This is a genomic window from Pseudomonas putida W15Oct28 (assembly GCF_000708715.2).
GTDB lineage: Bacteria > Pseudomonadota > Gammaproteobacteria > Pseudomonadales > Pseudomonadaceae > Aquipseudomonas > Aquipseudomonas putida_R.
Genome location: NZ_JENB01000009.1, coordinates 1 through 57,499 on the forward strand (window position 1 = coordinate 1; position 57,499 = coordinate 57,499).

Annotated in this window: 50 protein-coding genes, 2 tRNA genes and 1 pseudogene (1 of these 53 cut by a window edge); 15 read left to right on the forward strand and 38 right to left on the reverse strand. The window is 63.0% G+C overall.

What is annotated here, in order from left to right; translation table 11 throughout:
* Positions 1–49 precede the first annotated feature (49 nt).
* A complete protein-coding gene (locus tag AK81_RS07910) occupies positions 50–1,147 on the forward strand; it encodes an AGE family epimerase/isomerase (RefSeq protein ID WP_043198084.1) in 1,098 nt (365 codons plus the stop codon).
* A 118-nt stretch (positions 1,148–1,265) separates the two neighbouring features.
* Here the strand turns inward: AK81_RS07910 and AK81_RS07915 are convergent, their stop codons facing one another.
* The 6 genes from AK81_RS07915 to AK81_RS07940 form a co-directional block, all read right to left on the reverse strand.
* Complete coding sequence (locus AK81_RS07915; protein WP_043198086.1) at positions 1,266–2,033, reverse strand: SDR family oxidoreductase; 768 nt, start codon at positions 2,031–2,033, stop codon at positions 1,266–1,268.
* A gap of 593 nt (positions 2,034–2,626) precedes the next feature.
* Positions 2,627–3,343 (reverse strand): ABC transporter ATP-binding protein, encoded by a 717-nt coding sequence (locus tag AK81_RS07920; RefSeq protein WP_043198088.1) that lies wholly within the window; start codon positions 3,341–3,343, stop codon positions 2,627–2,629.
* Positions 3,340–4,215 (reverse strand): ATP-binding cassette domain-containing protein, encoded by an 876-nt coding sequence (locus tag AK81_RS07925; protein WP_043198089.1) that lies wholly within the window; start codon positions 4,213–4,215, stop codon positions 3,340–3,342. Before AK81_RS07925 ends, AK81_RS07920 begins: the two co-directional genes overlap by 4 nt.
* Complete coding sequence (gene livM / locus AK81_RS07930) at positions 4,212–5,513, reverse strand: high-affinity branched-chain amino acid ABC transporter permease LivM (RefSeq protein ID WP_043198092.1); 1,302 nt, start codon at positions 5,511–5,513, stop codon at positions 4,212–4,214. Before livM ends, AK81_RS07925 begins: the two co-directional genes overlap by 4 nt.
* A 2-nt stretch (positions 5,514–5,515) precedes the next feature.
* On the reverse strand, positions 5,516–6,430 hold the full coding sequence (locus AK81_RS07935) for an ABC transporter permease subunit (RefSeq protein ID WP_016489422.1): 915 nt from the start codon (positions 6,428–6,430) through the stop codon (positions 5,516–5,518).
* Between the two features lie 154 nt (positions 6,431–6,584).
* On the reverse strand, positions 6,585–7,721 hold the full coding sequence (locus AK81_RS07940) for a branched-chain amino acid ABC transporter substrate-binding protein (protein ID WP_043198094.1): 1,137 nt from the start codon (positions 7,719–7,721) through the stop codon (positions 6,585–6,587).
* A gap of 524 nt (positions 7,722–8,245) precedes the next feature.
* On the opposite strand from AK81_RS07940, the gene pncB reads away from it, so the two are divergent.
* Together pncB and nadE are read left to right on the forward strand one after the other, a co-directional pair.
* Positions 8,246–9,451 (forward strand): nicotinate phosphoribosyltransferase, encoded by a 1,206-nt coding sequence (gene pncB, locus AK81_RS07945; RefSeq protein WP_043198096.1) that lies wholly within the window; start codon positions 8,246–8,248, stop codon positions 9,449–9,451.
* A 3-nt stretch (positions 9,452–9,454) separates the two neighbouring features.
* Complete coding sequence (nadE, locus tag AK81_RS07950) at positions 9,455–10,282, forward strand: ammonia-dependent NAD(+) synthetase (RefSeq protein ID WP_043198098.1); 828 nt, start codon at positions 9,455–9,457, stop codon at positions 10,280–10,282.
* A gap of 114 nt (positions 10,283–10,396) precedes the next feature.
* Here the strand turns inward: nadE and azu are convergent, their stop codons facing one another.
* Entirely contained in the window at positions 10,397–10,846 is a 450-nt protein-coding gene (gene azu / locus AK81_RS07955; RefSeq protein ID WP_043198099.1) for an azurin, read from the reverse strand.
* Positions 10,847–11,195: 349 nt separating this feature from the next.
* Here azu and AK81_RS07960 point away from each other — a divergent pair, with 349 nt between their 5' ends.
* A complete protein-coding gene (locus AK81_RS07960) occupies positions 11,196–11,783 on the forward strand; it encodes a TIGR00730 family Rossman fold protein (RefSeq protein ID WP_043198102.1) in 588 nt (195 codons plus the stop codon).
* Positions 11,784–11,905: 122 nt separating this feature from the next.
* Here the strand turns inward: AK81_RS07960 and AK81_RS07965 are convergent, their stop codons facing one another.
* The 8 genes from AK81_RS07965 to rnr form a co-directional block, all read right to left on the reverse strand.
* A complete protein-coding gene (locus AK81_RS07965) occupies positions 11,906–14,209 on the reverse strand; it encodes a YgiQ family radical SAM protein (RefSeq protein ID WP_043198103.1) in 2,304 nt (767 codons plus the stop codon).
* A gap of 104 nt (positions 14,210–14,313) precedes the next feature.
* A complete protein-coding gene (gene dnaB, locus AK81_RS07970; protein ID WP_043198308.1) occupies positions 14,314–15,711 on the reverse strand; it encodes a replicative DNA helicase in 1,398 nt (465 codons plus the stop codon).
* A gap of 113 nt (positions 15,712–15,824) precedes the next feature.
* Positions 15,825–16,271 (reverse strand): 50S ribosomal protein L9, encoded by a 447-nt coding sequence (rplI, locus tag AK81_RS07975; protein ID WP_012316464.1) that lies wholly within the window; start codon positions 16,269–16,271, stop codon positions 15,825–15,827.
* Between the two features lie 20 nt (positions 16,272–16,291).
* Positions 16,292–17,155 (reverse strand): hypothetical protein, encoded by an 864-nt coding sequence (locus tag AK81_RS07980; protein WP_043198105.1) that lies wholly within the window; start codon positions 17,153–17,155, stop codon positions 16,292–16,294.
* A gap of 33 nt (positions 17,156–17,188) precedes the next feature.
* Positions 17,189–17,419 carry a 30S ribosomal protein S18 gene (gene rpsR / locus AK81_RS07985; protein WP_003249563.1) on the reverse strand — a complete coding sequence of 77 codons (231 nt, stop codon included), beginning with the start codon at positions 17,417–17,419 and terminating at the stop codon, positions 17,189–17,191.
* Between the two features lie 28 nt (positions 17,420–17,447).
* Complete coding sequence (gene rpsF, locus AK81_RS07990) at positions 17,448–17,873, reverse strand: 30S ribosomal protein S6 (RefSeq protein ID WP_003249557.1); 426 nt, start codon at positions 17,871–17,873, stop codon at positions 17,448–17,450.
* A gap of 306 nt (positions 17,874–18,179) precedes the next feature.
* Positions 18,180–18,926: a 23S rRNA (guanosine(2251)-2'-O)-methyltransferase RlmB gene (gene rlmB / locus AK81_RS07995; protein WP_016501874.1), complete on the reverse strand. Its 747-nt coding sequence runs from the start codon at positions 18,924–18,926 to the stop codon at positions 18,180–18,182.
* Positions 18,923–21,508 carry a ribonuclease R gene (gene rnr / locus AK81_RS08000; RefSeq protein ID WP_043198108.1) on the reverse strand — a complete coding sequence of 862 codons (2,586 nt, stop codon included), beginning with the start codon at positions 21,506–21,508 and terminating at the stop codon, positions 18,923–18,925. Before rnr ends, rlmB begins: the two co-directional genes overlap by 4 nt.
* A 272-nt stretch (positions 21,509–21,780) precedes the next feature.
* On the opposite strand from rnr, the gene AK81_RS08005 reads away from it, so the two are divergent.
* The 5 genes from AK81_RS08005 (at position 21,781) to AK81_RS08025 (ending at position 26,012) form a co-directional block, all read left to right on the forward strand.
* A tRNA-Leu gene (locus AK81_RS08005) sits at positions 21,781–21,867 on the forward strand.
* A gap of 88 nt (positions 21,868–21,955) precedes the next feature.
* Positions 21,956–22,042 (forward strand) — tRNA-Leu (locus tag AK81_RS08010).
* A gap of 140 nt (positions 22,043–22,182) precedes the next feature.
* Positions 22,183–23,208, forward strand: coding sequence for a methyltransferase domain-containing protein (locus AK81_RS08015; protein WP_043198111.1), 1,026 nt, complete (start codon positions 22,183–22,185; stop codon positions 23,206–23,208).
* Positions 23,209–23,433: 225 nt separating this feature from the next.
* Positions 23,434–24,447 carry an extracellular solute-binding protein gene (locus AK81_RS08020; RefSeq protein WP_016501876.1) on the forward strand — a complete coding sequence of 338 codons (1,014 nt, stop codon included), beginning with the start codon at positions 23,434–23,436 and terminating at the stop codon, positions 24,445–24,447.
* Positions 24,447–26,012: an ABC transporter permease gene (locus tag AK81_RS08025; RefSeq protein WP_043198113.1), complete on the forward strand. Its 1,566-nt coding sequence runs from the start codon at positions 24,447–24,449 to the stop codon at positions 26,010–26,012. The genes AK81_RS08020 and AK81_RS08025 overlap by 1 nt, the downstream gene beginning before the upstream one ends.
* 94 nt (positions 26,013–26,106) lie before the next feature.
* Here the strand turns inward: AK81_RS08025 and AK81_RS08030 are convergent, their stop codons facing one another.
* The 14 genes and pseudogenes from AK81_RS08030 to AK81_RS08090 all read right to left on the reverse strand — a co-directional run bounded on the left by AK81_RS08030 (position 26,107) and on the right by AK81_RS08090 (position 41,201).
* A complete protein-coding gene (locus AK81_RS08030) occupies positions 26,107–26,574 on the reverse strand; it encodes a DUF2867 domain-containing protein (protein ID WP_043198115.1) in 468 nt (155 codons plus the stop codon).
* Positions 26,575–26,780: 206 nt separating this feature from the next.
* Entirely contained in the window at positions 26,781–27,665 is an 885-nt protein-coding gene (locus AK81_RS30760; RefSeq protein ID WP_416309195.1) for a methyl-accepting chemotaxis protein, read from the reverse strand.
* A pseudogene (locus AK81_RS30765) lies at positions 27,639–28,379 on the reverse strand (HAMP domain-containing protein); the annotation flags it as partial. The pseudogene AK81_RS30765 and the gene AK81_RS30760, both read right to left, overlap by 27 nt.
* A gap of 533 nt (positions 28,380–28,912) precedes the next feature.
* The gene (locus AK81_RS08040; RefSeq protein ID WP_019471336.1) at positions 28,913–30,205 is read right to left on the reverse strand and encodes an adenylosuccinate synthase; all 1,293 of its coding nucleotides are present in this window, start codon (positions 30,203–30,205) and stop codon (positions 28,913–28,915) included.
* Positions 30,206–30,261: 56 nt separating this feature from the next.
* Complete coding sequence (locus tag AK81_RS08045; RefSeq protein WP_016501880.1) at positions 30,262–31,449, reverse strand: ATP phosphoribosyltransferase regulatory subunit; 1,188 nt, start codon at positions 31,447–31,449, stop codon at positions 30,262–30,264.
* Positions 31,450–31,750: 301 nt separating this feature from the next.
* Entirely contained in the window at positions 31,751–32,620 is an 870-nt protein-coding gene (hflC, locus tag AK81_RS08050) for a protease modulator HflC (protein ID WP_043198120.1), read from the reverse strand.
* Complete coding sequence (gene hflK, locus AK81_RS08055) at positions 32,620–33,801, reverse strand: FtsH protease activity modulator HflK (protein ID WP_043198122.1); 1,182 nt, start codon at positions 33,799–33,801, stop codon at positions 32,620–32,622. Before hflK ends, hflC begins: the two co-directional genes overlap by 1 nt.
* Positions 33,802–33,897: 96 nt before the next feature.
* Complete coding sequence (gene hflX, locus AK81_RS08060; protein WP_043198123.1) at positions 33,898–35,199, reverse strand: ribosome rescue GTPase HflX; 1,302 nt, start codon at positions 35,197–35,199, stop codon at positions 33,898–33,900.
* Positions 35,200–35,211: 12 nt separating this feature from the next.
* Complete coding sequence (gene hfq, locus AK81_RS08065) at positions 35,212–35,472, reverse strand: RNA chaperone Hfq (protein WP_043198125.1); 261 nt, start codon at positions 35,470–35,472, stop codon at positions 35,212–35,214.
* 94 nt (positions 35,473–35,566) lie between these two features.
* The gene (gene miaA, locus AK81_RS08070) at positions 35,567–36,538 is read right to left on the reverse strand and encodes a tRNA (adenosine(37)-N6)-dimethylallyltransferase MiaA (protein WP_043198126.1); all 972 of its coding nucleotides are present in this window, start codon (positions 36,536–36,538) and stop codon (positions 35,567–35,569) included.
* A gap of 1 nt (position 36,539) precedes the next feature.
* Positions 36,540–38,438 (reverse strand): DNA mismatch repair endonuclease MutL, encoded by a 1,899-nt coding sequence (gene mutL / locus AK81_RS08075; protein ID WP_043198127.1) that lies wholly within the window; start codon positions 38,436–38,438, stop codon positions 36,540–36,542.
* Positions 38,438–39,868, reverse strand: a complete 1,431-nt coding sequence (locus AK81_RS08080; RefSeq protein WP_043198128.1) for an N-acetylmuramoyl-L-alanine amidase — start codon at positions 39,866–39,868, stop codon at positions 38,438–38,440. Before AK81_RS08080 ends, mutL begins: the two co-directional genes overlap by 1 nt.
* An 11-nt stretch (positions 39,869–39,879) precedes the next feature.
* Positions 39,880–40,353 carry a tRNA (adenosine(37)-N6)-threonylcarbamoyltransferase complex ATPase subunit type 1 TsaE gene (gene tsaE / locus AK81_RS08085; protein ID WP_016712323.1) on the reverse strand — a complete coding sequence of 158 codons (474 nt, stop codon included), beginning with the start codon at positions 40,351–40,353 and terminating at the stop codon, positions 39,880–39,882.
* Entirely contained in the window at positions 40,341–41,201 is an 861-nt protein-coding gene (locus AK81_RS08090) for an NAD(P)H-hydrate dehydratase (RefSeq protein WP_043198130.1), read from the reverse strand. Before AK81_RS08090 ends, tsaE begins: the two co-directional genes overlap by 13 nt.
* A 65-nt stretch (positions 41,202–41,266) precedes the next feature.
* Here AK81_RS08090 and queG point away from each other — a divergent pair, with 65 nt between their 5' ends.
* Positions 41,267–42,331, forward strand: coding sequence for a tRNA epoxyqueuosine(34) reductase QueG (gene queG / locus AK81_RS08095; protein WP_043198132.1), 1,065 nt, complete (start codon positions 41,267–41,269; stop codon positions 42,329–42,331).
* Positions 42,332–42,467: 136 nt separating this feature from the next.
* On the opposite strand, the gene AK81_RS08100 is transcribed toward queG, so the two are convergent.
* Together AK81_RS08100 and orn are read right to left on the reverse strand one after the other, a co-directional pair.
* Positions 42,468–43,079 carry a trimeric intracellular cation channel family protein gene (locus AK81_RS08100; protein ID WP_003249516.1) on the reverse strand — a complete coding sequence of 204 codons (612 nt, stop codon included), beginning with the start codon at positions 43,077–43,079 and terminating at the stop codon, positions 42,468–42,470.
* 91 nt (positions 43,080–43,170) lie between these two features.
* On the reverse strand, positions 43,171–43,713 hold the full coding sequence (gene orn, locus AK81_RS08105) for an oligoribonuclease (RefSeq protein ID WP_043198134.1): 543 nt from the start codon (positions 43,711–43,713) through the stop codon (positions 43,171–43,173).
* Positions 43,714–43,863: 150 nt separating this feature from the next.
* Between orn and rsgA the strand changes: the two genes are divergently transcribed.
* Complete coding sequence (gene rsgA / locus AK81_RS08110) at positions 43,864–44,895, forward strand: small ribosomal subunit biogenesis GTPase RsgA (protein ID WP_016501891.1); 1,032 nt, start codon at positions 43,864–43,866, stop codon at positions 44,893–44,895.
* 137 nt (positions 44,896–45,032) lie between these two features.
* Here the strand turns inward: rsgA and motB are convergent, their stop codons facing one another.
* Together motB and motA are read right to left on the reverse strand one after the other, a co-directional pair.
* Positions 45,033–46,067: a flagellar motor protein MotB gene (gene motB / locus AK81_RS08115; RefSeq protein ID WP_043198135.1), complete on the reverse strand. Its 1,035-nt coding sequence runs from the start codon at positions 46,065–46,067 to the stop codon at positions 45,033–45,035.
* Between the two features lie 3 nt (positions 46,068–46,070).
* On the reverse strand, positions 46,071–46,922 hold the full coding sequence (motA, locus tag AK81_RS08120; protein ID WP_043198137.1) for a flagellar motor stator protein MotA: 852 nt from the start codon (positions 46,920–46,922) through the stop codon (positions 46,071–46,073).
* A gap of 130 nt (positions 46,923–47,052) precedes the next feature.
* On the opposite strand from motA, the gene AK81_RS08125 reads away from it, so the two are divergent.
* The 3 genes from AK81_RS08125 to asd are packed head-to-tail and all read left to right on the forward strand — an operon-like array spanning position 47,053 to position 50,315.
* The gene (locus AK81_RS08125; RefSeq protein WP_043198138.1) at positions 47,053–48,588 is read left to right on the forward strand and encodes an HDOD domain-containing protein; all 1,536 of its coding nucleotides are present in this window, start codon (positions 47,053–47,055) and stop codon (positions 48,586–48,588) included.
* Between the two features lie 44 nt (positions 48,589–48,632).
* Positions 48,633–49,442, forward strand: a complete 810-nt coding sequence (locus tag AK81_RS08130) for a rhodanese-like domain-containing protein (protein ID WP_043198139.1) — start codon at positions 48,633–48,635, stop codon at positions 49,440–49,442.
* A gap of 9 nt (positions 49,443–49,451) precedes the next feature.
* On the forward strand, positions 49,452–50,315 hold the full coding sequence (gene asd, locus AK81_RS08135; RefSeq protein ID WP_043198141.1) for an archaetidylserine decarboxylase: 864 nt from the start codon (positions 49,452–49,454) through the stop codon (positions 50,313–50,315).
* 158 nt (positions 50,316–50,473) lie between these two features.
* Here the strand turns inward: asd and serB are convergent, their stop codons facing one another.
* The gene (serB, locus tag AK81_RS08140) at positions 50,474–51,688 is read right to left on the reverse strand and encodes a phosphoserine phosphatase SerB (RefSeq protein ID WP_043198142.1); all 1,215 of its coding nucleotides are present in this window, start codon (positions 51,686–51,688) and stop codon (positions 50,474–50,476) included.
* A 134-nt stretch (positions 51,689–51,822) separates the two neighbouring features.
* Here serB and AK81_RS08145 point away from each other — a divergent pair, with 134 nt between their 5' ends.
* Positions 51,823–53,280: an AhpA/YtjB family protein gene (locus tag AK81_RS08145; RefSeq protein WP_043198143.1), complete on the forward strand. Its 1,458-nt coding sequence runs from the start codon at positions 51,823–51,825 to the stop codon at positions 53,278–53,280.
* Positions 53,281–53,498: 218 nt separating this feature from the next.
* Here AK81_RS08145 and AK81_RS08150 read toward each other — a convergent pair whose 3' ends face one another.
* The 4 genes from AK81_RS08150 to AK81_RS08165 form a co-directional block, all read right to left on the reverse strand.
* Positions 53,499–54,209, reverse strand: coding sequence for a PqiC family protein (locus AK81_RS08150; RefSeq protein WP_043198145.1), 711 nt, complete (start codon positions 54,207–54,209; stop codon positions 53,499–53,501).
* Between the two features lie 171 nt (positions 54,210–54,380).
* A complete protein-coding gene (gene parC / locus AK81_RS08155; RefSeq protein WP_043198146.1) occupies positions 54,381–56,639 on the reverse strand; it encodes a DNA topoisomerase IV subunit A in 2,259 nt (752 codons plus the stop codon).
* Positions 56,640–56,649: 10 nt separating this feature from the next.
* On the reverse strand, positions 56,650–57,168 hold the full coding sequence (locus AK81_RS08160) for a retropepsin-like aspartic protease family protein (protein ID WP_043198150.1): 519 nt from the start codon (positions 57,166–57,168) through the stop codon (positions 56,650–56,652).
* Positions 57,165–57,499, reverse strand: the end of a protein-coding gene (locus tag AK81_RS08165) for an esterase-like activity of phytase family protein (RefSeq protein WP_043198151.1). 652 nt of this gene lie beyond the right edge of the window; 335 of the gene's 987 nt are visible here — the last part of the coding sequence; the start codon falls outside the window, past its right edge — the gene reads right to left on this strand; the stop codon is at positions 57,165–57,167. The genes AK81_RS08160 and AK81_RS08165 overlap by 4 nt, the downstream gene beginning before the upstream one ends.

Below are 57,499 nucleotides of genomic sequence, written 5' to 3' on the forward strand. Positions count from 1 at the left end.
CCCCAGTTCTGCTACCATGGCGCCCTGCCCGACAGCGACGAGCGCCGAAATGTCCAACCCCCGCCCCACCCTCCCTGAACTGGCCCGCTTCAACCAGCACTTCGCCGAATGCATCGTGCCGTTGTGGCAAGGCCCGGGCTGGAACGCCGACATGGCCCTGCCCTACGAGGCCCTGGACGCCCAGCACCAGCCCTTGCCGGTGCAGCGCTACCGGGCCATGGCCTGCGCACGCCAGCTGTACCTGTTCAGCAGCCGTATCGGGCAACCGGGGGCGGCCGAGCGTGCGGCGGCGTTGTTCCGCTCGCTGCAAAAGCACTTCCACGATGCCGAGCACGGTGGCTGGTTCTACAGTATCGACGCCCAAGGCAAGCCACTGGACCGGCGCAAGGACCTGTACACCCACGCGTTCATCGTCTTTGCCTGCGCGCACTACTGGGGCAAGGTGCGCGAAAGCCTGGTGAAATCCACCCTGAACGCCGCGCTGGGCATCATCGACCAGCAATTCGCCCGTGACGACGGCCTGTACGAAGCCAGCCTGGGCGAAGACTGGGCCGACCTGGGCAGCGGCCCGCTGCAAAACCCGCAGATGCACCTGGCCGAGGCGTTTTTGCAGGTGCTGGCGGTGCGTGACGATGAACATACCCAGCAATCGCTGCTGCAGCTGTGTGAAGCGCTGCAGGCGCACTTCGTCGAACCGGCCCACGGCCTAATGCTGGAAAAGCCACGCGGGGCTGTGGATAACTGGTTCGAGCCGGGGCACCAGTTCGAGTGGTTCTACCTGCTGCACACCTCACCGCTACTGCGTGACACGCCGTTGCATGCGTCCATCGACCGGGCTTTCGGCTTTGCCGAACAGTACGGGGTGAAGGAGGGAGCGGTACTGGCGATGCTGGATGTGGATGGCCGCGTGCTAGATGCCACTCAGCGCATCTGGGCACAGGCGGAGTACCTGCGGGCGCTCGCGTTGCGCGCGGGGAGCGAGGCGAAGCTGGTTGACCAGTTGCAGGCGCTGGAAGCGCGGTTTTTGCGGGAAGCGGGCTGGTATGAGTGCCGGGATGGTGAAGGCAACGTCAGCCGGCATGATATGCCTTCGACCACGCCCTACCATTTAGCGACTTGCCTGGAAGGGTTGCAGCGCCTGAGCTGACGCTTTCGCAGCACAAGGCTGCTCCTACAGGTATTGCGCAGGTTTCAGAGGCACCGCTATCCCTGTAGGAGCAGCCTTGTGCTGCGAATGGGCCGCAAAGCGGCCCCGCTTTCCTGAATCAGCCCTTGACCGAACGGTCGATGGAGAACCCTGCCCAATCCTGGCTCACCGGCATCAGTTCCAGGCTATTGATGTTGATGTGCGCCGGCTGGTTGAGGATCCAGAAGATGGTCTCGGCAATGTCCTGCGGCTGGATCGGCTCGGCACCTGCGTAGGTCGCGTCGTACTTGGCCTGGTCACCGCCGAAACGCACCAGCGAGAACTCGCTCTCGCACAGGCCCGGCTCGATGTTGCTCACGCGTACGCCGGTGCCGCGCAGGTCGCAGCGCAGGCTCAGCGAAAACTGGCCGACGAAGGCCTTGGTGCCGCCATACACGTTGCTGCCCGGGTACGGGTAGTTGCCCGCCACGGAACCTACGTTGAGGATCGACGCACCGCGACCGTGGGCGATCAGCCGTGGCAGCAGCAGGCGGGTGGTGTACATCAGGCCCTTGATGTTGGTGTCGACCATGGTTTCCCAGTCGTCCAGGCTGCAGTTCTGCGCCGCGTCCACACCCAGCGCCAGGCCGGCGTTGTTGACCAGGCCGCGAATCTTTTCGAACCCGGCCGGCAAGCCGGCAATCGCCTGCTCCATGGCCTTGCGGTCACGCACGTCGAGCACCAGGCCGTGCACCTCGGTCTTGCCCGACAACTCGGCACACAGGGCGTCCAGGCGCTCCTTGCGCCGGCCAGTGAGCACCAGCTTCCAGCCAGCTTCGGCAAAGCGGCGGGCGGTGGCCTCGCCGAAACCGGAAGTGGCGCCAGTGATGAATACGGTGGACGTCATGCTCTGTTCCTCACGGTAGGTTGTCATGGCAGCTTTGCAGCATGCCCGCGCCGCGCGCTGTCAGCAAGCCGTTCGGGGCGCTGTTCATTTTTTGTTCATATCCGGCAAACCCTTGCGGCAGAAGGCTCGGCGCCAGCTATGCGCATGTTATCCACAAGGCTTTCCCCACGGATTGGGGGCAACTTGTCCACGGTGCGGAACCCTTTCAGCGATGCGTGGTCGGTGGATATCTTTTCGGTGATGGCGCCAGGCTTTCAAGTATGCCGCCTGCAGCGGTCTGTCCAAGGTTTTTACACAGAGTTATCCACAGGGCTGACTTTGATTTAGGCGCGCTTTCAGGGCTGTGAAAAACTTCGGAAAACCATCCACAAGGCGTATGTGATCAAAAAATGATCGCATCGCTACAGGTCTTGGTATCAAAGGGCTGTAGCGAGATGCCACCATGTTTTCCACAGGCGGTTCCACATTATCCGTGGACAAGATTCAGCCTGTGGAAACAAGGGCTTGCGAGGGTATGTTGACGTGTATCGAGAGGGAGGCGCGCCAAGTTGTCCACATTGAGAATGGGGCCGCTCTGCAGCCCCGAATGCAACTCAGTGCCCGCCGAGATAGGCGTTGCGCACTTCCTCGTTGACCAGCAGCTCTTGCCCGGTCCCGGTCATGCGAATTTCCCCGTTGACCATCACATACGCCCGGTCGGACAGCTTCAACGCATGGTTGGCGTTCTGCTCTACCAGGAAGATGGTCATCCCGGTCTTGGCCAGCTCGCGCAGGGTCGAGAAGATCTGCTTGACCACGATCGGTGCCAGCCCCAGCGAGGGCTCATCCAGCAACAGCAACTTCGGCCGGCTCATCAGCGCCCGGGCAATCGCCAGCATCTGCTGCTCGCCACCGGACATGGTCATGGCCCGCTGGGTACGCCGTTCCTTTAGCCGCGGGAACAGCTCGTACATGCGCTGCATGTCTTCAGCGGCATGCTTGTCGCCGATGGGGATGGTGCCCATCATCAGGTTTTCCTCGACGGTCATGTCGGGGAATACCCGGCGCCCTTCCGGCGACTGGGCGATGCCATTGGAAGCAATGTAGTGCGACGACTTGCGGGTAATGTCGGTGCCGCGATAGACGATATGCCCGGACGCTGCGCGCGGCTGGCCGAAGATCGACATCAGCAGGGTCGACTTGCCGGCACCGTTGGCACCGATCAGGCTGACCGTCTCACCCTCATTGATGTGCATCGAAACCTTTTTCAGCGCCTGGATCGGCCCGTAGAACACGTCCAGGTCCTTCAGTTCGAGAATGGGTGCACTCATACCAGTTCCTCTTCGTCTGCACCCAGGTAGGCGGCGATCACCGTCGGGTTGTGGCGGATTTCCTGCGGCGCGCCTTCGGCAATCACGTTGCCGTGGTCCAGCACCACGATATGGTCGGAAATGCTCATGACCATGCCCATGTCGTGCTCGATCAGCACCACGGTGATGTCATGTTCGTCACGCAGCACACGGATCATGCGGCTTAGGGCCTCGGTTTCCTGAGGGTTCAGGCCCGCCGCCGGTTCGTCCAGGCAGATGATCTTCGGCCGCGTGCACATGGCCCGGGCAATTTCCAGACGGCGCTGCTGGCCGTACGACAGCTCGCCGGCCAGGCGGTTGGCGCAGTCGACCAGGTCGACCACTTCCAGCCAGTAAAACGCATGGTCCAGTGCGTCGCTTTCGGCCTTGCGGTAGGCCTTGGTGTTGAGCACCCCGGCCAGCAGGTTGCGGTTGACCCACATGTGCTGGGCCACCAGCAGGTTCTCTACCACCGACATTTCCTTGAACAGGCGAATGTTCTGGAAGGTGCGCGCCAGGCCTGCGCGGTTGACCAGGTGGGTGCCGCCGAACATCTTGTAGTACATGCGGTTGGCAAAGCGCGCCGGCGACACGAAGTCCGCCGCCTGGAAGCGCTCGCCAAGCAGCTGGATGACGTTGGTGTGGCTGCCGCGCACATTCAGCTCGATGCGCCCGCCACTGGCCTTGTAAAAGCCGGTCAGGCAGTTGAAAACCGTTGTCTTGCCGGCGCCGTTGGGGCCGATCAGGGCGAAGATCTGGTTGCGCCGGACCTTCAGGCTGACATCGCTGAGCGCCTTGATGCCTCCGAACTGCATCATCAGGTTGTCGACAGAGAGAATGATATCGTCGCTCATGGCGCCACTCCTTTACGCGGGGTCACACCGGTACGGCTGATGCGGATCAGCCCGCGCGGTCGCCAGATCATCATCAGCACCATCAGCACGCCAAACAGCAGCACCCGGTACTCAGAGAAGCTGCGCAGCAGCTCCGGTGCCACGGTCAGCACGAACGCTGCGATCACCACACCCACGGTCGAACCCATGCCACCCAGCACGACAATGGCGAGGATCAACGCCGACTCGAAGAAGGTGAATGACGACGGGTTGACGAAGCCCTGGTACGTGGCGAAGAACACCCCGGCCAGGCCAGCCGTGGAGGCACCCAGGGTAAAGGCCGAGAGCTTGACCAGCACGTGGTTCAGGCCCATCGAGCGGCAGGCGATCTCGTCTTCACGCAGCGCTTCCCACGCCCGGCCTACCGGCATGCGGGTAAGGCGGTGCTTGATGTACAGCACGGCCAGCACCACCAGGAACAGCACCGCGTAGATGAACACGAACTTGAGGTTGGGGTTGTAATCGAAGCCGAAGAACTCGTGGATCGGCACCCCGCCATCTTTGGCCCGGCGGCCGAATTCCAGGCCGAAGAAGGTTGGCGAAGGCGCCGGCATGCCGTTGGGGCCACCGGTGAACGACAGCCAGTTGTTCAGCACCAGGCGGATGATCTCGCCAAAGCCCAGGGTCACGATTGCCAGGTAGTCACCGTGCATGCGTAGCACCGGGAAGCCCAGTATGCACCCCGCCAGCGCTGCGGCGATGGCCGCCAGGGGTAGCACACTCCAGAAACCCAGGCCGAGGTACTGGTAACCCAGTGCCAGGCCGTAGGCGCCAATGGCATAGAACGCCACGTAGCCCAGGTCGAGCAGGCCGGCCAGGCCGACCACGATGTTCAGGCCGAGCCCGAGCAACACGTAGATCAGGCCGAGGATGACCACGGTCAGCAGGTACTTGTTGGCGAAGATCGGGAAGACGATGGCAATCACCACCAGCGCCGGGATGATGTAGCGCAAGCGCGACTTGTAATCCGGCGCGTTCACATGCACGCCCGAGCCACCGTTGTCGAAGCCCTGGAGCATGCGCACGCCAGCGGCGGTCTGCAGGTACAGGCTGAGCAGGAAGCGCCCCAGCATTACTCCGCCGACCAGCCAGGCCACCCGGCGCGGCTCGGCGTTGAAGGTGTAGCCGTCGAGCACCACGCCGACGACCGGGCCAAACACAATGAGTGCCAGCAGGCCGGCGACGATGGTCTCCAGCAGGCTGCGTTTAAGGTCGAAACCCTTGGTTTCGGAAGCAGAGGCAGTTTTGGCAACGGACATGTTCACACCTTAGCCACGAGCGGGCGACCCAGCAGGCCTTGTGGGCGGAAGATAAGGATCATCACCAGCAGCGAGAAGCTGAACACGTCCTTGTAGTCGGAGTTGATCAGGCCAGAGAACAGCGACTCGGAAATACCCAGGATGATGCCGCCAAGCATGGCGCCAGGCAGCGAGCCGATACCACCGAGCACTGCGGCGGTAAACGCCTTGATGCCGATGATGAAGCCGGCATAGAAGTCGAAGGTGCCGTAGTTCATGGTGATCAGCACACCGGCCAGGGCGGCCATTACCGCACCGATGACGAACACGTACGAAATCACCCGGTCGGTGTTGATGCCCAGGATCGAGGCCATCTTGCGGTCTTGCTGGGTGGCACGGCACATGCGGCCGAGCTTGGTGTACTTGATCACGTAGGTGAGCAGGCCCATGCCCACGAAAGCGGCAATCAGGATGAAGATCTTGGTGTAGGTCAGTTGCACGAAGCCGGTACCGACTTCGACACGCAAGGCACCTTCAAGCAGGGTCGGCACGCCTTGCTGGCGGGCGCCCTGGCTGATCTGTGCGTAGTTCTGCAGGATCAGCGAGATGCCGATGGCACTGATCAGCGGTGCCAGGCGGGTGGAGTTGCGCAGGGGTTTGTAGGCGATGCGTTCGATGGTGAAGCCATAGACGCCCGTGACGACGACGGTGAACAACAGCGTCCCCAACATCAGTAGCGGGAACGACTCGACGCCGAAATAGGCCAGCAATGCCAGGCTGATTGCCGCGAGGTACGCGGAAATCATATACACCTCGCCGTGCGCGAAGTTGATCATGCCGATGATGCCATAGACCATTGTGTAGCCGATGGCGATCAGGCCATAGACCGACCCGAGGGTCAGGCCGTTGACCAGTTGCTGCAGGAAAATACCATCCATAACGCAATCTCACCTGATTGAGATTGCACGAGCGCCGACCACGGCGCGGGCCACCAATGCGGGGCCCTCGCAGCGCAGAACTGTGCAGATCTACGAATAAAGACAGGTACAGCGGGGCTTGGGCCCGGGCACCAGCCCGGGCCGTGGGCCGTTATTATTTTTGTTTTTCCAGCTGGTGGTATTTACCGTCTTTATCCCACTGGTAGACCACGTAGTCGGACACGGTCAGGTCGCCCTTGCTGTCCCACTTCTTCTCGCCCATGACGGTCTTGACCGGGTTGGCCTTCAGCCACTTGGCTGCGTCTTCGCCCTTGTTCGACTTGGCGCCGTTGAACGCAGCAGCCAGGGCTTCCAGCGAGGCGTAGGCGTACAGGGTGTAGCCTTCAGGCTCGGTACCGTTCTTGCGGAACTCCTCCACGACCGCTTTGCTGTCTGGCAGCAAGCGCGGGTCGGCGCCGAAGGTCATGTACACGCCATCGACGTACTGCTTGCCGCCGGCGGTGGACACCAGTTCGTCGGTGACGATGCCGTCATCGGACATGAACTTGACGTCCTTCAGGCCCTGCTCGCGCAGCTGGCGTACCAGTGGGCCGGCCTCTGGGTGCAGGCCGCCGAAGTAGACCACGTCGGCACCGGTGGAGCGGATCTTGGTAACCACGGCGCTGAAGTCTTTCTCGCCGCGGGTCAGGCCTTCGTACAGCACAGGCTTCACGCCGCGTTTCTCCAGTTGCGCCTTGGTCGCGTCGGCCAGGCCCTGGCCATAGGTGTCCTTGTCGTGCAGCACCGCGACTTTCTTGCCCTTGAGCACGTCGACGATGTAGTCGCCAGCGACGATGCCCTGCTGGTCGTCACGGCCGCACATGCGGAACATGGCGCCCAGGCCGCGTTCGGTCACAGCTGGGTTGGTCGAGCCCGGGGTAATGGCGATGATGCCCGCTTCGTCATACACCTCAGAGGCTGGAATGGTGTTGGAAGAACAGAAGTGGCCCACTACGCCGATGACCTTGTCCTGATCGGCCAGGCGGTTGGCCACGGCCACAGCCTGCTTCGGTTCGCAGGCGTCATCGCCTTTGACCAGGACGATTTTCTCGCCGTTGACGCCACCGGCTGCGTTGATCTTGTCGGCCGCTGCCTGCGCACCTTTCATGTACTGCTCGCCAAACGCCGCGTTTGCCCCGGTCATGGGGCCCGCTACACCGATCTTGACGTCGGCCTGAACATACGAAGAAACACCCAGTGCCGTAGCCACGGCCAGAGCCAGGAAACCTTTCTTGTAAAACGTCTGCGACATGAGGTGGTGCTCCTAGAGTTTTTTTTGGTTGGCACTACAACTTCTCAACCCTGTGCTCAGAGCAAGGGCCGTGCCATAGGTTTTGTCTTCCGGGAAAACACACTGCGCAGGTGCACTGCAGGCGACCGACGGCCTTTTCTTTATTGAGCGTGCAACCGTCTGCCGCGCGGCAGGCGCCACCACACGTACAGACAAGGAGCAACCGCCATGTGCCATCATTGCAACCCTGGCAAGTGTTTACGTGCAACCGCCCTGTAACAGCGGACGTCACCGAAGTGCACACCGCTGGTGCGCGACTGCTACAGGCGGCACCGTTTGAAGGCTAGCCGGTGCACGGAAAAACACCTCTGTTTTGGCTGTTCCGGCCTCTTCGCGGGCTTGCCCCCTCCCACAAGAACTCCGCTGGGCCCAAGGTCAATGCAATACCTGTGGGAGCGGGCGAGCCCGCGAAGAGGCCAGAACAGCCACACAAGATGCAAAGGCTGGCACAATGTGCGCCATTCGCCGCTTCCGGAGCCCCATTGATGAGCGAGAGCGCATTCGCCGAGCGCATCGTGCACAACCTGCTCGACACCGACTTCTACAAACTCACGATGATGCAGGGCGTGCTGCACAACTACCCGGACGCCGACGTCGAATGGGAATTCCGCTGCCGCAACGGCGAGGACCTGCGCCCCTACCTGGGCGAGATCCGCCACCAGCTCGAACTGCTCAGCGAGCTCACCCTGGATGATGGCCAGCTGGCCTTCCTCGAACGCATCAGCTTCCTCAAGCCTGACTTCCTGCGTTTTCTGCGCCTGTTCCGCTTCAACCTGCGCTATGTGCGCATCGGCATTGAAAACGACCAGCTGTTCCTGCGCCTGAAAGGCCCGTGGCTGCATGTGATCCTGTTCGAAGTGCCACTGCTGGCGATCATCAGCGAAGTGCGCAACCGCCAGCTGCACCCGCACATGCGCCTGGCCGAAGCCCGCGACCAGCTGTACCGCAAGTTCGACTGGCTGCGCGCGCATGCCAGCGATGACGAACTGGCCGACCTGCAGGTAGCCGACTTCGGCACCCGTCGGCGCTTTTCCAGCCGTGTGCAGGAAGAGGTGGTGCGGGTGCTGCGCGACGACTTCCCGGCCCGTTTCGTCGGCACCAGCAACGTCGACCTGGCATGGAAACTGGATATCAAGCCGCTGGGTACCATGGCCCATGAATGGATCATGGCCCACCAGCAGCTCGGCCCGCGCCTGATCGACAGCCAGATCGCCGCGCTGGACTGCTGGGTGCGCGAATACCGCGGCCTGCTCGGCATCGCCCTGACCGACTGCATCACCATGGATGCCTTCCTCGGCGATTTCGACTTGTACTTCGCCAAGCTGTTCGACGGCCTGCGCCACGACTCGGGCGAGCCGGTGGCCTGGGCGGAGAAGGCCATTGCCCATTACCAGAATCTGGGTATCGACCCGATGACCAAGACCCTGGTGTTTTCCGATGGCCTCAACCTGACCCGCTCACTGGAGATCTTCCGTGCCCTGCGCGGTCGCATCAACGTCAGCTTTGGCATCGGCACCAACCTGACCTGTGACATACCGGGTGTGGCCCCGATGAACATCGTGCTTAAAATGACCGACTGCAACGGCGCGCCAGTGGCCAAGATTTCGGACGAAGCCGCCAAGACCCAATGCCGTGACGAGAACTTCGTCGCCTACATGCGCCACGTATTCAAAGTCCCCAGCAAGGAGTAACCCATGCAAGCGGTTCAGCAAGAGATTGCCCAGGCGCTGAAGGTACAGCCGCCGTTCGCCGACGCTACCGCGCTCCAGGCCGAAGTCGCCCGGCGCGTGGCGTTCATCAAGGATTGCCTGGCCAACGCCCGGCTCAAGACCCTGGTGCTGGGCATCAGCGGCGGTGTCGACTCGCTGACTGCCGCCTTGCTCGCCCAGCGCGCCGTGAATGAACTGCGCGCCGAAACCGGCGACACGGCATACACCTTCATTGCCGTGCGCCTGCCCTACCAGGTGCAGCATGACGAGCATGACGCCCAGGCGTGCCTGGACGTGATCAAGGCCGATGAAGTGCACACGGTGGATATCGCCCCGGCAGTGCGGGCACTGGCAGCTGAAGTGGTGGAGTTGAAGAACGGCTCGCCGACGCTGGTGGACTTCGTGGTGGGCAACGTCAAGGCGCGCACGCGCATGGTTGCCCAGTACACCATCGCCGGTGCCCGCGCGGGCCTGGTGATCGGTACGGACCACGCCGCCGAGGCAGTAATGGGCTTCTTTACCAAGTTTGGTGATGGTGCCTGCGACCTGGCGCCGCTGAGCGGGCTGGTGAAGAACCAGGTGCGGGCCATTGCGCGCAGCTTTGGCGCACCGGAGTCACTGGTGGAGAAGGTGCCGACTGCAGACCTTGAGGACCTGGAGCCGGGCAAGCCGGACGAAGCGTCCCATGGCGTGACCTACCAGCAGATCGATGCCTTCCTGCATGGGTTGCCGGTTGACCAGGCGGCGTTCGACATCATCGTCGCCACCTACCGCAAGACCCAGCACAAGCGCGAACTGCCGTTCGCCCCATAAAAGCTTCGCGGGCACGCCCGCTCCCACAGGTTAATCACTGCCTTTGAAAACAGTGATTAACCTGTGGGAGCGGGCGTGCCCGCGAATAGGCCCGAGAGGCCTACACAGCTGTCATTACTTGACTACAACCTTGCCTTTCATCATCGAGATGTGGCCCGGGAAGGTGCAGAAGAAGCTGTAGTCACCACCGGCCTCCAGCTTGGAAGTGTCGAACTTCACTTCGGTTTCTTTTTCCGGCGCGCCGATCATCGCGGTGTGGGCGATGATGTTGGCGTTATCTTCTTTCAGATAACCCTTTTCGATGCCTTGGCTCATGCCTTCAGTGGCAATGCCCTGCATGTCGGCAGTCTTGCTGATCACCAGGTTGTGGCCCATGACGTTCTTCGGCAGGTTGCCGGAATGGGTCAGTTTGACGGTGAATTCCTTGCAGCTCTTGTCGACGGTGAATTCTTTGGTGGTGTAGGACATCTGGTCCGTCGATTCGACAGTCACCGAGCATTCGGCTGCAAAGACAGAGGCGCTGGCGAGGGTCAGCAGGGATACCGCTACAGCTTTCGCAAACATCATGAATCTCCTTGGCAGGGTTTTATCAATTGCGAGACTGCCTGAAACCGTCCGGCCCCTTTCTGATATGGGTCAAGGGGGCGTCAAGAGGCCAGCCAGTAGAATTGTTCAATGGATTGTATACAACCAATCTAAGAGCACATCATGCCCTTTTAATAGACGATGGGACAACCTCTCATTTAGGAGCAATACCAAATGCCCATCTCTGCATTTATCAACAGCCTGCTCGCCGCCTATGCCCACGGGGCCACGGGCGCCATCTGCGAATTCTCCCGGCCGGAATGAACACGGCCTTGGAAGCGGCGGGGATGCGCCGTACCCTGTCCGCCTGAGTGACAGGAGATGAGCAATGCCCGTACGTTCCGTTTGTGTGTTCTGCGGCGCCAGCATCGGCGCCAACCCTGCCTACCGTGAAGCAGCCATCGCACTTGGCCAGGCCATTGCGCGCCGCGGCCTGACGCTGGTGTATGGCGGCGGTGCGGTCGGCCTGATGGGCACCGTTGCCGACGCGGCCATGGCGGCCGGTGGCGAAGTGATCGGGATCATCCCCGAAAGCCTAATGAACGCCGAAATCGGCCACAAGGGCCTCAGCCGCCTGGAAGTGGTCGACGGCATGCACGCACGCAAGGCCCGCATGGCCGAGCTGAGCGATGCCTTCATCGCCCTGCCCGGTGGGCTGGGTACGCTGGAAGAATTGTTCGAGGTCTGGACCTGGGGGCAACTGGGCTATCACGCCAAGCCGCTGGGGCTGCTGGATGTGAACGGCTTCTACGAGAAGTTGGGCGGGTTCCTCGACCATATCGTCGAAGAAGGCTTTGTGCGGCCGCAACACCGGGCGATGTTGCTGCTGGGGCAGCAGCCGGACGAGCTGCTGGATGGCATGGACAACTTCGTCGCGCCAGTGGCGCCGAAGTGGGTCGACAAGAAGCCTGACTGACCCCGATCAGCCGGCCGAACACCTAACCTGTGGGAGCGGGCGAGCCCGCGAATGCGTCAGTAAATCCACCATCGCATTCGCGGGCTCGCCCGCTCCCACAGGGTTCTATGTAGCTTTCAAGATCAGCGCGGGATGACCGGCTGACGCGGCTTCTTACCCTTGCCGCCACCGCCCTTCGCCGCTTCCTTGCGTTCCTTGGCCGCCTGCTGGTTACGCGCAAACGCGTCAGCCTTGGCCTTCTCACGCTTGTCCCACGGCTTGCTGCCATCGCTGCCACGCGGTGGCAAGCCGGTGTGCTGGGTCAGGATCTTCTGCTCCTTGCCCACCTTGTGGCTGCCCGCCGGCGTCGAGTTCTTGCGGCGCGCGCTCTGGTACGTGTCCGATTGCGGCTGGTGCAGCGGGATCAGCTGGTGCTTGCCCGGCCCGATCAGGTCGGCGCGGCCCATACGCTCCAGCGCTTCACGCAGCATCGGCCAGCCCTTCGGGTCGTGGTAGCGCAAGAACGCCTTGTGCAGGCGGCGTTGCTCGTCGCTCTTGACGATCTCCACCCCTTCACTCTTGTAAGTCACCTTGCGCAGCGGGTTCTTGCCCGAGTGGTACATGGCCGTGGCCGAGGCCATCGGCGACGGGTAGAACGCCTGCACCTGGTCGGCGCGGAAGCCGTTGCCCTTCAGCCACAGGGCCAGGTTCATCATGTCTTCGTCGGTGGTGCCCGGGTGCGCGGCGATGAAGTACGGGATCAGGTACTGCTCCTTGCCCGCCTCTTTCGAATACTTCTCGAACATACGCTTGAAGCGGTCGTAGGAGCCGATACCCGGCTTCATCATCTTGTCCAGCGGGCCACGCTCGGTGTGCTCCGGGGCAATCTTCAGGTAGCCGCCCACGTGGTGGGTCACCAGCTCCTTGACGTACTCCGGCGACTCCACGGCCAGGTCGTAACGCAGGCCCGAGGCAATCAGGATCTTCTTCACACCTGGCAGGGCACGGGCCTTGCGGTACAGCTCGATCAGCGAGCTGTGGTCGGTGTTGAGGTTTTCGCAGATACCCGGGAACACGCACGACGGCTTGCGGCAGTGCTTCTCGATTTCATGGCTCTTGCAGGCGATGCGGTACATGTTGGCGGTCGGCCCGCCAAGGTCGGAGACCACGCCGGTGAAGCCCGGCACCTTGTCGCGCATCTCTTCGATCTCGTGCAGGATCGACTCGTGCGAGCGGTTCTGGATGATGCGGCCTTCGTGCTCGGTGATCGAGCAGAAGGTGCAGCCACCGAAGCAGCCACGCATGATGTTCACCGAGAAACGGATCATCTCGTAGGCCGGGATGCGCTCCTTGCCATAGGCCGGGTGCGGAATACGGGCGTACGGCATGCCGAACACGTAGTCCATTTCTTCGGTGGTCATAGGGATGGGTGGCGGGTTGAACCACACATCCACTTCGCCGTGCTTCTGCACCAGGGCGCGGGCGTTGCCCGGGTTGGTCTCCAGGTGCAGCACGCGGTTGGCGTGGGCATAGAGCACCGGGTCGTTACGCACTTTTTCGAACGACGGCAGGCGGATTACCGACTTTTCACGCGTCACGCTCGGGCTGTCCAGAATCTGCACGACCTTGGCTTCGTTCGGGTCTTCCTGTTCGCCCTTGGCCTGCTCGATGGCGCAGGCCTGGGTGTCCTGGGTGTTCACGTACGGGTTGATGATCTTCTCGACACGGCCCGGGCGGTCGATACGGGTGGAGTCGATCTCGTACCAGCCTTGCGGGGTATCGCGGCGCACGAAAGCGGTACCGCGGATGTCAGTGATGTTCTCGATCGACTCGCCATTGGACAGGCGCTGGGCCACCTCGACCACCGCGCGTTCGGCGTTGCCGAACAGCAGGATATCGGCGCTGGCATCGATCAGGATCGAGTGACGCACCTTGTCCTGCCAGTAGTCGTAGTGGGCGATGCGGCGCAGCGAAGCCTCGATGCCGCCAAGCACGATCGGCACATGCTTGTAGGCTTCCTTGCAGCGCTGGCTGTACACCAGGCTGGCGCGGTCCGGACGGCTGCCGGCCAGGCCACCAGGGGTGTAGGCGTCGTCGGAACGGATCTTCTTGTCCGCGGTGTAGCGGTTGATCATCGAGTCCATGTTGCCCGCGGCCACGCCGAAGAACAGGTTCGGCTCGCCGAGCTTCATGAAGTCGTCTTTCGACTGCCAGTTCGGCTGGGCAATGATGCCCACACGGAAGCCCTGGGCTTCCAGCAGGCGGCCGATGATGGCCATGCCGAACGACGGATGGTCGACGTAGGCATCACCGGTCACGATGATGATGTCGCAGGAATCCCAGCCGAGCAGATCCATCTCCTGCCTGCTCATCGGCAGGAAAGGTGCTGGCCCGAAGCATTCGGCCCAGTACTTGGGATAGTCGTAGAGTGGTTTGGCTGCTTGCATGTCAGTGACCGGTTCTGGTGTGCAGGGAAATCGCGGGCGCGGAATATAGCACAAATTTTGACCAAATCCGACGATGGTTGTCGGATTCATGGGATGCCAGCGGCTTACTCGTCGTCGTCGAAGTTGTACATGCCCGGTGCGAGGTTCTCGAAGCGGGTGTACTTGCCGATGAATGCCAGGCGGACGAAGCCGATGGGGCCGTTACGCTGTTTGCCGATGATGATTTCGGCAATGCCCTTGTGTTCGGTCTCCGGGTGATACACCTCGTCACGGTAGACGAACATGATCACGTCGGCGTCCTGCTCGATTGCACCGGACTCACGCAAGTCGGAGTTGATCGGGCGCTTGTTTGGCCGTTGCTCAAGGGAGCGGTTCAGCTGTGACAGTGCTACGACCGGGCAGTTGAACTCTTTGGCAAGGGCCTTGAGAGAGCGGGAAATCTCGGAGATTTCATTGGTCCGATTATCACCAGCGGAGCCTGGAATCTGCATCAACTGCAGGTAGTCGACCATGATCAGGCCGATTTCGCCGTGCTCACGCGCCAGGCGGCGAGTCCGCGAACGCATCTCCGAAGGGCTGATACCCGCTGTATCGTCGATGAACAGCTTGCGGTCGTTGAGCAGGTTGACTGCCGAAGTCAGGCGCGGCCAGTCGTCGTCGTCCAGCTGGCCAGAACGCACCTTGGTCTGGTCAATACGACCCAAGGACGAAAGCATACGCATGATCAGCGATTCACCTGGCATCTCGAGGGAGAACACCAGCACAGCCTTGTCGCTGCGCAGCACCGCATTCTCTACCAGGTTCATGGCAAACGTGGTCTTACCCATCGAGGGTCGGCCGGCAACAATGATCAAGTCCGCCGCCTGCAGGCCGCTGGTCTTCTCGTCCAGGTCGGTGTAACCGGTGGAAATACCGGTAATTTCGCTGTCGGAGTTGAACAGCGTATCGATGCGGTCGATGGCCTTGGTCAACAGCTCGTTGACGCCTACCGGGCCGCCGGTCTTGGGCCGCGCCTCGGCAATCTGGAAAATCTGCCGCTCGGCGTCGTCGAGAATTTCCTCGGCGTTGCGCCCCTGGGGGTTGAAGGCATTGTCGGCAATATCGGTGCTGATGCTGATCAGCTGGCGCAGCGTCGCACGCTCGCGAATGATCGCGGCATAGGCTTTGATGTTGGCCACCGATGGCGTGTTCTTGGCCAGCTCCGCCAAGTACGCCAGGCCGCCAACCTGCGTCGAAACGCCTTCCTTGTCCAACTGCTCGTGCAGCGTGACCACGTCGAACGGGTGGTTGAGGTCCACCAGTTTATGGATAGCGCGGTAGATCAGCCGGTGGTCATGCCGGTAGAAATCGCCATCCGACACCTGGTCCAGCACACGCTCCCAGGCGTTGTTGTCCAGCATCAGGCCACCGAGCACAGCCTGTTCGGCCTCGATGGAATGCGGCGGCACCTTCAGGGCTGCGGTTTGCAGGTCAAGCTGTTCGGAGGTGGTGATCTCGTTCATGGCCACGAAAGAATTCTGGAGGACGAAAAAAACAAAGGGCACGGCCTGTATAAAACAGGACCGTGCCCGATGTTAACCGCCTGACTCTCAAGGAGCCAGCCAGTTAGCGCAGCTTAGGCAGCTACGACGACCACGCGTACGGTGGCTTCAACGTCGCTGTGCAGGTGCACGGCTACGTCGTATTCGCCAACCTGACGGATGGTGCCGTTCGGCAGACGAACTTCAGCTTTGGCCACTTCAACGCCGGAGGCGGTCAGGGCGTCAGCGATGTCGTGGGTGCCGATCGAACCGAACAGCTTGCCTTCGTCGCCAGCGGTGGCAGTGATGGTCACTTCCAGCTCGGCCAGTTGGGCAGCGCGGCTTTCAGCCGACGATTTACGGTCAGCAGCTGCTTTTTCCAGCTCGGCGCGACGCTCTTCGAACGCAGCCAGGTTGGCGGCGTTGGCAACGGTGGCCTTGCCGAATGGCAGCAGGAAGTTACGGCCATAACCAGCCTTAACTTTTACTTTGTCGCCCAGGTTGCCCAGGTTAGCGACTTTTTCCAGCAGGATCAGTTCCATTTGGTAAAACCTCTTAACTTTTAACCTTCACCGTTCGCGGAGTCATTCCCCTTGGGGGACTTGCGACCGCGAAAATCAATCAGGCTGTCGACAATGGCCAAAACCACCAGCAACGGATAAATCAGCTGCATGATCAGCGGCAGCGTCACGTACATGCCCACCAGCCAGAAACCGGCCAGTCGGCCCTGTGCCACCAGCCCATGCATCAAAGCGATGCCGGCCAGTACCAGTACCAGGCTCGAAGCCGATGCCAGGATGATGAACTGCGGTCCGATGAACGGAGCCACCACCATCACTGCCACCAAGACCGCCATGGTCTGTTTTGGCAGCTTCAGGGCGCGAAACTCGCGACCGAAGCCTCCAGGGTTGTACAACGCTGCCTGCCAGTAGCGCGCCAGCACCAACGCCAGCACACTGAACAATTGCACCGTCACTGCTGTGGAAGCGACCAGCACAGGGCGGATCAGCTCACCGGAGAGCACGGGTTGCCCCTCGATTTTCGGCATGGCTTCGGCAAACGCCTTGGCCAGCACATCGAAGGTTTGCGCCAGCGCCAGATCGAGCACGAGGCTGAAAGCCACGGCGAACACGGCACTGACCACCAACACCCGGCTCCAGGGATGCTCGGCGCGCAACAGGGCGGCCAGGCTCAGGGCTCCTGCAATCACCAGAAAGGTGATGGGATCGCCCATGACCCACACGGCCAACCCGGCCAGCAGGCCGCCGGCGATGACCGTTGTAGCATCCTTGAAACCACGCCGCAGCAGCACAAAGCTGCATGCAGCGGCACTCAACCAGAACAGCAGCGGCAGTACCGCGCTGATGACCACCACCAGGGTGGCCTGCACACGACCGCGCATGATGAAACTTGCTAACGCTCGCATGCTAATCCCTTACTGCTTGTCGACGACCCGGTCTCAGCGGCCGTGGCTGTCGGTGTAGGGCAGCAGGGCCAGGAAGCGGGCGCGCTTGATAGCGGTAGCCAGCTGACGCTGATAACGAGCTTTGGTACCGGTGATGCGGCTTGGAACGATCTTGCCGGTTTCGGATACGTAAGCTTTCAGGGTGTTGAGATCTTTGAAGTCGATCTCTTTCACGTCTTCAGCAGTGAAGCGGCAGAATTTACGACGACGGAAGAAACGTGCCATTTAATAGGCTCCTCTAAAGGTCCGTGGATTACTCGTCAGCGTTATCGCTGGAGTCGCTGTCATTGCTGTCGTCGCCTTCGGCGGAGTCAGCATGCTCAGGACGCTCACGACGCTCACGGCGCTCGCTGCGGTTTTCTTCAGCCTTCAGCATCTCGGACTGACCGGTAACGGCTTCGTCGCGACGGATGACCAGGTTACGGATAACGGCATCGTTGTAGCGGAAGTTGTCTTCCAGCTCGGCCAGGGCCTTGCCGGTGCACTCAACGTTCAGCATCACGTAGTGAGCCTTGTGAACATTGTTGATTGCGTAGGCCAGTTGACGACGGCCCCAGTCTTCCAGGCGGTGGATTTTGCCACCGTCTTCTTCGATCAGCTTGGTGTAACGCTCAACCATGCCGCCGACTTGCTCGCTCTGGTCCGGGTGAACCAGGAAGATGATTTCGTAATGACGCATGAATGCTCCTTACGGGTTAGTAGTCTGCCAGGGTATCTGGTCAGACAAGGAGTGAATGACACTGTATGTCTTGCACGGAGGGGAGGCACATGAGCGCCTGCCAGCTCGGCAAGGGGCGCAATTGTAGAGAAGGCGTGACGCACAAGCAAGGCAATTGGCGAATATTTGAACAGCCTGAAACATATTCACAGGCTACCGGCCCTTTCGCGGGTAAACCCGCTCCCACAGGGACCCCACTGCCTTGAAAGCCAGTGAAAACCCTGTGGGAGCGGGCTTGCCCGCGAATAGGCCGGTACAGGCCGAAGATCAGCGCTTGGCCTGACGCTGGCGCACGGCCTCGAACAGGCAAACCCCGGTCGCCACCGAAACGTTCAGGCTGCTGACGCTACCGCCCATCGGCAACTTCACCAGGAAGTCACAATGCTCGCGGGTCAACCGGCGCATGCCTTTGCCTTCGGCGCCCATGATCATCACCAGAGGCCCGGTCAGGTCCTGCTGGTAAATCTCCTGCTCAGCCTCGCCGGCGGTACCCACCACCCACAGGCCACGCTGCTGCAACTTCTCCAGCGTGCGCGCCAGGTTGGTCACGGCCACCAGCGGAATCACCTCTGCCGCGCCGCACGCCACCTTGCGCACCACAGGCGTCAGGGTCGCCGACTTGTCCTTGGGCACCAGCACCGCCGTGGCACCGGCCGCATCGGCCGTGCGCAGGCATGCGCCGAGGTTGTGCGGGTCGGTGACACCGTCCAGCACCAGGATCAGCGGCGGCGTTTCGGTGCGCTCGAGCAACTCTTCGAGCATCAACTCGCCCCACACCTGGCTTGGGCTCACCTCGGCGACAACGCCCTGGTGCACGCCTTCAACCCAGGCGTCCATCTCACGGCGCTCGGCCTGGCCAACCTGCACGCGGTTTTCTGCAGCCAGTGCCAGCAGCGTCTGCAGGCGTGGCTCGCTGCGCCCTTCCGACAGCCAGATCTGCTTGACCCGCTTCGGATGGTGCTTCAGCAACGCCTGCACGGCATGCACGCCGTAGATCTTTTCCAGCTGACTCATGACTTGCTCTTGCTCTTGCGTGGCGCACCGGATTTCGGCGGGCCTTTACGGTGCTTGGTCGGCTTGCCGGCGGGCTTGCCACCTTTTTCCGACTTGCTGCTGGCCGAGCCGCCGGTGCGGGCATCGGTCATCAGCGCCTTTTTCATTTCACGGCTCTTGCGCACTTCGGCGTTACGCTGCACGGCGTCTTTCGGGAAATACGCCTCGGAGGTTTCGCTCTTGCGGCTGCGCGGCTTCGGTGTGGCCCTGGCTTCGACTGGTGCCGGCTCGGCCTTGTCGGCTTTGTCGGCAGCCGGCGCGGCGCCGCGCTGCTTGCGGCCGATCGGCGCAGCCAGCGTCTTGTCGGCCACTTCGAAGTCGATCTTGCGCTCGTCCAGGTCAACACGCATGACCTTGACTTCAATCGTGTCGCCCAGGCGGAAGCTGCGCCCGGTGCGCTCACCGGACAGGCGGTGGTGGACCGGGTCGAAGTGGTAGTAGTCGCCCGGCAGCGCACTGACGTGCACCAGGCCTTCCACATAGATATCTGTCAGCTCGACGAACAGGCCGAAACCGGTCACTGCGGTGATCACACCCGGGAAGGTTTCGCCCACGCGATCCTTCATGTACTCGCACTTGAGCCAGTTGACCACGTCACGGGTGGCTTCATCAGCCCGGCGCTCGGTCATCGAGCACTGCTCGCCAAGCTGCTCGAGGGTGTTCTCGTCGTACGGGTAGATGCGCGCCTTGGGGATGCTCATGGCGCCGGCACGCTTGACGTGCGGGGTGTCGACCTTGGAACGGATGATGCTGCGGATGGCGCGGTGCACCAGCAGGTCCGGGTAACGGCGGATCGGCGAGGTGAAGTGGGTGTACGCCTCGTAGTTCAGGCCGAAGTGGCCGTTGTTCTCGGTGCTGTACACGGCCTGGCTCAGCGAGCGCAGCATGACCGTCTGGATCAGGTGGAAGTCCGGGCGCCCGGCGATGCTCGCCAGCAGGGCCTGGTAATCCTTCGGCGACGGGTCCTTGCCCTTGTGCAGGCTCAAGCCCAGCTCGCCAAGGAAGGCGCGGAGTTTTTCCAGGCGCTCCGGCGGCGGGCCGTCATGCACGCGGTACAGTGCCGGCACGCCGTGCTTCTGCAGGAACTCGGCGGTGGCCACGTTGGCCGCCAGCATGCATTCCTCGATCAGCTTGTGGGCCTCGTTGCGCACGGTCGGGCGGATTTCCGCGATCTTGCGCTGGTCACCGAAGATGATGCGGGTTTCCTGGGTTTCGAAGTCGATGGCACCTCGGGCGTGACGGGCATCCAGCAGCACCTTGTACAGGTTGTACAGGTTCTTCAGGTCCGGCACGACGTCCTTGTACTCCTCGCGCAGCGCCTTGCCCTCACGGGTGCGGGCGTGCTCGAGCATGCTGCTGACCTTGTTGTAGGTCAGGCGGGCGTGGGAGTGAATAACGCCTTCGTAGAACTGGTAGTCGACCATCTGGCCGGCTTTGTTCATGGTCATTTCACAGACCATGGCCAAGCGGTCGACGTGCGGGTTCAGCGAGCACAGGCCGTTGGACAGCTCTTCGGGGAGCATCGGCACCACGCGCTCGGGGAAGTACACCGAGTTACCACGCTGCTGGGCCTCGACGTCCAGGGCCGAGCCCAGGCGCACATAGCTCGACACGTCGGCGATGGCCACATACAGGCGCCAGCCACCAGAGAACACGCGCAGCTTGCCCAGCGGTTCACAATAGACAGCGTCATCGAAGTCGCGGGCGTCTTCACCGTCGATGGTGACGAACGGCAGGTGACGCAGGTCGACGCGCTTCTCTTTGTCCTTCTCTTCGACTTCGGAGCGGAACTTGCGCGCTTCCTTGACCACATCTTCGGGCCAGACGTGCGGGATGTCGTAGCTGCGCAGGGCAACGTCGATTTCCATGCCCGGCGCCATGTAGTTGCCGATGACCTCTACCACATCGCCTTGCGGCTGGAACCGCGGGGTTGGCCAGTGGGTGATCTTGATTTCGACGAACTGGCCGATCTTGGCACCACCGTTACGCCCGGCGGTCACCAGCACTTCCTGCTGGATCTTCGGGTTGTCCGGGGTTACGTAGCCGATGCCGCCTTCTTCGAAGTAACGGCCAACCACGCTTTCGTGGGCACGGGAGATGACCTCGACGACCACGCCTTCACGGCGCCCGCGGCGGTCGGTACCGGACACCCGCGCCAGCGCGCGGTCGCCATCGAAGGCCAGGCGCATCTGCGACGGGCTGAGGAACAGGTCATCGCTGCCATCATCGGGGATGAGGAAACCAAACCCATCGCGGTGGCCGGAGATACGGCCGCAGATCAGGTCGAGCTTGTCTACCGGGGCATAAGTGCCGCGCCGGGTATAGATAAGCTGGCCGTCGCGCTCCATGGCACGCAGGCGGCGGCGCAGGGCTTCGATCTGGTCTTCTTCATACAGACCAAACTCTTTCGCCAGCTCCTCGCGCGCAGCGGGCTCGCCACGGTCAGCAAGGCGCTGCAGGATCAGCTCACGGCTGGGAATGGGGTTGTCGTATTTTTCCGCTTCGCGAGCGGCCTCGGGATCGAGGGATTGCCAATCGGCCATCAGAAGGGGTTCACCTTGGGGTATATAGATAGGAATTCTGGCATAGGCCTATTGAAACCGGAAATGTCTGGCTTGGACAGCCCCCACTGCTGTGCTTCCAGAGCAGTAATAGGCCTGTGGAATCAACAAGTTGAATTTTTTGAAATTTTTTTTGATTGGGGGGTTTACAGCCCTTGGGAGCGTCCGTATAGTGCGCACCACAACGACGGACAACCCCGACGTTGTAGTAGAGATGAGCGGCGCTGTAAAGCATCTTGTAATCTCGAATGTGTGCCCAGGTGGCGGAATTGGTAGACGCGCTGGTTTCAGGTATCAGTGACCGCAAGGTCGTGGAAGTTCGAGTCTTCTCCTGGGCACCAAATATTTTCAAGTAATAGATGACCAAGGATCTGTTACTACTGTGTGAAAGCGAACAATAGTCGCCTTCATCAGATGATGCAAAGCTTTGCCCAGGTGGCGGAATTGGTAGACGCGCTGGTTTCAGGTATCAGTGACCGCAAGGTCGTGGAAGTTCGAGTCTTCTCCTGGGCACCATACAAAAACCCACTAGCTTGCTAGTGGGTTTTTTCTTGCCTGCGTTTTTTGCCCTCCCCTCCCTCCCCGTCATCTCTTCCATTGCAATCCAGAATGATTCCTATCTAGGATTGAGCTTTCTCTCATGGAGCGAGCGAACGATGAGCATGGACCTGAGCACCCCTCACCCGCTGCAAGCGTGCTGGGACCTGCAACTGGCGGGCCTCGCCGCCGATGCCCTGCGCGCAGCACTGACGATCAACCTGTTCGACCACCTCGAGCAATACATCGCCCCTGCCCAGCTGGCCACAGTGCTGGACCTGGAACCCTTCAATACTGGCTACCTGCTGGAAATGCTCTGGGCCCAAGGCCTACTGGAGCGCGACAAACAGGGCAGCCACTACCGCAATGGCGAAACCGCCCAACGCTTTTTGAGCCGAAGCGCCAGCGAGTACTGCGGTGACGCCCTGCTGTTCCGCCATCAGGTACTGCGCCAGGCTGGCCAACCTCTGGAACAAGCATTGCGCAATGGCCTGCCCCCCGCATCAGCTCCCGCTCCGGAAATGGCCAGGCGCTGGGCCGAAGCGGCCCGCGTGCAGATTGCCCAGGAGCAGCAGGCGGTTACTGTGGATGTGGCGCGCGCGCTGATCGAACGGTTGCCGCAGGCACCGAACCTGCAACGGATGCTGGACCTGGGCGGCGGGCCTGGCCTGGTCGCCATCACCCTCGCCCGACAGCTACCGGATTTGCACGGTGTAGTTTTCGACTTTGCCGAAACTGCAGCAGTGGCCCAGGAGAATATTGTTCGCGCCGGGCTGGAAAAGCGCCTTGGGATCATTGGCGGGGATCTGGATCGTGATGATTTTGGCAGTGGCTATGACCTGATCTGGTGCTCGTCGGTCTTCCACTTTGCCCACGACCTTGATGGGTTGCTGCGGCGGCTGCACACGGCGCTGAACCCAGGCGGGGTACTGGTGTGCTGCCATGCCGAGGTACCGGAAGACAAACAGACTGCAGCGCGCGTGCTGCCTTATTATTTGCATATGCGCATGCAGGGGCGGCATGTGCTGCCAGCCGGGGAGTTGGCTGAGCGGTTGCGCCACACGGGGTTTGCCGACGTACGGCAGGAGGATGGCCTCAGGTATCCGGTTGCCCCGGTAACCGCAGTGATTGCCAGTAAGGCGTAAACCTGCACCGGCCTCTTCGCGGGCTCGCCCACTCCCACAGATACACCACAGGCTTTGGAGACTGCGCGCCACCTGTGGGAGCGGGCATGCCCGCGAAGAATCCAGTACAACCCTCAAAGGTTAAACCTTGGTCTGCCCATGAATTTCTCGTCACGCGGCCACTTGAGAAACAATTTCGTTTACCATTGTTTCCAAATATGTAGCCGTAAGCGAGGAAGTACCCGCATGACGATCCGCCCGCAACCGCTGATGCGCACCTTGGCCGCCGCCGTGCTGAGCCTGGTCATCGGCGCTCCGGCCGCCATGGCAGACGCACCGGTCACCCTGACCATGTACAACGGTCAGCACAAGGAAATCGGCGAAGCCATCGCCAAGGCCTATGAGGCCAAGACCGGTATTCACATCGACATTCGCAAGGGCAGCAGCAACCAGCTGGCCAGCCAGATCATCGAGGAAGGCGACCGTTCGCCGGCCGACATCATCTACACCGAAGAGTCCCCGCCCCTGAACAACCTGGGCGAGCTGGGCCTGCTGGCGAAGATCGACGACGCCACCTCGAACATGGTGCCCAAGGAGTACGTTGGCGCCAACGGCACCTGGATGGGTATCACGGCCCGTACCCGCATCGTGGTGTACAACCCGAAGAAGGTCGACGAAAAAGACCTGCCAACCACCGTAATGGACTTCGCCAACCCTGAGTGGGAAGGCCGTGTCGGTTACGTACCCACCAGTGGTGCGTTCCAGGAGCAGGCCGTGGCCATCCTGAAAATGCACGGTCGTGAAGCCACCGAAGAATGGCTGACCGGCCTGAAAGCCTTCGGCAAGACCTACACCAACAACATGGTCGCCCTCAAAGCCGTGGAGAAAGGCGAAGTGGCTGCGGTACTGGTGAACAACTACTACTGGTACGCGCTTGAACGCGAACGCGGCAAGCTGGACACCAAACTCTACTACCTGGCCGACGGCGATGCCGGCAACCTGGTGACCATCTCCGGCGCGGCCGTGGTCAAGGCCAGCAAGCACCCGAAAGAAGCCCAGGCCCTGCTCAACTGGATGGCCAGCGAAGAAGGCCAGCGCGTGATCACCCAGACCACCGCCGAGTACCCGCTGCACAAAGGCATGGTTTCTGACCGTGGCCTGAAGCCGTTCGACGAGCTGCGCCCGCCGAAGATCTCGCCGGCCGACCTGGGTAACGCCGAGGAAGCCATCGAGCTTGAGCGCGAGGTCGGCCTGCTCTAATGACTGCCGCCCTGTCCGAGCCGGCGCCGGTACGCTTCGTACCGCGCCGCAAGCGCCCCTCCATCTGGGTGGTGCTGCCTGTGCTGTTCCTGGTGGCGATGAGCCTGCTGCCACTGGCTTATGTCGCCATCAAAGCCTGGGAAGCCGGCTGGCGCGAAGCCTTGCACCTGCTGTGGCGCCCCTTTGTCTGGGGGCTGATGCGCAACACCCTGATGCTGATGGTCGGGGTGACGCTGACCTGCATGGTGGTCGGCCTGGCGCTGGCCTGGCTGCTGGAGCGCAGTAACCTGGCCGGTCGCCGGCTGTGGGGCGTGGTGCTGTGCCTGCCGTTCGCCGTGCCGTCGTTCGTCAGCAGCTTCACCTGGGTGTCGCTGAGTTCGGACTTCGAAGGCCTCGGCGGGGCGATCATGGTCATGGCTTTGTCCAAGTACCCGCTGGTGTTCCTGCCAGTGGCCGCCACCCTGCGCAACCTCGACACCTCGCTGGAGGAATCGGCGCGCACCCTGGGTTGCAGCCGCTGGGGGGTGTTCAGCAAGGTCACCCTGCCGCTGCTGTGGCCGTCGATGCTCGGTGGCGCGCTACTGATTGCCCTGCACATGCTGGTGGAATTCGGTGCGCTGTCGATCCTCGGCCTGCAGACGTTCACCACGGCCATCTACCAGCAGTTCGAACTGGAATTCAGCAACGCCAACGCGGCCATGCTGTCTGCCGTGTTGCTCGCGATGTGCCTGGTGATGCTGTGGCTGGAGCTGCGGGTGCGTGGCAAGGCCCGCCATGTGCGCATTGGCCAGGGCGTGGCACGCCGCGCGCAACCGGTGCAGCTGCGTGGCTGGGCCGCGCTGGCGCAGCTGTTCTGCGTGGGCCTGGCGGTGCTGGGCAGCGGTATCCCGCTGGCCATGCTTGGTTACTGGCTGAGCGTTGGCTCGTCGGCAGCGTTCCCGGTGGCAGCCATCTCCAAGGCGCTGTTCACCTCGTTGTCGGTGTCGCTTGGTGGTGCCGGCTTCTGCGTGCTACTGGCCCTGCCGATCAGCTTCCTGGTGGTGCGCTACAAGGGTCGCCTGGCGATCTGGGCCGAACGCCTGCCGTACCTGCTGCACGCCCTGCCTGGCCTGGTGATTGCCCTGACTCTGGTGTTCTTCGCCCTGCACTACGTGCCGGTGCTGTACCAGACCACGGCATTGCTGCTGCTGGCCTATGCGCTGCTGTTCCTGCCGCTGGCGCAATCGCCAGTGCGCACCGCGTTGAACAAGGCCTCGCCAACGCTGGAAGAGGCCGCACGCACGCTGGGCGCGAGCAGCTTTGCGGCGTTCTGCCGGGTAACCCTGCCGATCATCTTCCCGGCCATGGCCGCGGCTTTCGCGCTGGTGTTCCTGGATGCCATGAAGGAGCTGACTGCCACGCTGCTGCTCAGCCCGACCGGGATGACCACGCTGGCCACCGAGGTGTGGGCGCACACGGCCAACGTCGAGTTCGCGGCAGCGGCGCCTTATGCGGCACTGCTGATCGTGGTGTCGGGGCTGCCGGTTTATCTGCTGACTACGCGGATGTACCTGAACAAGGCGTAACCTTCTTCGCGGGCACGCCCGCTCCCACAGGTACAGCGCCGCCCTCAAGGTGTGTGCAGTACCTGTGGGAGCTGGCTTGCCGGCGATGAGGCCGTCAGATGTTACGCAGCATCCGGCGGACGATTGGCCCATGAGCCTTGCCGACGGGCAGCATGTAAAGGCGGCCGAAACGATTGAAGCACTGCACCGAGGTGGTCACGTTCAAGCGTTGCACGCCCTGCCCTGCTTTATCCAGATCCATGCTCACCATCACCGCCAGGTGCGTATCACGCGAGGTCAGGACCAGTTGCTGGTCGCTGATTGCCTCGACGGTAAAGAAATCCAGCAACTCACCCACCGCCGGCACCCGCTCGGGGCTGCGTGATGAAAAGCCGTGGATAGTGGCAACGTTGAACCGGCGCGAGATGAAGTCGCGCAGGCGAAAGGCCATGGCCAGCCAGCCCGGAACGTCCGAGGTCATGGCGCAGTAGGCCTGGATGGCGGTCATTGGTGCGGTGACGCAGATGCCATCGCGATGAAGAAAATCCAGTTCGGCCGGAGCGGCGACCAGTTGGGCGGACATGAACAACTCCCTTTGCCATGTGTCGCCGCCATCATAGCAACACCGCTTTGCCGAAACCCAACCGCCTTAAGCAGACACACAAGCTTGCACCAACCCTGTGGGAGCGGGTTTACCCGCGAACACCGGCGAAGCCGGTGCCATCCACCGCGCCGCCCTCTTCGCGGGTGAACCCGCTCCCACAGAGATTGGGATTCCCCCGTGAATTTTTATGCGCGGAATTGGCCAAGGCTTGCCCGTAGCTGCGCGGCCAGGTCATCCAGCACCTTGCTGCTGGCCGTGGTCTGCATCACCACTTCCGCCGAGCGCTCGGCCTGGGCATGGATAGTCTCCACCCGCCCACGCACTGCCTGCGCCCCGCTCGCCTGCTGCTCGGCCGCGCGGGTGGCCAGGCCAATGGCCGCATGCACCTGCTCCACCGCTGCCTGCACAGACTGCTGCCGGCGCTCGTTGTCACGCAGTACCAGCAACCCTTCGCTGGCCTTCAGCCCGGCCTGGCTGATGGTCGCCACGGCCTCCTTGGCACCCTTCTGCAGCGCTGCGATGTGCGACTGGATATCCCCCGTGGAGCTTTGTGTCTTGCTCGCCAGCGCCCGCACCTCATCGGCCACCACGGCAAACCCGCGCCCGGTCTCACCTGCCCGGGCGGCTTCGATGGCCGCGTTCAGCGCCAGCAGGTTGGTCTGCTCGGCAATTCCGTGGATCACCGTCAGCACCACTTCGATCTGCTCGCTTTGCTTGGCCAGGCGCTCGATCACCTGGGAGCCCGTCTGCACCTGGCCTGCCAGGTTCTCGATCAACCCCGCAAGCTGGGTCGAGGTGCGGCTGTTTTCGTCGGTGGCCTGGCGGATATCCACCACCTGTTTCAAGGCTGCCTGCATCGCATGGCTTTCGGCCTGGGCTTCGTCGGCCATGCTCGAAAGGTCGCGCAGGCTGGCCGCCACTTCATCGCGCTGCAGTGCCGCAGCCGCATCGGCGCCGGCATTGCGCTGGGCCATCGCGCCAATCTCCACACCGGTACGCTGCGCCACCTCGCCCGCCTCACGCACGATCGGTTGCAGCTTGTCGACAAAGCGGTTAACCGCAGAAGCCATATCGCCAATTTCGTCGCGGCTGTCGAGCGGCACGCGCTTGGTCAGGTCGCCTTCGCCCGCCGCCAGGTCGTCGAGGGCAGCAATCAACAGGCGCAGCTTGCTCAGCACTCGACGGCCAAGCACCAGGGCCACCACCAGCAGCACACCCAGGCCGACCAGCACCAAGCCCATGCCAATGCGCCAGCGCAGCTCGGCGGCGGCATCGCGCACGGTCTGTGCGGTATTGGCCTGCATAGCGGCAGCGCTGCCTTGCGCCTTCTCCAGTCGCTCACGCAGGGTTTTGCCGCTGTCGGCAGCAGCACCCACCAGGCTGTCGCCAACCAGTTGCTCACCGCTGGCAATCAGCGCCGCGAAACGCTGGTCCAAGGCCTTGAGCTCCTGGTCGATGCCCGCCGTGGAAACCCCCATCACCACCTTGCCGATTTCTGCGCCATTGGGGTTGATCGAGGCTTCGACAAAATACACCGCCGGGTCGCGCCGGGCGGCATCGATCACTTTGTCCAAAGCGCGTTCGCCCTGGCCCTTGTCCATCAATGCCTGGTTGATCGGGTTTTGCCGGTTCAGGTAACGGGTCAGGTGCTGGCCCTGGGCATCGTCGTAAACCACGAACAGCACGTTGGGGTTGCGCTGGGCACGCCGGGCAAAATCGGAGAGCACCGGCACATCGCTGTCCCAGATCGCCCGCGGGGCCACCGAAGCCAGCAGCTCGGCCATGTCGTTGGCGGAGTCCTTCAGGTTCTTTTCCAGGGTGCTGCGCAGTTGCTGCTGTTCGCTTTGCAGGCGCTCCGACAACCCAGCGCTCAGGCGCTGGCGGGTGCTGCTGGAGAGGCCGTCGAGGCCCGAGCGCACATCTTGCCCGGCCTGCTCCAGGTCGTTGGCCAGTTGGCGGCTGTCGTTACCCAGGCGTTCGCCAAGGTCGGCTTCCAGGGCGGTGACCGTGCTTCGGGTGAGCGCAACGGCAACCAGCACCTGCACCAAAAGAGCGATACCAAGGGCAACAAACACAGGCCGCAAAAGGCGGCTTCGTAACAGTGAGAGGATGGCAGACACGGTGTAACCCTCGTGTTTTCTGGCGCCACTATTTTGATGGCATCTACAGAAGCTACTTACAGCAAGGGTTGTGCCGGGGGCAGGAGGGAAAAGCGCCAAGGTTCAGCAAGTGGGTTGCCCGTACTGGCATACACCCACAAATGAAAACGCCGCAGCCCCTTTCAGGGCCACGGCGTCAGATCAGCCTGGAGGGCAGATCAGGCGAACGGGTGACGCAGCACGATGGTCTCGTTGCGGTCCGGGCCGGTCGAAATGATGTCGATCGGCGCGCCAACCAGCGCTTCGATGCGCTTGATGTAGTCACGCGCAGCTTGCGGCAGCTCTTCCAGGGTTTTTGCACCCAGGGTCGACTCGCTCCAGCCTGGCATCTCTTCGTACACCGGCTCCAGGCCGATGTAGCTGTCGGCATCGGAAGGCGCGTCGATGACAGCACCGTTCTCGTTCTTGTAGCCAACGCAGATGTTGATGGTTTCCAGGCCGTCCAGCACGTCCAGCTTGGTCAGGCAGATGCCCGAAATGCTGTTGACGTCGATGGCGCGACGCAGGATGACGGCATCGAACCAGCCGCAACGACGGGCACGGCCAGTGGTGGAACCGAACTCGTGGCCACGCTTGGCAAGGGTAGCGCCGGTCTCGTCGAACAGTTCGGTCGGGAACGGACCGGAACCCACGCGAGTGGTGTAGGCCTTGGTGATACCCAGGATGTAGTCCAGGTACATCGGGCCAACGCCGGAACCGGTGGAGATACCGCCAGCGGTGGTGTTGGAGCTGGTCACGTACGGGTAGGTACCGTGGTCGATGTCCAGCAGCGAGCCCTGGGCACCTTCGAACATGATGTCCTTGCCGGCGCGACGCAGGTTGTGCAGCTCGGCGGTGACGTCGAGCATCATCGGCTTGAGCTGCTCAGCGTAGGCCATGCACTCGTCCAGGGTTTGCTGGAAGTCGATGGCCGGCTCTTTGTAGTAGTTCACCAGCTGGAAGTTGTGGTAGTCCAGCAGCTCACCCAGCTTGGCAGCGAAACGCTCGCGGTGGAACAGGTCGCCCACACGCAGGCCGCGGCGCGCGACCTTGTCTTCGTAGGCTGGGCCGATACCACGGCCGGTGGTGCCGATCTTGGCTTCGCCACGGGCTTTTTCGCGGGCCTGGTCCAGGGCCACGTGGTACGACAGGATCAGCGGCGCAGCCGGGGAGATGCGCAGGCGCTCGCGCACCGGTACGCCCTTCTCTTCCAGCTTGGTGATTTCGCGCATCAGGGCGTCCGGGGCAACGACCACGCCGTTGCCGATCAGGCACTGTACGCCTTCACGCAGGATGCCGGACGGAATCAGGTGCAGAACGGTTTTTTCACCGTTGATCACCAGGGTGTGACCCGCGTTGTGGCCACCCTGGTAGCGCACTACGGCGGCAGCATGTTCGGTCAGCAGATCGACGATCTTGCCTTTGCCCTCATCACCCCACTGGGTGCCCAGGACGACGACATTCTTACCCATTACATTGGTCCTCATTCACGCAAACTTGGTTGCCGGCCTGTTGCCGACGCAGAAACTCACTGGGCCAGCGGCAGAACCTGCCAGCGCCCGTCTTGCTGAATCAATTGCCGATCACAATCCGCCTCGAGAGCAGCACTCAACGGCTGGCCAGGCAGGGCCTGGACCACACGCTGGCCCTCGTTGCGCAACTGGCAGACTTGCTGCCAGAGGGCCGCGTCGCCACTGTCCGGCATCCAGATGCCGCCCGTTGGCAATACGACCTCCGCTCGCCCCAGTGTGACCAGGGTCTTCAAATCCGTGGAGAAACCGGTGGCCGGGCGTGCCCGGCCAAAGTCGGCGCCGATGTCGTCGTAGCGCCCGCCCTGGGCGATCGATTGACCCTCGCCCGGCACGAACACCGCGAACACCACGCCGGTGTGATAGTTGTAACCGCGCAGCTCGCCGAGGTCGAAGTACAGCGGCAGGTCCGGGAAGCGCGACGCCAGGCGATCAGCGATCGACAGCAGGTCGTCCAGCGCAGCCAGCACACCGGCCGGGGCACGGCCCAGGCGCACGCGGGCTTCGGCGAGCACTTCACGGCCACCGCACAGTTCGACCAGTGCGCGCAGCATGTTGCCCAGGTCCTTCGGCAGGTCGGCGGTCAGCGCCTGCACTTCATCGACGGCCTTGCGCTGCAGGGCGTCGAACAGCTGTTGCTCGACCGCACCGGACAGGCCGGCAGCACGGGCCAGGCCGCGGTAGATACCGACGTGGCCCAGGTCCATGTGTACGTCCGGCACATCGGCCAGTTGCAGCGTGGCCAGCATCAGGCTGATGACTTCCACGTCGCTGGTCGGGCTGGCATCGCCATACAGCTCGGCGCCCAACTGGATCGGGCTGCGCGAGGTGGACAGTGCACGCGGCTGGGCGTGCAGCACGCTGCCGGCATAGCACAGGCGGCTCGGGCCTTCACGGCGCAGGGTGTGGGCGTCGATACGCGCCACCTGCGGGGTGAAGTCGGCGCGGAAGCCCATCAGGCGGCCGGACTGCGGGTCCACTACCTTGAAGGTACGCTGATCCAGGTCCTGGCCGGCGCCGGTGAGCAGCGACTCCAGGTACTCGATATGCGGGGTGACGACCAGCTCGTAGCCCCAACTCTGGAACAGGTCCAACACCTGACGGCGCGCGATCTCGATGCGCGCAGCCTCAGGTGGCAGTACTTCCTCGATGCCATCTGGCAGCAGCCAGCGGTCTACCGTTGCCATTACGCCTTTTCCCCTCTGGTCCGGGCGGCTAGCCAGCAGGCGAGCCGTCAGTAAAGCCGGTATCGCGCACAGCAGCGGGCAGCACTGATCCCAGCGCAGCCACCGTACCCGATACCCTCGAATTGCCTTGCGAGCTGACCAAACCGTCAACTGGCGCTGTGCCAATCAACCTTTCAGACGCAAAAAAGCCGGGAAATTTCCCGGCTGCCTCATCATACACCCCTTTTCATTCAGGATGCACCCCGCCTGGTGTTTTAGCTGCCAGGCGGGGCGCCGCTGCATGAAAATCAGGGCCTGAGCATCACGGCTTGCTCTTGTCCAGGTAACGGAAGAACTCGTTCTTCGGGTCCAGGACCAGCACGTCGCTCTTGCTCGAGAAGCTCTCGCGGTATGCCTGCAGGCTACGGTGGAACGCATAGAAATCAGCGTCCTGGCTGTAGGCCTTGGCATAGATGGCGGCCGCCTGGGCGTCGCCGTCACCACGGGTTTCTTCTGCTTCGCGGTAGGCCTCGGCCAGCAGCACACGGCGCTGACGGTCGGCATCGGCACGAATACCTTCAGCCAGCTCGTTACCCTTCGCACGGTGCTCGCGAGCTTCACGCTCACGCTCGGTGCTCATGCGGTCGAACACGCTGCGGTTGACTTCCTTCGGCAGGTCGATGGCCTTGACGCGCACGTCGACCACCTCGATGCCCAGCTCCTTGTTGGCCATGCGGTTCAGCGATGCAGTGATGTCGGACATCAGTGCGTCACGTTCACCGGAGACCACCTCGTGCAGGGTACGTTTACCGAACTGGTCGCGCAGGCCGCTTTCCAGACGACGCGACAGACGCTCGTCGGCGATCTGCTTCATGCCGGACGTGGCGGTGTAGAAGCGCTCGGCATCCTTGACGCGCCACTTGGCGTAGGCGTCGACCATCACCGCTTTCTTCTCCAGGGTCAGGAACCGCTGGGTCGGGGCGTCGAGGGTCATGAGGCGGGCGTCGAACTTGCGCACCTGGTTCACGTACGGAATCTTCACGTGCAGGCCTGGCTGAACGTCCGCCTGGACCACCTTACCGAAGCGCAGCAGTACCGCACGCTCGGTCTGGGACACGATGTAGAAGCTGTTCCAGGCCACGATACCCAGAACGACGGCGGCGATCAGGGCGATCAGCGATCTATTGCTCATCAGCGGCTCTCCCTAGTACGCAGCGGCTGCTGTTGCTGTTGCAGGTCCTGCGCCGCACGGGCGGCCGCATCGTTGACCGATGGCGACACGCTGGTGGTTGGCGCGGACGCGTTGCGGCTGCCTTCGACCATCTTGTCCAGTGGCAGGTAGAGCAGGTTGTTCTGCCCGTCCTTGGTCGCCACCATGACCTTGCTCGAATTGCTGTAGACCTCTTGCATGGTCTCCAGGTACAGACGCTGACGGGTCACGTCAGGTGCCTTGTGGTACTCGGTAACCAGCTTGGTGAAGCGGTCCGCCTCACCCTTGGCCCGGGCGATGACTTCGTCGCGGTAACCGTTGGCGTCCTCGATGATGCGCTGGGCCTGACCACGGGCCTCTGGTACCACGCCATTGGCGTAGGACTCGGCCTGGTTGCGGGCACGCTGCTCGTCTTCGCGGGCACGGATCACGTCGTCGAAGGCTTCCTGCACTTCACGCGGGGCTGCCGCGCTCTGTACGTTGACCTGGGTAACGGTGATACCGGTACGGTAGTTGTCGAGGAAGCGCTGCAGGCGTTCGCGGATATCCACGGCCATCTGCTCACGGCCTTCGGTCAGCACCTGGTCCATCGAGGTGGAACCCACCACGTGGCGCAGGGCACTGTCGGTCGCGTGTTGCAGGCTCACCTCAGGCTGGTCGACGTTAAGCACGAAGTCCTGCAGGTTGCTGATCTTGTACTGGACGGTCAGCGGAACCTCGACGATGTTCTCGTCTTCGGTCAGCATCTGGCCCTGCTTGGTGTAGGCACGCTCGCGCGTGACGTTTTCCATGTACTTGCGATCAATCGGCGGGAAGTAGATGTTCAGGCCGGGACCGACCGTCTCATGGTACTTGCCGAAGCGCAGCACCACGGCCTGCTCCTGCTCGTCGACCACGTACACGGCACTGTACAGCCAGATGGCAGCCAGTACCGCCAGGCCGATGCCCAGCAGGCCCAGGCCACCGCCCTTGCCGACATTGCGGTCACCGCCGCCACGTTTCTTGTTACCGCCGAACATGCCGTTCAGGCTGTCCTGCAGTTTGCGGAAGGCCTCGTCCAGATCCGGCGGACCTTTCTTGTCACCACCACCGCCACCGCCACCACGGCGGCCGCCCCAGGGATCCTGATTGTTCGAGTTGCCACCCGGCTCGTTCCAAGCCATAGCGCTCTCCATCTGATAAAGCAAAGACGCGCCCACGGCGCGCCGTCCAATGCTACAGAATGCCTGTCACTGCTGCCCGGCGACCTCGACGAGCATTTATTGCAAAGTGTGTTGCTCGACAAACACTTGCGGCTCCATGCCTTCACGGCTGACCAGGCGATTCAATTCGACCATGGGCAGTCGCACGCTCAGCAGGCTGCGCCCTTCTTCATCATGCTCTTCACTCTGCACGGCACCCAGTGCAAAGAATTGCGCGCGCAAGCGGGCAAAACGCTGCTCCAGGCACAGGGTACCAACAAACAGATCATTTCCCAGCAACTCGGCAATCGCCTGGCCAACCAGCTCCAGACCACGCCCATCGCGTGCCGATACCCAGACCCGTTCCGGCTTGCCGTCGGCATTGCGCTGGATCTGCGGCTCGACATCTTCGAGCAGGTCGAGTTTGTTATACACCTCGAGGATCGGCAAGCCTTCAGCGCCAATCTCGCCCAACACAGCCAGCACCTGCTCGATCTGCTCCATGCGCTCTGGCTCATGGGCGTCGATCACATGCAACAGCAAGTCGGAGTTGCTCGACTCTTCGAGCGTAGCCCGAAATGCCTCGACCAGCTTGTGCGGCAGGTGGCGAATGAAGCCCACGGTGTCGGCCAGCACGATCGGGCCCAGGTCGTTGAGCTCGAGCCGGCGCAGGGTCGGGTCGAGGGTGGCGAACAACTGGTCCGCCGCGTACACCTCGGATTGGGTGAGGGCGTTGAACAACGTGGACTTGCCGGCGTTGGTGTAACCCACCAGCGACACTGAAGGAATATCCGCGCGCTTGCGCCCGCGCCGCGCCTGCTCACGCTGGCTGCGCACCTTCTCCAGGCGTGACTTGATCTGGCGAATGCGCACCCGCAACAGGCGGCGGTCGGTTTCCAGCTGGGTTTCACCCGGACCACGCAGGCCGATACCACCTTTTTGTCGCTCAAGGTGGGTCCAGCCGCGCACCAGCCGCGTGCTCATGTGATCAAGCTGGGCCAGTTCGACCTGCAGCTTACCTTCATGGGTACGCGCCCGTTGGGCGAAAATATCGAGGATCAGCCCGGTACGGTCGAGCACACGACACTCGAACACACGTTCAAGGTTGCGCTCCTGACTGGGCGTGAGGGTGTGATTGAAAATCACCAGATCTACCTGCTCGGCATGGACCAGGTCGTGCAATTCCTCGACCTTGCCGCTGCCAATCAGGTATTTAGCCGTAGGCTGATGCCTTGTCACTGTCACCAGCGAGACGATATCCGCCCCGGCCGACAGTGCCAGCTCCCGAAACTCCTGCGGGTCTTCGCGCGCCTCAGGGTTCTGACCTTCCAAGTGAACGAGCAACGCCCGCTCACCACCACCGTGGCGCTCAAAGAACAATGCAGGCTCCTATCAGGCGTTGCCTGGCTCGCTGTCGCCGAGTTCGGAATCGGACGGGCTTGGCAGGCGAACCGGACGGGCAGGCACGACAGTCGAAATAGCGTGTTTGTAGACCATTTGGCTGACGGTGTTCTTCAGCAGTACCACGAACTGGTCGAACGATTCGATCGAGCCCTGCAGTTTGATGCCGTTTACCAGATAGATCGATACCGGAACCTTTTCTTTTCTCAAGGTGTTCAAGTAAGGGTCTTGTAGCGAATGCCCTTTTGACATATGCCGCACTCCTGTAAGGATAAATAATAGAAAATCAATAAAATCGATAAATTAGGCCGCCCCTTCGCAAGAATAGACGGCAATCAGCAGGGACTCAGCTCAATATGGAGATGGCCCCAAGGTATTTCAAGGTGCGGGACAGATTGTCGCAGGCCATGCTGTCAAGCCAGTGCACATCAGGCCAGCCACGCAACCAGGTGAACTGCCGCTTGGCCAGCTGCCGGGTCGCAATGATACCGCGTTCTCGCATCTCACTCTCAGTCAGCGTGCCGTCCAGGTAATCCCAGACCTGCCGATACCCCACAGCCCGTATAGACGGCAGCCCGGTGTGCAAGTCACTTCTGGCTCGCAGCGATCGGACCTCGTCAATGAAGCCCTGTTCCAGCATCTGCGAAAATCGTAACGCAATTCGCTGATGCAAAATGTGACGATCTGTAGGAGCAATCGCCAAACTCGCGACAGTATAGGGCAAATGTCCGCCAGCGCCTGCGTCTGCGCCGCGACTTTCCGCGAATTGACGCTGGCGATGAGCCGTCATGCTCTCGCCGCTCACGCGGTACACCTCCAGCGCACGAATCAACCGTTGCGGGTCATTGGGGTGGATGCGCGCCGCCGATTCCGGGTCGATCTCGGCCAACTGCCGGTGCAGTTCGGCCAGCCCCAGCGCCTCGGCCTGGGCTTCCAGGTCGGCACGCACTGCGGCATCAGCTGCCGGCATGTCGGCCAGGCCATCGATCAACGCCTTGTAGTAGAGCATGGTGCCGCCCACCAGCAGCGGGATCTTGCCCCGTGCGGTGATGTCGGCCATGGCTTCCAGGGCATCGGCGCGAAATTGCGCGGCAGAATAGCTCTCGGCCGGGTCGCGGATGTCGATCAACCGGTGCGGGTGGGCGGCCAGAATTTCTTTCGACGGCTTGGCCGAACCGATGTCCATGCCGCGATAGACCAGCGCCGAGTCGACGCTGATGAGCTCGCACGGCAGCACTTTGGTCAGTTCGATAGCCAGGTCGGTCTTGCCGGCCGCCGTCGGGCCCATCAGGAATATTGCAGGGGGCTTGCCGCTCATTTCATCGACCGCGCAGGAAGAGTTTGTCCAGGTCGTCCAGGCCCATCTGGGTCCAGGTGGGACGGCCATGGTTGCACTGGCCACTGCGCTCGGTGTTTTCCATGTCGCGCAGCAGGGCGTTCATTTCGGGGATTGCCAGGCGCCGGTTGGCGCGCACGGCGCCGTGGCAGGCCATGGTGCCGAGCAGCTCATTGAGGTGCGCCTGAATACGGTCGCTGGTGCCGTACTCCATCAGGTCGGCGAGCACATCCTGCACCAGGCGGTTGGCCTCGGCCTGCTTGAGCAAGGCCGGGATCTGGCGGATCGCCAAGGTCTCGGGGCCCAGGCGCTGCAGCTCGAAGCCCAGGCGCTGGAACCACTGCGCATGCTCTTCGGCGCAGTCAGCTTCCCGCTGGCTCAGGGCCAGGGTTTCGGGCACCAGCAGCGGCTGGCCACTAAGGCCTTCGCTGGCCATGGCCACCTTGAGGCGCTCGTACATGATGCGCTCGTGGGCGGCGTGCATGTCCACCAGCACCAGGCCAACGGCGTTCTCGGCCAGGATGTAGATACCCTTGAGCTGCGCCAGTGCGTAGCCCAGCGGGGGTATATCTCCCTGGCTTTCGGGCAGCGTCGCCACCGCCGCCGCACCGTCTTCCAGCGGTTTGTAGAACTCGCGATACACCGCCTGCGCCTCGGCGGCCGGCACAGGCTGCGAAGGGCGCGGGGTGTATTGATACTGGTAACCGGCGCCACTGCCGCCATTGGAAATCGCGTGCTGCGGCGTTTGGGGTCGTTCAAGCACTGGCGAGGCCAGGCGCATTTCACCCTGCGGGCCGAACTCACCAGCCTGCTGGGCAGTGGGGCGGACCATCTCAGGTACTGCGGCAGGCGCGGCCAAATGGTCTTCCGGGCGCACATCGGCCAGCGCGCGGTGCAGGGTGCCATACAGGAAGTCGTGCACCGAGCGCCCCTCGCGGAAGCGCACTTCGTGCTTGGTCGGGTGCACGTTGACGTCGACGCCGTTGGGCTCCAGCTCCAGGAACAGCACGAAAGTCGGGTGCCGGCCATTGAACAGCACGTCACGGTAAGCCTGGCGCACAGCGTGGGCGACCAGCTTGTCGCGCACCGCGCGGCCATTGACGAAGAAGTACTGCAGGTCTGCCTGGCTGCGCGAGAAGGTTGGCAGGCCGACCCAGCCCCACAGGCGCAGGCCGTTGCGCTCGACGTCGATCGGCAGCGCCTGCTCCATGAAGCCCGGGCCGCAGATGGCGCCCACCCGCCGCGCCCGGGCGGTTTCATCGTGGGCTTCGTGCAGGCTGAGGATGCTCTTGCCGTTGTGGCGCAGGTGGAAGCCGACGTCGAAACGCGCCAGCGCCAGCCGGCGGATGACTTCCTGCAGGTGATCGAATTCGGTTTTCTCGGCCTTGAGGAATTTGCGCCGCGCGGGGGTATTGAAGAACAGGTCGCGCACCTCCACCGAAGTGCCCACCGGGTGCGCCGCTGGCTGCACCCGCGGGGTCATGTCACGGCCTTCGGTTTCCACCTGCCAGGCTTCGCTGGCACTGGCAGTGCGCGATGTCATGGTCAAGCGCGCCACCGAGCTGATAGAAGCCAGCGCCTCGCCACGGAAGCCCAGGCTCATCACGCCTTCAAGGTCTTCCAGCTCACGGATCTTGCTGGTGGCGTGACGCGCCAGGGCCAACGGCAGGTCGTCAGCAGAAATACCACTGCCATCGTCCCGCACTTTCAGCAGCTTGACGCCGCCCTGCTCTACTTCCACGTCAATGCGACGGGCGCCGGAGTCCAGGCTGTTTTCCAGCAATTCCTTGGCCACGGAGGCAGGCCGCTCGACGACCTCGCCGGCGGCAATCTGGTTAGCCAATCGCGGGCTGAGCAGCTCAATGCGCGAACCACCACTCATTATTGCGCGGCCAAGGTAGTGGCGGGTACATCAAGGCGCTGGCCAACCTTCAGCTCATCGGTCTTGAGGCTGTTGGTGCTGCGCAGGCTGGCCACGCTCACCTGGTAGCGCACGGCGAGCATCGCCAGGGTTTCGCCAGGGCGTACCGTGTGCTCACGTGGGCCGGCGGCAATCTTGCCGGTGTCACGCAACCAGGCGATGTAGGTACCTGGCGGCGGGTTTTGCTGGAAGTACTGGCGCACACCGGTATGAATCGAACGGGCCAAGGCCTGCTGATGGCTGGCGGTGGCCAGCTTGGCGGCTTCGTTGTTGTTCGAGATGAACCCGGTTTCAACGAGGATCGACGGAATATCCGGCGACTTCAGCACCATGAAGCCGGCCTGTTCCACACGTTGCTTGTGCAGCGAGGTGACACGGCCCATGTTGCCCAGCACCTTCTGCCCCACGTTGAGGCTGGAACTGAGCGTGGCGGTCATCGACAGGTCCAGCAGCACGCCGGCCAGCATGCGGTCCTTGTCATCAAGGCTGACGTTCCCGGCACCGCCGATCAGGTCAGAACGGTTTTCCGTGTCGGCCAGCCAGCGCGCGGTCTCGGAGGTGGCGCCGCGATCAGACAGGGCGAACACGGAGGCGCCAAAGGCGGCGCGGGATGGTGCGGCGTCGGCATGGATCGAGATAAACAGGTCGGCGCCTTTCTTGCGGGCGATTTCCGTGCGTTTACGCAGCGGAATGAAGTAGTCGCCCGTACGGGTCAGCTCGGCACGGAAGCCTCTCTCGCTGTTGATCTGGCGCTGCAGCTCTTTGGCAATCTGCAGCACGATGTCTTTTTCATGCTGGCCGCGCGAGCCGGAGGCACCCGGGTCTTCGCCACCGTGGCCGGCGTCGATGGCAACCACGATCTCACGCTTGCCGCTTGGTACCGGCGGCAACTTGATGGCGGGCTGGGCCGGGGATACCGGCACCGCTGGCGTGGTCGCAGGCGTCTGTACCGGCGCCGGGGCCGGAGGTGGCGTGCTTGCCGCAATGGCGTCGGCTTCCTGGTCGTACAGGTCGACCACCAGGCGATTGCCGTACTGAGCGTTCGGCGCCAGCGTGAAGCTTTTCGGGGTGACCGACTTTTTCAGGTCGACCACCACCCGCAGGTCGGTCGGGGTGCGTTGGGCCGACCGCACGCTGCTGATCGGCGTGTTGGACGTGGCCACATTCAATGGTGCGGCCAGGGTCGCGCCATTGATGTCGATAACCAGGCGATCAGGCGCGCTCAAGGTGAAGACGCTGTGCTGCACGGGGCCAGACAGGTCGAAGACCAGCCGCGTGTTGTCTGGCGCGCGCCACAGGCGCACGCTCTTGACTTGAGTGACGGCCAGAGCCTCAACGGTCACCGTTGTCAGCAGCAGCCCAACGATGGCGACCAGTGCGCGTATGCGCATACCTACCCCACTTACTGTTTATAGTGTTTGGCCAGTGCCACGCACCAGGCCTCGCCGCGAGCCCCCTGCGGCGAAAGGATCAGCGAGCGTCCGCCCGCTTGGGGGCTTATGGTAATGGTCAGGTCAGGCTTTGGCAAAACGCCCGCACCCTTTTGTGGCCACTCGAACAGGCACAGCGGGTCGCCCTCGAAGTAATCACGAATACCCATGAACTCCAGCTCCTCCGGATCGACCAGGCGATAAAGGTCGAAATGGAAGGCCCGCACCTCACCGATTTCGTAGGGTTCGACCACGGTGAAGGTCGGGCTTTTCACTGCACCCGTATGGCCCAGGCCACGGATCAGCCCTCGGGAAAGCGTAGTCTTGCCCGCCCCCAGGTCGCCTTCAAGAAAGATCACGCCGCGACCGCCGGTCACCTCGGCCAGTGCTGCGCCAAACTTGACCGTGGCGTCTTCATCGGCCAGAAACAGGGTTATGCCAGACACGCAGAATGCTCCTCCAGTAACTCACGAATGACCGGCGCCAGATCACTGGCCGCCAAGCCTCTACCTTTCACACCCAGCCGCTCGCCCGCACAGGCATGCAGCCATACCCCCAGGCCAGCGGCCTGCCAGGCATCCAGCCCTTGGGCCAACAACGCCGCCAGCACACCGGTCAGCACATCGCCAAAGCCGGCGCCGGCCATCGCCGGATGGCCTCGCTCGCACAGCATCAGCTGCCCGGCCGGGTCGGCTACCAGTGTGCCGGCGCCCTTGAGCACGCAAACGCTGTTGTACCGGCGCGCCAGCTTGCGCGCAGCGCCCTGGCGGTCGGCCTGCACCGCCTCGGTGGAAATGCCCAGCAGCCGCGCCGCCTCCCCCGGGTGCGGGGTGAGGATGCTGCCACTGGGCAGGGCCAGGGGGGTACGCGCCAGCAAATTCAGGGCATCGGCGTCCCACACCTGCGGCTGTTCGGCGTTGGCCACTGCCGACAGCAGGCTACGCCCCCACGCCGCCTGCCCGAGCCCCGGGCCCATTACCAACACCGAGGCGCGCTCCAGCACGCCCATCAACTGGTTGGCCGAGCTGACGCCCAGGCACATGGCCTCGGGCAGGCGGGCCAGGCTCGCGCCCACATGCTCAGGGCGCGTCGCCACACTAACCAGCCCGGCGCCGCAGCGCAGGGCGGCTTCAGCGCTCAACAACACAGCGCCGCCGGTGCCCAGGTCGCCACCGACCACCAGCACATGGCCAAAGTCGCCTTTATGGGCATACACAGGCCGCGTCGGCAGGTGCGCGACGGTCACGCTGCTAAGCAGTTGCGGGGCATGGCTGGGGTGTTTGGTCTGCGGCATGGGGTCAAAGGCTCCAATGTCTGGCAGAATTATACGCACCTGAGCCCGTATTGCCTTGCCCATCCATGTCCAGCTGCACACCTGACCTCGCCCAACTGGCCCAATCGATCAAGATTTGGGGCCAGGAACTCGGTTTTGCCCACGTCGGCATCGCCGGGGTCGACCTTGGCGAACACGAACACCACCTGCAGCGCTGGCTCGATGCCGGCTACCAGGGCGAAATGGAGTACCTGGGCGCGCACGGCAGCAAGCGCTCGCATCCTGACCAACTGATTCCCGGCACGGTACGGGTGGTCTCGCTGCGCATGGACTACCTGTCCGGCGACACACAGATGGCGCAGCGCCTGGCACAGCCGGAAAAGGCCTATATATCGCGCTATGCGCTGGGCCGGGACTACCACAAGCTGGTGCGCAAGCGCGTGCAATTCCTGGCCGACCGCATCCAGGAAGCCATCGGCCCGTTCGGCTACCGCGCATTCGTCGACAGCGCCCCGGTGCTGGAAAAGGCCCTGGCCGAACAGGCCGGGCTGGGCTGGATCGGCAAGAACACCCTGCTGCTTAACCGCAAGGCAGGCAGTTACTTCTTCCTTGCCGAGCTGTTTGTCGACCTGCCGCTGCCGGTGGACGAAGCGACTACCAGTGAGCACTGCGGGCGCTGCCAGGCCTGCCTGGACATCTGCCCGACACAGGCGTTTGTCGGGCCTTATGTGCTGGATGCTCGGCGTTGCATCTCGTACCTGACCATCGAGCTGAGGGGCGCGATCCCTGTCGAGTTGCGCGCGAAGATGGGCAACCGGGTGTTCGGTTGCGATGACTGCCAGATCGTCTGCCCGTGGAACCGCTTTGCCAAGCACAGCCAGGAACAGGACTTCCAGCCACGGCATGGGCTGGAGAATGCCGAGTTGGCAGAGATGTTCCTGTGGGATGAACGCACCTTCCTGCGCAAGACCGAGGGTGGGCCGTTGCGGCGGGCGGGCTATGAACGGTTTTTACGCAACCTGGCGGTGGGGTTGGGCAATGCGCCTTCCACCATTCCAGTGATCGAGGCGCTTAAGGCGCGGCGTGACGATGAATCGGAACTGGTACGCGAACATGTGGAGTGGGCGCTGGCCCGGCACGACATTCAATAGCGACTAGCTCAAAGCTTGCACGATCCTTGTGGGAGCGGGCGTGCCCGCGAATCAGGCAACTCGGTGCATGGCACCGGCTCCGCCGGTGTTCGCGGGCGCGCCCGCTCCCACAGGGGCAATGTAGCCCCCAACTCCCTTATTGCTGGTCGTTGTAGTGGAACTTGGGCATTTCCCAGTGGAAGCGAATCGCCAATAGCCGCACCAAAAACCCGCCAAACAAGGTCAGCAGCATCGCCTGTTCTGCCGGCACCTTGAAATACACGCACCCCAGGTAGAACCACGCCGCCGCAAACGACACGCTGGCATACAGCTCACGGCGGAACACCAGTGGAATGTCGTTACAGAAGATATCCCGCAAGATCCCGCCAAACACCCCGGTGATCACCCCACTGATCGAGGCCACCAGCATGCCCTGCCCCATCTCCAGCGCGGTCATGCAGCCGATCAGGGTAAAGGCCACCAGCCCCAGGGCGTCGAGCACCAGGAACAGCGAGCGCAGGCGGCGCATCATCGGGGCAATGAAAATGGTCAGCAACGCCGCAAAGCTGGTCAGCACCAGGTACTCCGGGTGCTTCACCCAGGTCAGCGGGTAATGCCCGAGCAGCACGTCGCGCACCGAGCCGCCACCCAGGGCGGTGACGCAGGCGATCAGCACCACGCCAAACCAGTCCATGCCGCGGCGCCCGGCAGACAACGCGCCGGTCATGGCTTCGGCGGTGATAGCGATGAGGTAGAGCATCAACAACATGGCGCGGGTCCGTGCGAGAAAGGCGCGCAGTCTAACCAGTTGCCCAAGGCACCAAAAGGGGGCGCAGATACAATATCTGCGCCTTTTCGGCTCACACCTTGATGAAGTGCTCGCGGTAGTGGCGCAGTTCGGCGATCGATTCGCGGATATCATCCAGCGCCAGGTGGGTATTGCCCTTCTTGAAGCTGTCACGCACGTCCGGCGCCCAGCGCGCGGCCAGCTCCTTCAGGGTGGAGACATCCAGGTTGCGGTAGTGGAAGTAGTTTTCCAGGTTGCGCATGTGGCGATAGAGGAAGCGGCGGTCCTGGCAGATGCTGTTGCCGCAGATCGGAGACTTGCCTTTTGGCACCCACTGCTCGAGGAAGGCGATGGTCTGCGCCTCGGCTTCAGCCATGCTGACCTTGCTCTCGCGTACGCGCTGGGTCAGGCCCGAAGCACCGTGGGTGCGGGTGTTCCATTCGTCCATGCGCGCCAGCACTTCGTCACTGTGGTGAATGGCGATCACCGGCCCTTCCGCCAGGGTGTTCAGCTCGCTGTCGGTGACGATGGTGGCCATCTCGATGATGACATCGCTGTCCGGATCCAGGCCGGTCATTTCCAGGTCGATCCAGATCAGGTTCTGTGGGTTTTGCATGCAGGGCTCCTCATATAGGCCGTCATATTAGCCTAGTGACCAAAGCACGCCCATTCACCGCACAAAGGTAAGCGGAATAGTCCAGCGCCTGGCGTGCTAAACTGCCAGCCGTTTTCAATGCCCTTCCCGGGCCTTTCTCACGGTACCTTCATGGCCAAACGCCAGCTCAATCGCCGCCAGAACTGGCGGATCGAAAAAATCCAGGGTGAGCGCGCCGCTCGCGCCGCCAAACGCGAGCAGCACGCACTGCAAGAACTGGAGGGCGGCGACCTGGGACCGGAGCAACTGGGCCTGGTGATCGCGCACTTTGGTGTGCAGGTAGAAGTTGAAGCCCAGGATGGCGAAACCGCAGGCCAGGTGTTCCGCTGCCATTTGCGCGCCAACCTGCCGGCACTGGTCACCGGCGACCGTGTCGTGTGGCGTGCGGGTAACCAGGGCATCGGCGTGATCGTGGCGCAGATGCCACGCAGCACCGAGCTGTGCCGGCCGAACAACCACGGCCAACTCAAGCCGGTGGCCGCCAACGTCGACCTGATCGTGATCGTGTTCGCCCCTGCCCCCGAGCCGCACCCGAACCTGATCGACCGCTACCTGGTAGCGGCCGAGCACGCCGGCCTGCGCCCGCTGCTGCTGCTGAACAAGGCCGACCTGATCAACGACGAGAACGGCCCCGGCCTGCATGCGCTGCTGGAAGTCTACCGCGAGCTGGGCTACCCGCTGCTGGAAGTATCGGCACACCAGGGTGACGGCATGCAGCGCCTGCAACAGCAACTCGACGGCCACATCAGTGTGTTCGTCGGCCAGTCGGGGGTGGGCAAGTCGTCGCTGGTCAACAGCCTGCTGCCAGATGCCGGCACCCGTGTCGGCGACCTGTCGGAATGGTCGGGCCAAGGTACTCACACCACCACCACGGCGCGGCTGTACCACTTCCCTAACGGCGGCGATCTGATCGACTCGCCGGGCATCCGCGAGTTCGGCCTTGGCCATGTCAGCCGCGACGACGTGGAAGATGGCTTCATCGAGTTCCGCGACCTGTTCGGCACCTGCCGCTTCCGCGACTGCAAGCACGACCGCGAACCGGGCTGCGCGCTGCTCAAGGCACTGGACGAGGGGCGGATCAAGCCGCAACGCATGAACAGCTACCGCTCGATCATCGCCAGCCTGACGGAAGACAGCTACTGATAGAGCAAGCCGCCCCTGTGGGAGCGGGCATGCCCGCGAAGCAGGCGGCGCGGTTTATGGCACCGGCTGCGCCGGTGTTCGCGGGCATGCCCGCTCCCACAGGAATGGCGCAGTCCTGCAGTTAGCACAAAAACCGTTTACTGCTCCTTGGCCTCATCCATCTTCAGCGTGCCATCTTCAAAGATGTTCAGCTTCTGGCGCAGCTCACGCGGTTGCATCGGTGCTTGTTCAGTTGAACCTGGCGCAACCGGTGCCGAAGCCCCTGGCGCAGCGCCGCTGGCCGGCGGCGCAGCAGGCTCGGCAGCCGGCGCTTCCGGTGCGCCCTGCTCACCCTCGATATTGCGCTGGGCCTTCTTGGTCAGCACGATGATATCGATACGGCGGTTGACCGGGTTGAACGGGTCCTTACGGTCGAACAGCGACGACGAGGCATAACCCACCACCCGCGCCACCTGCCCGTCCGGGTAACCACCGGCCACCAGCGCACGGCGCGCAGCGTTGGCACGGTTGGCCGACAGTTCCCAGTTGCCGAACTCACCACTGCCGGCATACGGCTTGGCATCGGTGTGGCCGCTGATGCTGACCTTGTTCGGCACCGCCTTGATGGTGTCGGCCATGGCCAGCAGGATGTCTTCAAAGTACGGCTGCAAGCGGGCGCTGCCGATATCGAACATCGGCCGGTTCTCGGCATCCATGATCTGGATGCGCAGGCCATCCTGGGTGATCTCGAACAGGATCTGGTCCTTGAACTTCTGCAGCTGCGGGTTCTCTTCAACCTTGTTCTGCAGTTCCTGCAGCAGCAACTCCAGGCGCTCGCGCTCGACCTGCTCGGCCATGGTCTCGACCTGGTCCTTGCTCATCTGGGTCGTGCTTTCGGGCATCGGCTCGGATTTCACTTCCGGGTTGATGGTTTTCTCCGGCGCCAGCTCTGGCGAGCCGCCCAGGTCGATGACATAGGGCGTGCCGCTTTCCGAGAAGCCGATCGGGTCCTGGAAGTAGCCGGCAATGGCGATTTTCTGCTCCGGCGTGGCCGTGGACATCAGCCACAGCACCAGGAAGAACGCCATCATTGCCGTAGCAAAGTCGGCAAATGCGATTTTCCAGGCGCCGCCGTGGTGGCCGCCGCCAAAGCGCTTGACGCGCTTTACGATGATGGGCTGATTGTTTTCCATGACTCAGCGACCGCGAACCGCTTGTTCCAGCTCGGCGAAACTTGGGCGGTGCATGGGGTACAGCACCTTGCGCCCGAACTCGACGGCCAGCGAAGGTGGCATGCCCGAGGCCGAGGCAACCAGCGAAGCCTTGATCGATTCGTAGAGGTTCAGCTCTTCCTTGGCATCGTGCTCCAGGCACTTGGCCAACGGGCCGAAGAAGCCGTAGGCAGCCAGAATACCGAAGAAGGTGCCCACCAGCGCCGCACCCACGTGCATGCCGATGGCCGCCTGGTCACCCTCGCCCAGCGAGGCCATGGTCACCACGATACCCAGTACCGCCGCGACGATACCGAAACCAGGCATGCCGTCAGCGATGCCGGTCACAGCATGGGACGGGTGCTCCAGCTCTTCCTTCATGCTCAGCAGCTCCATGTCGAACAGGCCCTCGAGTTCGTGCGGGGCCATGTTGCCGGTGGACATGATGCGCAGGTAGTCGCAGACGAACGCGGTCATGCGCTCGTCGGCCAGTACGGTCGGGTACTTGGCGAAGATCGGGCTGGCGGAGGCGTCCTCGATGTCGGCCTCGATGGCCATCATGCCTTCACGACGGCTCTTGTTGAGGATCTCGTACACCAGGCCCAGTACCTCCAGGTAGTAGGCATGGGTGAAGCGCGAGCCGAACATCTTCATCGACTTCTTGATGACGTGCATGGTCATGTGGCCAGGGTTGGCCTGCAGGAATGCACCAAAGGCTGCACCGCCGATGATCAGTACTTCGAACGGCTGGATCAGCGCTGCGATCTTGCCGTGGGAGAGCACGTAGCCGCCGAGCACGCTCGCGAATACGACGATGATGCCGATAATTTTAGCCATAGGTTCAAAGCACTTGCTGTCGTGGTCAGGGGAAGAGACGGGAGCTTTAAAACTCTTCTTCTACTTATCGGCAGAACTGCGCCAGACTATAGCCACTCAATGCGAAAAGCCAGTTCGGACTGATGTCAAAATGCCAATTGAAACCAAGGTGCCCGCTCAGGCCCCGCGTACGCTAGAGGCCTGGGTAAAGCTGCTAGAGAGTGTTCGCATCCCCGTGCCGAAGCACAGCTACGACCGGGTCATGGCTGCCATCCACGATAGCCGCCGCTCGCTGCGCGATATCGCCGAACTGATGCAGGATAGCCCGGCACTGGTGCTTTCGGTGATGCGCGAAGCGAATCACCCCACGAACGCCAGCCAGGCCGAGCCCGCCGAAAGCCTGGAGGTCGCCCTCAACCGCCTGGGCCTGGAGCGCAGCGAGCAACTGCTCAAGCGCCTGCCCTCGCTGCCCGTCGAAGAAATCCCGCCCGTGCTCAGCCAGTTCCAGCTGATCAGCCAGCATGCCTCGCAGCAGGCCAGCGGCCTGTTCGCCAGCCGCCTGGCACGGCTGTGGCAGGAAATTCACTGGGGCAGCCTGCTTTTCCTGTCACCCCTGTGGCCGCTGGCACTGGCCTACCCCAAGCTGCTCGACACCTGGGAGCTTCGAGTTATCCACAAGGGCGAGGACGCCGCCCTGGTAGAGGAAGAGCTGTTTGGCGTGCGCATCATGGCGCTGTGCCAGACCATGGCGGAGTACTGGCGCCTGCCGCAATGGGTGACCCAGGGTTACCGCCTGATGCTGGAAGAGCGCGAACAACTGGCCATGGTGCTGAACATCGCCCGTGACGAAGACCTGCTCAGCCAGCAACACCGCCTGGACGCCGAGCCCGGCCTGCGCCGCTGGTTCAACCAGCCGGCCAACACCGTGCTGCTGGCCAACAACCTTGCGCTGGCGGCGCAGGTGGGCTGGGACAACCCGCACCTGCTGCGCTGGCAACTGCTGACTGCGCTGTACCTGCAAACTTCGCTGGAAGACGTGCAGCAGCAAGTACACCAGCAGGCTGCCGCCAGCGCCCGCCGCCACGCCAGGCATGCCCTGTTCCACCCGGCTGAAGCACTGATATGGCCTTGGCACCAGCGCCGCCCGCACCCGGACATGCTGGCCCCGCCGCCGCCCAGCAGCGACGACCTGGCGCGCTGGCGCAAGCTGTGCCAGGACCTGTTGGCCCAGCCCAGCCCGTTCACCAACACCGTGCACCTGGCCACCCAGGCCCGCGAAGCCCTGCTGGCCTGCGGCATGCAACGCCTTATGCTGCTGAGCCTGGACAAGGCCAGCGACTACCTGCGCGTTCAGCAGATTGCCGGCTTGCCCAAAGAAGCCGGGGCCCTGGCCCTGCAAGTGTCGCAAAACAAACTGCTGCAAAAGCTGATGGCCCAGGCCGGGCAGCTGCGCATCACCCCGGAAAACCACAGCCAGTTCTCGGCCCTGCTGCCGGCCCCGCTGCGTGCGCTGTTCCGCAGCGAGCACGTGCTGCTGCGCTCGCTGGCGGTGAACGACCAGGTACTGATGCTGATCGTGGCCGACCAGGGCTGCCGGCCTTTGGCCGATATCAGCGTGCAGGCCTTCGGCAAGACCGCACAATGCACCGAGCGGGCACTGTCGGTGTTTGCCAACCGCAAGGGCTGAGCCTTGCGCTACAATCGCCCCTCTTTCCACACTGGAGACCGTGGATGACTGACTTTTCCGGCCTGCCCCTGGTGATCGAAGCCGCGGACCTGCTGCCACGCCTGGATTCGCCACAGCTGATCCTGGTCGACTTGAGCAGCGCCAACCGCTATGTCAGCGGGCATATCCCCGGCGCACGCTTTGTCGAGGGCAAGCGTACCCAGCTTGGCCAGCCTCCTGCGCCCGGCCTGCTGCCGACCCTGGGCGAGCTGGAAAAACTGTTCAGCGAACTCGGCCACCGCGACGACGCCATCTACGTGGTGTATGACGATGAAGGCGGTGGCTGGGCAGGGCGCTTCATCTGGCTGCTCGACGTGATCGGCCACAAGGCTTGTCACTACCTCAATGGCGGTATTCAGGCCTGGCCGGCGGACAAGCTGTCCACCGAAGTACCTGCCAGCGGCAACAGCCCGGTGCACCTGCATATCGACAACGCACCCACTGCCACCCGCGAGTACCTGCAAAGCCGCCTGGGCGCCGATGACCTGGTCATCTGGGACGCCCGTGGCCCGCAGGAATTCAGCGGCGAGAAGGTACTGGCAGCCAAGGGCGGCCATATCCCCGGCGCGATCAACTTCGAGTGGACCGCCGGCATGGACCTCAACGACCACTTGCGCATTCGCCAGGACATCAAACAAGTCCTCGAGCAACTGGGCATCACCCCTGACAAGGAAGTGATCACCCACTGCCAGACCCACCGCCGCTCCGGTTTCACTTATCTGGTGGCCAAGGCCCTCGGCTACCCACGCGTCAAGGCCTACGCCGGCTCGTGGAGCGAATGGGGCAACCACCCGGACACGCCTGTAGAAGTTTAAGGAACCTGCATGAAATCCCGTTTGTTCATCATCAGCCAGTACCTGCTGCCGCACCACCTGCTGTCGCGGCTGGCCGGCTGCATCGCCGAGTGCCGCGCGCGCTGGTTCAAGAACGCCTTTACCGCCTGGTTCGCCAAGCGCTATCAGGTCAACATGTCTGAAGCCCTGGTCGAGGACTTGAGCGCCTACGAGCACTTCAATGCATTCTTCACCCGCGCCCTGAAGCCGGGTGCCCGCCCGCTGGACGAAACCCCGGGCGCCATCCTGTGCCCGGCCGACGGCGCCGTCAGCCAGCTCGGCCCGATCGAGCACGGCCGCATCTTCCAGGCCAAGGGCCACGGTTTCAGCGCGCAAGAGCTGCTGGGCGGTGACCCGGCCATGGCAGCGCCGTTCATGGGCGGCGAGTTTGCCACCATCTACCTGTCGCCCAAGGACTACCACCGCGTGCACATGCCGCTGGCCGGCACCCTGCGCGAAATGGTCTATGTGCCGGGCCGCCTGTTCTCGGTCAACCAGACCACCGCAGAGAACGTTCCCGAGCTGTTCGCCCGCAACGAGCGCGTGGTCTGCCTGTTCGACACCGAGCGTGGGCCGATGGCGGTGGTGCTGGTGGGTGCGATGATCGTCGCCTCGATCGAAACCGTGTGGGCCGGGCTGGTGACGCCGCCCAAGCGTGAGCTGAAGACCTACCGTTACGACGAAGCCAGCCGCGCGCCGATCCACCTGGAGAAAGGTGCCGAACTGGGCCGCTTCAAGCTGGGCTCGACCGCCATCGTGCTGTTCGGGCCGGAGCAGGTGAAGTGGGCTGAAAACCTGGGCGCGGGTTCTGCAGTGCGCATGGGGCAGCTGTTGGCTGCGCCTGCACAGGCTTGATTCAAGCTGCATGAAAAAGGCCCTGCTCATGCAGGGCCTTTTTATTGGGGCCGCTCTGCGGCCCTTCGCGGGCACGCCCGCTCCCACAATGCGTTGCACTTAACCTGTGGGAGCGGGCATGCCCGCGAAGGGCTGCAAAGCAGCCCCAGATTCCCGGGTCAGCCGCGGGCGTCGCGGTCGCGCAGGCCCAGCAGGTACAGCACGCCATCCAGCCCCAGGGTGGAAATGGCCTGCTTGGCCGACTGGCGCACCAGCGGCTTGGCGCGGAACGCTACGCCCAGGCCGGCCAGCGACAGCATCGGCAGGTCGTTGGCGCCATCACCCACCGCAATGGTCTGCTCCAGTTGCAAGCCTTCATCGTTGGCCAGCTTTTGCAGCAGTTCGGCCTTGCGCTGGGCATCGACGATCGGCTCGACAGCCACACCGGTCACCTTGCCGTCGACCACTTCCAGCTCGTTGGCGAACACATAGTCGATACCCAGGCGCGCCTGCACCTGGCGGGCAAAGTAGGTAAAGCCACCGGACAGGATTGCGGTCTTGTAACCCAGGCGCTTGAGCTCGGCGAACAGGTTTTCGGCACCCTCGGTCAGGCGCAGCGAGGCACCGATTTCGTCCAGCACCCCCACATCCAGGCCCTTGAGCAGCGCCATGCGCTCCTTGAAGCTGGCGCGGAAGTCCAGCTCACCGCGCATGGCGCGCTCGGTGATCGCGGCCACCTGCTCACCCACGCCGGCCGCCTTGGCCAGTTCGTCGATGACTTCGGCTTCGATCAGCGTCGAGTCCATGTCGAACACCGCCAGACGGCGGTTGCGGCGGAACAGGTCGTCCTTCTGGAAGGCGATGTCGATGCTCAGCGCCTCGGCCAGGGCAAAGAAGTCGGCACGCAGGGCCTGGGCATCGCTCGGCGCGCCGCGCACGGAGATTTCGATGGCCGCCTTGCCCTTGTCGGTCTCGGCATTAAGCGCCACGCGCGCCGACAGCCGTTCGATGCGCTCGATGGTGAGGCCGTACTGGCTGATCACCGCACTCACCCGCTGCAGTTGCTCGGGGGTGATCTTGCGGCTGAGCAGGGTGACGATGTGGCGCGCTTCACCCTGGCCGTCTGCCCAGTGCTGGTAATCCGCCTCGGAAATCGGCGTGTAGCGGGCCTGCAGGTTCAGTTCGTGGGCCTTGGCCTGCACGCTTTGCAGCAGGGCGGTAGCCACTTCGTTGTCAGGGATGTCGACCAGGATACCGAACGACAAAGTGCCGTGCATGACTGCCAGGCCTATGTCGAGGATGCTCACACCGCCCTGCAGCAGGACGCCGGTGATAGCGGCAGTGAGACCGGGACGATCCTCACCGGTGATGTTGATCAGGACGATTTCGCGCACAACCTGGCTCCGACTTCGATGAAAAATGCGCATTCTACCGACTTTCCGTGACCATCGGGCGCCAACGATACTTTGCCGACAAAACCCGGGTCGCTATACTGCCCCACACTTTCTGCCATTAAGAGCCGAGCTCAGTGAACCGGCCCACGCCCGTCAAACCAGACAATTTCTTCCTGATGATCTATCGCGCCCTCAGTCAACGTCGCGTGCCGCTGGCATTGCGCATCGCCTGCACCAACATCTTCCTGGTTGCGCTGGCGCTGGTGATCTATGCCTGCGTGATGGGCCTGCAGTTCAAGCAGGCCATGCACGAGCAGGCCGATGCCCTTGGCCAGAGCCTGACCACCCAGACCGCCACCTCGGCGACCGAGCTGCTGGTGTCCAACGACATCCTCAGTCTCAACGTGTTGCTGGGCAACCTGGTGAAAAACCCGTTGGTGGCCCACGCGGCAATCTACAGCGTGGACAACCGCATCCTCGCCGAAGCCGGCCAGCGCCCGCGCAACAGCCTGCTGGGCGAGGCCGAGGGCCTGTACCAGACCAAGATCACCTTCCAGGACGTGACGGCCGGGCAACTGCGCATCAGCCTGGACATGAGCCAGTTTCAGCAGCCGATGCTGATCAGCCTGCAGAGCATGGGCATCATGGCGGCTATCCTGCTGGCCCTGGCCCTCAGCCTGAGCCTGCGGCAGGGCCGCTTCATCACCCTGCCGCTGCTGCAGTTGCGGGTGTGGCTGCGTGACCCGCAACCCTATACCCCGGCCACCGACCGCCAGGACGAGATCGGCGACATCGCCCGCCAGTTGCATGCGCGCCTGGCCCCGCCGCCACCGCCGGAGCCAGAGCTGGAGGAAGAGGACGACGAGCAGTACGACGACTTCCACGAACCAGCGCCGGCCCCCAAGGCCGCGCCGCGCCCCAAGGTTGCCGCTTTGGCTGACGAGGATGACGACGAAGCCTTTGCCGGCCTGCTGGACGACGACACTGCGCCCAAAGCCGCCCCGGTCGAATCTGACGAGCCACAGTACAGCGCCGTACTTGCCGTGCAACTGGGCTCGCAGGAGCAACTGCGCCGCCTGCCGCGCACACGCCTGACCGAGCTGACCGACCGCTACCGCGATTGCCTGGAGCATGCGGCCTCGCTCTACGACGGTGAAACCCATACGCTCAACGACGGCAGCACCCTGGTGCTGTTCCACAGCCGCGACTGTGGCGAGGACTACCTGACCAACGCCATCTGCTGCGGTGAGCTATTGCGTGCCTTGGGCCATGCCCTGCAGATCGAAGTGGCCGACAGCGGCATCACCCTGCAGCTGCAACTGGGCCTGGTACTGGGCAACGACCTGCAAGGGCTGGAGCTGGTTGACCTGCTGATGGCCGAAAAGGCCCAGGACGCCCTGGCGCTGTCGCAGCACAGCCGCAACCTGTTGCTGGTGGAGCGGCAGATCAGCGATGACGCGCTGATTCGCCAGCGTGCCCGCATTCGCCCGATTGCCAGCCCTGAGGGCGCCTGCTGCGTGGAGCGTTTGATGGAGCCTTACCCGTCAATGCTGGAACGGCAACTGGCCCGCATGCACGAGCGCCGGACCTGACAGGCATATGCTGTACCCCTGTAGGAGCGGCCTTGTGTCGCGATGGGCTGCACAGCAGCCCCGGGCTTGAGCGGTGTGGCACACATAGTTGGGGCCGCTCCGCAGCCCATCGCGACACAAGGCCGCTCCTACAGGGACCGCGCCGAGCTTCAGACTGGTTTATTGCAGACACAAAAAAGCCCGCAGAGATGCGGGCTTTTTTGTGGGTGGCAGTTCGATCAGAACCGATAAACTTCCATATCGGTGCGAATCGGCGAGGCCATCGGGATCTTGGATTTCTCCGGCTCTTTCTTCACCTGCACCGGCGCAGCGGGCTTTTTCGGTGGTTCCTCGGCGATCGCCGGCTGGTTGGCCAGCGGCTTGACCGCGGTGCTCAGCTGTTCGGCCAGTTTCTGCAGCAGTTGGCCCTGGGCCTGCACCTGCGATGCCTCGCTGCCCTGGTGCGGCTGCTCGAGGTGAATGATGCGGTTGTCACGTACATGGCCACGGCGGTCCAGCAGGCGCCATTGGGCATCCAGGACTGCCGGCTGGTTCGTGCCCGAGTCCAGGCGGGTGATCGACAGCAACACTTGCACGTCCGGGTTGAAGCCGGTCGTTGCCGGGGACAGCACCACACGCTGGCTGTCCAGGCGCCAGGCGAGCTGGCGCACCAAAAGCTGGTCGATATCCGACGAAAGGCTACCGGCCCAACGACCGTCGGTCGCGGAACTCAGGCTGCCGTCGGCCTGACGCTGCAAAAACGTTTCACGCTGAAGGTAATCGGCTACCGACACCGGGCCGAGTACCACGGCCATGCCTGCACTCTGCGAAGGCTGGCCAGGATCACCACTGTCGAGCTGGTACAGGGCAACCGGCTGGTGCATGGTGCACCCGCCAAGGCCCAGCAGGCCAGTCATCAACAGCGCAAATGGAAGGCGCAGAAGTTTCATCATCCCATCCAGGCGGTCGCCTACAGGCCACCGCAGTGATACATATAGATTCAAACGGGCACACGACTACGCCGGCACCACAAGGGCCATATCATCCGCGAAATAGCCGTCCGACTCCAGCATTTCTGCCCGGAACGGCGCTGAAATTGCCGTTCCAGACATTTCTGCCGGTTACGCCGGCACTTCCACCTGCAACCCATCGACGCGCTGGAAGCCGCGTGGCAGCTTGCTGCCTCGCCGTCCGCGCTCGCCCTTGTAATGCTCCAGGTCGTCCGCTTTCAGAGACAGGGTACGCTTGCCGGCTTGCAAGACAAGGGTCGCGCCTTCGGCAATCACGGCAAGATCGGTGACAAATTCTTCACGGCTGGCTACCCGGTCGCCCGGTACGCCAATGATCTTGTTGCCCTTGCCCTTGCCCAACTGCGGCAAGTCGCTGACCTTGAACACCAGCAGGCGGCCTTCGGTGGTCACCGCGGCCAGCCAGTCCTGCTCGCGATTGGCCACCGGGCGCGGGGTCATGACCTTGGCGCCATTGGGCAGGCTGAGCAAACCCTTGCCGGCCTTGTTCTTGGCCTGCAGGTCTTCGCCCTTGACCACGAAGCCGTAGCCCGCATCCGACGCGACCACATACAGCGCGTCATCCTCCGGCAACAGCACACACTCGAAAGTGGCCCCTGGTGGTGGCGTCAGGCGGCCAGTCAGTGGCTCGCCCTGACCACGCGCCGACGGCAGGGTGTGAGCAGCCACCGAGTAGCTGCGGCCCGTAGAGTCGATGAGCACGGCAAACTGGTTGGAACGCCCGGCTGCGGCGGCCTTGAAGCCATCGCCGGCCTTGTACGACAAGCCGGTGGCGTCGATGTCGTGGCCTTTGGCACAACGCACCCAGCCCTTCTCCGACAGCACCACGGTGACTGGCTCGGTCGGCATCAGTTCGTTTTCCGACAGGGCCTTGGCTTCGACACGCTCGACGATCGGCGAACGGCGCGCATCGCCGTAGGTTTCGGCATCCTTGATCAGTTCGCTGCGCACCAGCTTGCGCAGCTTGGCCTCGCTGCCCAGCAGCGCCTGCAGCTTGGCTTGCTCCTTGAGCAGTTCGTCCTGCTCGCCGCGGATTTTCATCTCTTCCAGGCGCGCCAGCTGACGCAGGCGAGTCTCGAGGATGTACTCGGCCTGGATTTCGCTCAGCTCGAACCGGGCAATCAGGGCCTGCTTGGGGTGCTCCTCGGTACGGATGATGTGGATCACTTCATCCAGGTTGAGGAATGCGGTGAGCAAACCATCCAGCAGGTGCAGGCGCCGTTCCACCTTGTCCAGGCGATGCTGCAGCCGGCGGCGAACGGTGTTGGTGCGAAACTCCAGCCACTCCACCAATATCGCACGCAGGTTCTTCAACTGCGGGCGGCCGTCCAGGCCAATGATATTGACGTTGACCCGGTAGCTGCTCTCCAGGTCGGTGGTGGCGAACAGGTGCTGCATCAGTTCGTCGGCATCCACACGGTTGGAGCGCGGGATGATGACGATGCGGCACGGGTTCTCGTGGTCGGATTCGTCACGCAGGTCGGCGACCATTGGCAGTTTCTTGGCCTGCATCTGTGCGGCGATCTGCTCCAGCACCTTGGCCCCGGAGACCTGGTGCGGCAGTGCAGTCACAACGATGTCGCCATCCTCGATGCGGTAAACGGCACGCATGCGGATCGAGCCGCGGCCGCTTTCGTACATCTTGAGGATTTCTGCCCGTGGCGTGATGATTTCTGCCTCGGTCGGGTAATCCGGCCCCTGGATGTGCTCGCACAGCTGCTCGATGGTGGCCTTGGGCTCGTCGAGCAGGCGCACGCAGGCGCTGGCCACTTCACGCAGGTTGTGCGGCGGCACGTCGGTCGCCATGCCCACGGCGATACCGGTGGTGCCGTTGAGCAGGATGTTGGGCAGGCGCGCCGGCAGCACGGCCGGCTCCTGCAAGGTACCGTCGAAGTTCGGCACCCAATCCACGGTGCCTTGGCCCACTTCGCTGAGCAACACTTCGGCGTAGCGCGACAACCGCGCTTCGGTATAACGCATGGCGGCGAACGACTTCGGATCGTCCGGCGCACCCCAGTTGCCCTGGCCGTCGACCAGGGTGTAGCGGTAGCTGAACGGCTGCGCCATCAGCACCATGGCTTCGTAGCAGGCCGAGTCGCCGTGGGGGTGGAACTTGCCGAGCACGTCACCGACGGTACGCGCCGACTTCTTGTGCTTGGCATCGGCATCGAGCCCCAACTCGCTCATGGCATAGACGATGCGTCGCTGCACCGGCTTCAGGCCGTCGCCAATGTGCGGCAAGGCGCGGTCCATGATCACGTACATGGAATAGTTGAGGTAGGCCTGTTCGGTGAAGTCAGCCAGCGAGCGGCGTTCGACGCCGTCCAGGCTGAGTTCCAGTGAGTCGCTCATGCGGGCCTCGTCATTTCAGGTTCTGGCGCAACAGCATGGTGCCGCCGCGCTGGGTAAATTCAAGTTGTTTCAGGGCACTCATGCCCAGCAGTACGATGGGCCCGTCCAGGCCCGGCACCACGGTGGCGCGTACGTCCTGCAGGCGGATATCGCCCAGTTGCAGGCTGGCCAGGCGCGTGCGGTAGCCTTCGGCGCGGCCATTGGCGGTGCTGAGCAACACCGGGCTGCCACGCTCAAGGTTCAGGTCACGGGCCAACGCCTCGGGGATCGCCACATCGGTGGCGCCGGTGTCGAGCATGAAATGCACCGCCTGGCCGTTGATGGCGCCATCCACCATGAAGTGGCCCTGGCCGTTGCCCAGCAGGCGCACTTCGACAAAGCCCTCGCCGTGTTCGGATTGCACCTGGGCATTGGGGTTGAGCTTGCTGTCTTCCCACTGGCCGAAAAAGCGCGTGGCAAGGAACATCCCCGCCGCCCAGGCGAGGATCATCAGCACCCTGCCCGCCCGCTTGCCCGGCGCCTGGTTCATGGCTTGGCGCTCCAGCCACCTTCCGGTGCATCGAAGCGCCAGACGATCGGCCGGGTCTCGCCATCGGCGCGGGCGCCGTTGTTGTTGTCCAGGCCGATCCAGGCGCCCTTGGCATCGATCACAAGGGCTTCGGCCAGGCCGAACGGTTGCGGGTAACGGCGCGCCTCGACCAGGGCGTCGGCAGCAAACGACCAACAGCGCTCGACCTTGCCGCTGTCGGTATCACGCCGGCAAACCCGGTAGGCATTGCGTTCGAGGGTGAACAGCTTGCCTTCGAACCAGGCCAGGTCGGCAAAATCGCGCGACAGTGCCCGGGCATTGGGCATTTGCG

Coding starts and splice junctions, on each gene's coding strand:
- AK81_RS07910 (WP_043198084.1), top strand. CDS start 50: ATGTCCAACCCCCGCCCCACCCTCCCTGAACTGGCCCGCTTCAACCAG.
- AK81_RS07915 (WP_043198086.1), bottom strand. CDS start 2,033: ATGACGTCCACCGTATTCATCACTGGCGCCACTTCCGGTTTCGGCGAG.
- AK81_RS07920 (WP_043198088.1), bottom strand. CDS start 3,343: ATGAGTGCACCCATTCTCGAACTGAAGGACCTGGACGTGTTCTACGGG.
- AK81_RS07925 (WP_043198089.1), bottom strand. CDS start 4,215: ATGAGCGACGATATCATTCTCTCTGTCGACAACCTGATGATGCAGTTC.
- livM (WP_043198092.1), bottom strand. CDS start 5,513: ATGTCCGTTGCCAAAACTGCCTCTGCTTCCGAAACCAAGGGTTTCGAC.
- AK81_RS07935 (WP_016489422.1), bottom strand. CDS start 6,430: ATGGATGGTATTTTCCTGCAGCAACTGGTCAACGGCCTGACCCTCGGG.
- AK81_RS07940 (WP_043198094.1), bottom strand. CDS start 7,721: ATGTCGCAGACGTTTTACAAGAAAGGTTTCCTGGCTCTGGCCGTGGCT.
- pncB (WP_043198096.1), top strand. CDS start 8,246: ATGAGCGAGAGCGCATTCGCCGAGCGCATCGTGCACAACCTGCTCGAC.
- nadE (WP_043198098.1), top strand. CDS start 9,455: ATGCAAGCGGTTCAGCAAGAGATTGCCCAGGCGCTGAAGGTACAGCCG.
- azu (WP_043198099.1), bottom strand. CDS start 10,846: ATGTTTGCGAAAGCTGTAGCGGTATCCCTGCTGACCCTCGCCAGCGCC.
- AK81_RS07960 (WP_043198102.1), top strand. CDS start 11,196: ATGCCCGTACGTTCCGTTTGTGTGTTCTGCGGCGCCAGCATCGGCGCC.
- AK81_RS07965 (WP_043198103.1), bottom strand. CDS start 14,209: ATGCAAGCAGCCAAACCACTCTACGACTATCCCAAGTACTGGGCCGAA.
- dnaB (WP_043198308.1), bottom strand. CDS start 15,711: ATGAACGAGATCACCACCTCCGAACAGCTTGACCTGCAAACCGCAGCC.
- rplI (WP_012316464.1), bottom strand. CDS start 16,271: ATGGAACTGATCCTGCTGGAAAAAGTCGCTAACCTGGGCAACCTGGGC.
- AK81_RS07980 (WP_043198105.1), bottom strand. CDS start 17,155: ATGCGAGCGTTAGCAAGTTTCATCATGCGCGGTCGTGTGCAGGCCACC.
- rpsR (WP_003249563.1), bottom strand. CDS start 17,419: ATGGCACGTTTCTTCCGTCGTCGTAAATTCTGCCGCTTCACTGCTGAA.
- rpsF (WP_003249557.1), bottom strand. CDS start 17,873: ATGCGTCATTACGAAATCATCTTCCTGGTTCACCCGGACCAGAGCGAG.
- rlmB (WP_016501874.1), bottom strand. CDS start 18,926: ATGAGTCAGCTGGAAAAGATCTACGGCGTGCATGCCGTGCAGGCGTTG.
- rnr (WP_043198108.1), bottom strand. CDS start 21,508: ATGGCCGATTGGCAATCCCTCGATCCCGAGGCCGCTCGCGAAGCGGAA.
- AK81_RS08015 (WP_043198111.1), top strand. CDS start 22,183: ATGAGCATGGACCTGAGCACCCCTCACCCGCTGCAAGCGTGCTGGGAC.
- AK81_RS08020 (WP_016501876.1), top strand. CDS start 23,434: ATGACGATCCGCCCGCAACCGCTGATGCGCACCTTGGCCGCCGCCGTG.
- AK81_RS08025 (WP_043198113.1), top strand. CDS start 24,447: ATGACTGCCGCCCTGTCCGAGCCGGCGCCGGTACGCTTCGTACCGCGC.
- AK81_RS08030 (WP_043198115.1), bottom strand. CDS start 26,574: ATGTCCGCCCAACTGGTCGCCGCTCCGGCCGAACTGGATTTTCTTCAT.
- AK81_RS30760 (WP_416309195.1), bottom strand. CDS start 27,665: ATGGCTTCTGCGGTTAACCGCTTTGTCGACAAGCTGCAACCGATCGTG.
- AK81_RS08040 (WP_019471336.1), bottom strand. CDS start 30,205: ATGGGTAAGAATGTCGTCGTCCTGGGCACCCAGTGGGGTGATGAGGGC.
- AK81_RS08045 (WP_016501880.1), bottom strand. CDS start 31,449: ATGGCAACGGTAGACCGCTGGCTGCTGCCAGATGGCATCGAGGAAGTA.
- hflC (WP_043198120.1), bottom strand. CDS start 32,620: ATGAGCAATAGATCGCTGATCGCCCTGATCGCCGCCGTCGTTCTGGGT.
- hflK (WP_043198122.1), bottom strand. CDS start 33,801: ATGGCTTGGAACGAGCCGGGTGGCAACTCGAACAATCAGGATCCCTGG.
- hfq (WP_043198125.1), bottom strand. CDS start 35,472: ATGTCAAAAGGGCATTCGCTACAAGACCCTTACTTGAACACCTTGAGA.
- miaA (WP_043198126.1), bottom strand. CDS start 36,538: ATGAGCGGCAAGCCCCCTGCAATATTCCTGATGGGCCCGACGGCGGCC.
- mutL (WP_043198127.1), bottom strand. CDS start 38,438: ATGAGTGGTGGTTCGCGCATTGAGCTGCTCAGCCCGCGATTGGCTAAC.
- AK81_RS08080 (WP_043198128.1), bottom strand. CDS start 39,868: ATGCGCATACGCGCACTGGTCGCCATCGTTGGGCTGCTGCTGACAACG.
- AK81_RS08090 (WP_043198130.1), bottom strand. CDS start 41,201: ATGCCGCAGACCAAACACCCCAGCCATGCCCCGCAACTGCTTAGCAGC.
- queG (WP_043198132.1), top strand. CDS start 41,267: ATGTCCAGCTGCACACCTGACCTCGCCCAACTGGCCCAATCGATCAAG.
- AK81_RS08100 (WP_003249516.1), bottom strand. CDS start 43,079: ATGTTGTTGATGCTCTACCTCATCGCTATCACCGCCGAAGCCATGACC.
- orn (WP_043198134.1), bottom strand. CDS start 43,713: ATGCAAAACCCACAGAACCTGATCTGGATCGACCTGGAAATGACCGGC.
- rsgA (WP_016501891.1), top strand. CDS start 43,864: ATGGCCAAACGCCAGCTCAATCGCCGCCAGAACTGGCGGATCGAAAAA.
- motB (WP_043198135.1), bottom strand. CDS start 46,067: ATGGAAAACAATCAGCCCATCATCGTAAAGCGCGTCAAGCGCTTTGGC.
- motA (WP_043198137.1), bottom strand. CDS start 46,922: ATGGCTAAAATTATCGGCATCATCGTCGTATTCGCGAGCGTGCTCGGC.
- AK81_RS08125 (WP_043198138.1), top strand. CDS start 47,053: ATGCCAATTGAAACCAAGGTGCCCGCTCAGGCCCCGCGTACGCTAGAG.
- AK81_RS08130 (WP_043198139.1), top strand. CDS start 48,633: ATGACTGACTTTTCCGGCCTGCCCCTGGTGATCGAAGCCGCGGACCTG.
- asd (WP_043198141.1), top strand. CDS start 49,452: ATGAAATCCCGTTTGTTCATCATCAGCCAGTACCTGCTGCCGCACCAC.
- AK81_RS08150 (WP_043198145.1), bottom strand. CDS start 54,209: ATGAAACTTCTGCGCCTTCCATTTGCGCTGTTGATGACTGGCCTGCTG.
- parC (WP_043198146.1), bottom strand. CDS start 56,639: ATGAGCGACTCACTGGAACTCAGCCTGGACGGCGTCGAACGCCGCTCG.
- AK81_RS08160 (WP_043198150.1), bottom strand. CDS start 57,168: ATGAACCAGGCGCCGGGCAAGCGGGCGGGCAGGGTGCTGATGATCCTC.